This is a genomic window from Tumebacillus permanentifrigoris (genome assembly GCF_003148565.1).
Lineage (GTDB): Bacteria > Bacillota > Bacilli > Tumebacillales > Tumebacillaceae > Tumebacillus > Tumebacillus permanentifrigoris.
This window is the reverse complement of record NZ_QGGL01000008.1, coordinates 115344-173014: the sequence shown is the minus strand read 5'-3', so window position 1 is coordinate 173014 and position 57671 is coordinate 115344. Positions and strand designations below refer to the sequence as shown.

Annotated in this window: 51 protein-coding genes, 1 other RNA gene and 2 pseudogenes (2 of these 54 cut by a window edge); 12 read left to right on the top strand and 42 right to left on the bottom strand. The window is 54.2% G+C overall.

Features of this window, described 5'->3' with window-relative positions; all coding sequences use genetic code 11:
• From C7459_RS10910 to C7459_RS10880, 7 genes are all read right to left on the bottom strand, one after another.
• Positions 1-36, bottom strand: partial view of a hypothetical protein gene (locus C7459_RS10910; protein ID WP_109689152.1) — the 5' portion only. 597 nt of this gene lie to the left of the window's left edge; the window shows 36 of its 633 coding nt (coding positions 1-36); it begins with the start codon at positions 34-36; its stop codon lies off the left edge, out of view.
• Positions 37-60: 24 nt separating this feature from the next.
• The gene (gene cyoE / locus C7459_RS10905; protein ID WP_109689150.1) at positions 61-1002 is read right to left on the bottom strand and encodes a heme o synthase; all 942 of its coding nucleotides are present in this window, start codon (positions 1000-1002) and stop codon (positions 61-63) included.
• A gap of 17 nt (positions 1003-1019) precedes the next feature.
• Positions 1020-1970, bottom strand: a complete 951-nt coding sequence (locus C7459_RS10900) for a COX15/CtaA family protein (protein ID WP_170119417.1) — start codon at positions 1968-1970, stop codon at positions 1020-1022.
• Positions 1971-2049: 79 nt separating this feature from the next.
• Entirely contained in the window at positions 2050-3684 is a 1635-nt protein-coding gene (ctaD, locus tag C7459_RS10895) for a cytochrome c oxidase subunit I (RefSeq protein WP_245884495.1), read from the bottom strand.
• Between the two features lie 33 nt (positions 3685-3717).
• Positions 3718-4626: a cytochrome c oxidase subunit II gene (gene coxB / locus C7459_RS10890; protein ID WP_109689146.1), complete on the bottom strand. Its 909-nt coding sequence runs from the start codon at positions 4624-4626 to the stop codon at positions 3718-3720.
• Between the two features lie 383 nt (positions 4627-5009).
• Positions 5010-6182 (bottom strand): THUMP domain-containing class I SAM-dependent RNA methyltransferase, encoded by a 1173-nt coding sequence (locus tag C7459_RS10885; RefSeq protein WP_109689144.1) that lies wholly within the window; start codon positions 6180-6182, stop codon positions 5010-5012.
• Positions 6183-6416: 234 nt separating this feature from the next.
• Positions 6417-8174, bottom strand: coding sequence for an aromatic amino acid hydroxylase (locus tag C7459_RS10880; protein ID WP_109689142.1), 1758 nt, complete (start codon positions 8172-8174; stop codon positions 6417-6419).
• Between the two features lie 158 nt (positions 8175-8332).
• On the opposite strand from C7459_RS10880, the gene hemQ reads away from it, so the two are divergent.
• From hemQ to C7459_RS23850, 3 genes and pseudogenes are all read left to right on the top strand, one after another.
• Positions 8333-9112 carry a hydrogen peroxide-dependent heme synthase gene (gene hemQ / locus C7459_RS10875; RefSeq protein ID WP_109689140.1) on the top strand — a complete coding sequence of 260 codons (780 nt, stop codon included), beginning with the start codon at positions 8333-8335 and terminating at the stop codon, positions 9110-9112.
• 757 nt (positions 9113-9869) lie between these two features.
• Positions 9870-10445, top strand: a complete 576-nt coding sequence (locus C7459_RS10870; RefSeq protein ID WP_109689138.1) for a dihydrofolate reductase family protein — start codon at positions 9870-9872, stop codon at positions 10443-10445.
• Positions 10446-10704: 259 nt separating this feature from the next.
• Positions 10705-10818 (top strand): annotated as a pseudogene (locus C7459_RS23850) (hydrogen peroxide-dependent heme synthase); the annotation flags it as partial.
• Between the two features lie 75 nt (positions 10819-10893).
• On the opposite strand, the gene C7459_RS10865 reads toward C7459_RS23850, so the two are convergent.
• The gene (locus tag C7459_RS10865) at positions 10894-11277 is read right to left on the bottom strand and encodes a VOC family protein (RefSeq protein WP_109689136.1); all 384 of its coding nucleotides are present in this window, start codon (positions 11275-11277) and stop codon (positions 10894-10896) included.
• A 373-nt stretch (positions 11278-11650) separates the two neighbouring features.
• Here C7459_RS10865 and C7459_RS10860 point away from each other — a divergent pair, with 373 nt between their 5' ends.
• The 4 genes from C7459_RS10860 (at position 11651) to C7459_RS10845 (ending at position 15675) form a co-directional block, all read left to right on the top strand.
• On the top strand, positions 11651-12220 hold the full coding sequence (locus C7459_RS10860; protein ID WP_109689134.1) for a C39 family peptidase: 570 nt from the start codon (positions 11651-11653) through the stop codon (positions 12218-12220).
• Positions 12221-12239: 19 nt separating this feature from the next.
• The gene (locus tag C7459_RS10855; RefSeq protein ID WP_109689132.1) at positions 12240-13031 is read left to right on the top strand and encodes an LPXTG cell wall anchor domain-containing protein; all 792 of its coding nucleotides are present in this window, start codon (positions 12240-12242) and stop codon (positions 13029-13031) included.
• A 324-nt stretch (positions 13032-13355) separates the two neighbouring features.
• Positions 13356-14120, top strand: coding sequence for a MerR family transcriptional regulator (locus C7459_RS10850; protein ID WP_109689130.1), 765 nt, complete (start codon positions 13356-13358; stop codon positions 14118-14120).
• Between the two features lie 190 nt (positions 14121-14310).
• Complete coding sequence (locus tag C7459_RS10845; protein ID WP_146200991.1) at positions 14311-15675, top strand: hypothetical protein; 1365 nt, start codon at positions 14311-14313, stop codon at positions 15673-15675.
• Positions 15676-15780: 105 nt separating this feature from the next.
• On the opposite strand, the gene C7459_RS10840 is transcribed toward C7459_RS10845, so the two are convergent.
• From C7459_RS10840 to C7459_RS10820, 5 genes are all read right to left on the bottom strand, one after another.
• A complete protein-coding gene (locus C7459_RS10840) occupies positions 15781-16611 on the bottom strand; it encodes an anti-sigma factor family protein (protein ID WP_170119416.1) in 831 nt (276 codons plus the stop codon).
• Between the two features lies 1 nt (position 16612).
• Positions 16613-17137 (bottom strand): RNA polymerase sigma factor, encoded by a 525-nt coding sequence (locus C7459_RS10835; RefSeq protein WP_109689124.1) that lies wholly within the window; start codon positions 17135-17137, stop codon positions 16613-16615.
• A gap of 142 nt (positions 17138-17279) precedes the next feature.
• The gene (gene ppc, locus C7459_RS10830) at positions 17280-20045 is read right to left on the bottom strand and encodes a phosphoenolpyruvate carboxylase (RefSeq protein WP_109689238.1); all 2766 of its coding nucleotides are present in this window, start codon (positions 20043-20045) and stop codon (positions 17280-17282) included.
• A 220-nt stretch (positions 20046-20265) separates the two neighbouring features.
• Positions 20266-21399, bottom strand: a complete 1134-nt coding sequence (locus tag C7459_RS10825; protein ID WP_109689122.1) for an MGDG synthase family glycosyltransferase — start codon at positions 21397-21399, stop codon at positions 20266-20268.
• Between the two features lie 206 nt (positions 21400-21605).
• The gene (locus tag C7459_RS10820) at positions 21606-21812 is read right to left on the bottom strand and encodes a helix-turn-helix transcriptional regulator (protein WP_109689120.1); all 207 of its coding nucleotides are present in this window, start codon (positions 21810-21812) and stop codon (positions 21606-21608) included.
• A gap of 145 nt (positions 21813-21957) precedes the next feature.
• Between C7459_RS10820 and C7459_RS10815 the strand changes: the two genes are divergently transcribed.
• On the top strand, positions 21958-22329 hold the full coding sequence (locus C7459_RS10815) for a helix-turn-helix domain-containing protein (RefSeq protein ID WP_170119414.1): 372 nt from the start codon (positions 21958-21960) through the stop codon (positions 22327-22329).
• Positions 22330-22401: 72 nt separating this feature from the next.
• Positions 22402-23067, top strand: a complete 666-nt coding sequence (locus C7459_RS10810; RefSeq protein ID WP_109689116.1) for an SOS response-associated peptidase — start codon at positions 22402-22404, stop codon at positions 23065-23067.
• A gap of 16 nt (positions 23068-23083) precedes the next feature.
• Here C7459_RS10810 and C7459_RS10805 read toward each other — a convergent pair whose 3' ends face one another.
• From C7459_RS10805 to C7459_RS10790, 4 genes are all read right to left on the bottom strand, one after another.
• On the bottom strand, positions 23084-24013 hold the full coding sequence (locus tag C7459_RS10805; RefSeq protein WP_109689115.1) for a DMT family transporter: 930 nt from the start codon (positions 24011-24013) through the stop codon (positions 23084-23086).
• A 35-nt stretch (positions 24014-24048) separates the two neighbouring features.
• Positions 24049-25077 (bottom strand): alpha/beta fold hydrolase, encoded by a 1029-nt coding sequence (locus tag C7459_RS10800; protein WP_170119413.1) that lies wholly within the window; start codon positions 25075-25077, stop codon positions 24049-24051.
• Between the two features lie 188 nt (positions 25078-25265).
• On the bottom strand, positions 25266-25511 hold the full coding sequence (locus C7459_RS10795; RefSeq protein ID WP_109689111.1) for a hypothetical protein: 246 nt from the start codon (positions 25509-25511) through the stop codon (positions 25266-25268).
• A gap of 90 nt (positions 25512-25601) precedes the next feature.
• On the bottom strand, positions 25602-25814 hold the full coding sequence (locus C7459_RS10790; protein ID WP_109689109.1) for a helix-turn-helix domain-containing protein: 213 nt from the start codon (positions 25812-25814) through the stop codon (positions 25602-25604).
• Positions 25815-26012: 198 nt separating this feature from the next.
• Here C7459_RS10790 and C7459_RS10785 point away from each other — a divergent pair, with 198 nt between their 5' ends.
• From C7459_RS10785 to C7459_RS24085, 3 genes are all read left to right on the top strand, one after another.
• A complete protein-coding gene (locus C7459_RS10785) occupies positions 26013-26429 on the top strand; it encodes a helix-turn-helix domain-containing protein (RefSeq protein ID WP_211320376.1) in 417 nt (138 codons plus the stop codon).
• A 156-nt stretch (positions 26430-26585) separates the two neighbouring features.
• Positions 26586-27866 carry a hydroxylamine reductase gene (gene hcp, locus C7459_RS10780; RefSeq protein WP_109689105.1) on the top strand — a complete coding sequence of 427 codons (1281 nt, stop codon included), beginning with the start codon at positions 26586-26588 and terminating at the stop codon, positions 27864-27866.
• Positions 27867-27881: 15 nt separating this feature from the next.
• Positions 27882-29582, top strand: coding sequence for an acetate/propionate family kinase (locus tag C7459_RS24085; protein WP_109689103.1), 1701 nt, complete (start codon positions 27882-27884; stop codon positions 29580-29582).
• A gap of 41 nt (positions 29583-29623) precedes the next feature.
• On the opposite strand, the gene C7459_RS10770 is transcribed toward C7459_RS24085, so the two are convergent.
• The 25 genes and pseudogenes from C7459_RS10770 to eno form a co-directional block, all read right to left on the bottom strand.
• The gene (locus tag C7459_RS10770) at positions 29624-30865 is read right to left on the bottom strand and encodes an MFS transporter (protein ID WP_425450724.1); all 1242 of its coding nucleotides are present in this window, start codon (positions 30863-30865) and stop codon (positions 29624-29626) included.
• 124 nt (positions 30866-30989) lie between these two features.
• Positions 30990-32579, bottom strand: coding sequence for an asparagine synthase (glutamine-hydrolyzing) (gene asnB / locus C7459_RS10765; RefSeq protein ID WP_109689101.1), 1590 nt, complete (start codon positions 32577-32579; stop codon positions 30990-30992).
• Between the two features lie 314 nt (positions 32580-32893).
• Positions 32894-35203: a DEAD/DEAH box helicase family protein gene (locus tag C7459_RS10760; RefSeq protein WP_109689099.1), complete on the bottom strand. Its 2310-nt coding sequence runs from the start codon at positions 35201-35203 to the stop codon at positions 32894-32896.
• Entirely contained in the window at positions 35204-37177 is a 1974-nt protein-coding gene (locus tag C7459_RS10755) for a site-specific DNA-methyltransferase (protein WP_109689097.1), read from the bottom strand.
• Positions 37178-37331: 154 nt separating this feature from the next.
• The gene (locus C7459_RS10750) at positions 37332-38825 is read right to left on the bottom strand and encodes a TIR domain-containing protein (RefSeq protein ID WP_170119412.1); all 1494 of its coding nucleotides are present in this window, start codon (positions 38823-38825) and stop codon (positions 37332-37334) included.
• A 17-nt stretch (positions 38826-38842) separates the two neighbouring features.
• Positions 38843-40126: an MFS transporter gene (locus C7459_RS10745; protein ID WP_109689093.1), complete on the bottom strand. Its 1284-nt coding sequence runs from the start codon at positions 40124-40126 to the stop codon at positions 38843-38845.
• Between the two features lie 561 nt (positions 40127-40687).
• Positions 40688-41785, bottom strand: coding sequence for a toxic anion resistance protein (locus C7459_RS10740; RefSeq protein ID WP_109689091.1), 1098 nt, complete (start codon positions 41783-41785; stop codon positions 40688-40690).
• Positions 41786-41797: 12 nt separating this feature from the next.
• A complete protein-coding gene (locus tag C7459_RS10735) occupies positions 41798-42451 on the bottom strand; it encodes a hypothetical protein (protein ID WP_109689234.1) in 654 nt (217 codons plus the stop codon).
• On the bottom strand, positions 42451-43479 hold the full coding sequence (locus C7459_RS10730; protein WP_109689089.1) for an ATP-grasp domain-containing protein: 1029 nt from the start codon (positions 43477-43479) through the stop codon (positions 42451-42453). Before C7459_RS10730 ends, C7459_RS10735 begins: the two co-directional genes overlap by 1 nt.
• Entirely contained in the window at positions 43476-44300 is an 825-nt protein-coding gene (locus C7459_RS10725; RefSeq protein ID WP_109689087.1) for an HAD family hydrolase, read from the bottom strand. The genes C7459_RS10730 and C7459_RS10725 overlap by 4 nt, the downstream gene beginning before the upstream one ends.
• Positions 44297-45439: a cysteine protease StiP family protein gene (locus C7459_RS23660; RefSeq protein WP_211320380.1), complete on the bottom strand. Its 1143-nt coding sequence runs from the start codon at positions 45437-45439 to the stop codon at positions 44297-44299. Before C7459_RS23660 ends, C7459_RS10725 begins: the two co-directional genes overlap by 4 nt.
• Before the next feature lie 39 nt (positions 45440-45478).
• Positions 45479-46657, bottom strand: a pseudogene (locus C7459_RS23655) (phosphoribosyltransferase family protein); the annotation flags it as partial.
• A 76-nt stretch (positions 46658-46733) separates the two neighbouring features.
• Positions 46734-47924 (bottom strand): HpcH/HpaI aldolase/citrate lyase family protein, encoded by a 1191-nt coding sequence (locus tag C7459_RS10715; protein ID WP_109689083.1) that lies wholly within the window; start codon positions 47922-47924, stop codon positions 46734-46736.
• An 83-nt stretch (positions 47925-48007) separates the two neighbouring features.
• Entirely contained in the window at positions 48008-48754 is a 747-nt protein-coding gene (locus C7459_RS10710; RefSeq protein WP_109689082.1) for a TerC family protein, read from the bottom strand.
• Between the two features lie 24 nt (positions 48755-48778).
• Positions 48779-50026, bottom strand: a complete 1248-nt coding sequence (locus C7459_RS10705; RefSeq protein WP_109689080.1) for a TerD family protein — start codon at positions 50024-50026, stop codon at positions 48779-48781.
• Between the two features lie 3 nt (positions 50027-50029).
• Positions 50030-50611 carry a TerD family protein gene (locus C7459_RS10700; RefSeq protein WP_109689078.1) on the bottom strand — a complete coding sequence of 194 codons (582 nt, stop codon included), beginning with the start codon at positions 50609-50611 and terminating at the stop codon, positions 50030-50032.
• A gap of 62 nt (positions 50612-50673) precedes the next feature.
• Complete coding sequence (locus C7459_RS10695) at positions 50674-51255, bottom strand: TerD family protein (protein ID WP_109689076.1); 582 nt, start codon at positions 51253-51255, stop codon at positions 50674-50676.
• Positions 51256-51282: 27 nt separating this feature from the next.
• The gene (locus tag C7459_RS10690; RefSeq protein WP_109689074.1) at positions 51283-51882 is read right to left on the bottom strand and encodes a TerD family protein; all 600 of its coding nucleotides are present in this window, start codon (positions 51880-51882) and stop codon (positions 51283-51285) included.
• A 31-nt stretch (positions 51883-51913) separates the two neighbouring features.
• Positions 51914-52360 carry a tellurite resistance TerB family protein gene (locus C7459_RS10685; RefSeq protein WP_109689072.1) on the bottom strand — a complete coding sequence of 149 codons (447 nt, stop codon included), beginning with the start codon at positions 52358-52360 and terminating at the stop codon, positions 51914-51916.
• A 212-nt stretch (positions 52361-52572) separates the two neighbouring features.
• Positions 52573-52938: a transfer-messenger RNA gene (gene ssrA / locus C7459_RS10680) on the bottom strand.
• Between the two features lie 99 nt (positions 52939-53037).
• Positions 53038-53511: an SsrA-binding protein SmpB gene (smpB, locus tag C7459_RS10675; RefSeq protein WP_109689070.1), complete on the bottom strand. Its 474-nt coding sequence runs from the start codon at positions 53509-53511 to the stop codon at positions 53038-53040.
• 78 nt (positions 53512-53589) lie between these two features.
• Positions 53590-56028: a ribonuclease R gene (rnr, locus tag C7459_RS10670; RefSeq protein ID WP_109689068.1), complete on the bottom strand. Its 2439-nt coding sequence runs from the start codon at positions 56026-56028 to the stop codon at positions 53590-53592.
• Between the two features lie 135 nt (positions 56029-56163).
• Positions 56164-56877 carry an alpha/beta hydrolase gene (locus C7459_RS10665; RefSeq protein WP_109689066.1) on the bottom strand — a complete coding sequence of 238 codons (714 nt, stop codon included), beginning with the start codon at positions 56875-56877 and terminating at the stop codon, positions 56164-56166.
• 80 nt (positions 56878-56957) lie between these two features.
• A complete protein-coding gene (gene secG / locus C7459_RS10660; RefSeq protein ID WP_109689064.1) occupies positions 56958-57197 on the bottom strand; it encodes a preprotein translocase subunit SecG in 240 nt (79 codons plus the stop codon).
• Positions 57198-57327: 130 nt separating this feature from the next.
• Positions 57328-57671, bottom strand: partial view of a phosphopyruvate hydratase gene (gene eno, locus C7459_RS10655; RefSeq protein WP_109689062.1) — the 3' end only. It continues 943 nt past the right edge of the window; only the last 344 of its 1287 coding nucleotides appear in the window; the start codon falls outside the window, past its right edge; the stop codon is at positions 57328-57330.

Sequence of the window (57671 nt, the reverse complement as noted above, 5' to 3'; positions counted from 1 at the left end):
ATGTGGCACCCAATCTGGAGCATGATGTGCACTCATCTTATTCCCTCCAATCCTACGAAATTACAGCAGAGATGCGCCCACGATGAGGACGATGTTCATCGCGGTCAAGTAAATCAACGAGATCACGAACGATTGTCGAGCCCAACGAATCGTATCTTTTGCGAAGAAACCGGTCAGCGTGTGGGCGAACCATACGAAACCGAGTACCAACATCGTCACGACGAACGCGTTATTCGCATACGTGAATTCACGCACGAGCAGGGAAGCCGGAATCATGGCCGCTACCCAACGCATCATGTGACGCTTGGTTACTTCAAAGCCTTTGACAACCGGCAGGACCGGGATGCCAGCTTTGCCGTAGTCTTCCGAACGACGGATACTCAACGCCAGAGTGTGCGGAGATTGCCACAGGAACATGATCAGGAACAGCGTCCACGCCCCGATTTCGAGGTTGTTCGAGAACGCGGTCCAGCCCATCACGATCGGCACAGCACCAGAGATGGCGCCGCCGATGGTGGAGAGCGTCGACGTGCGCTTCAGCCACATGGTGTAGATCACCACGTAATCGAAGAGCCCGATCAGACCGATCACAGCCGTCAGCGGATTGACGAAGAACGTCAGAATCGCGCTGCCGACCACTGCGAAACCGATGCCCATGCCCAGAACCGTTTTCGGGTTCAGGGTGCCAGCGGCGAGGGCGCGTTTCGCCGTGCGATCCATGTAGCGATCTAGATCGCGGTCAATATAATTGTTGAGGCAGGTGCCGGACATGATGACCAGCGCCGTGCCGAGCAAAGTCCAGAGAATCATCAAACCGCTGGCTTCTCCTGCGGAGGACAGCCAGAGGCCGGCGAACACGGTCATCAAATTGGCAACCGTGATCCCGACTTTGGTGACGGAGACGAAGTCACGCCACGTTCCCGTCTCCGAGAGCGGGCCCGGTTCCATAACCGGGTTCGTTCGGTGTTGCGGAGTACTTGCAACTTGTGTCATCTGTTCCATCGAGTACCCTCCTCATTCTACATGTTTGCTTGTGTTCCAGTGCCGGTTTTCGAAATGCTTGTCACGGTCTTGACCGTTTTGGCAAAATGAGCCCGTGCTCCGATATAGACGCCGAATACCATCGTCAACGCAGCGCCTCCTAAGTGAGACGTCGCAGGGGACAGGGCCAATTCCGTACCCAAGGTCACGAATCCAAGCAACATCTGCATGAGGACGATCACAACCAGCGCAAGGGCTGGGGCGATCAAGACTTTGTTCCTGAACGCTTGGGCTACCACCCAAGCGGTGGCGGCGACCACCAAGACCGTAATCATGATGTGGAACATCAGGAAGCCATTTGCAAATGCTTCCGACGGCATGTGGTCTTGGAAGTGATTCCGAATGTAGTCATTGCGTCCAAACAGCGCTTCAGAAGCGCCGGTGTGGCGGAACAAACCGCCGACGATGACTTGCAGAATCGTGACGCCGACCATCAGGGCGGACGGGACGAACAGCGAGGCGAGACGCGCATCCTGCTCCTCCGTTACGCGGTTGCCCGCAAGCTCACGATTGCGGAAACCCAGCGCGGTCAGCGCTGCAAAGATACTGATCAGGAACATCCCGTTGGTGACGTCGATCGTCGTCATGTAGCCCGGAAGCTTGAACACGACGATCGCCGCACCTGCCAGCGCTTGCAAACCAAGGCAGAGCACCGTGGCAACTGCAAACTTCGTATAGAGGCTGCTTTGCTTACGGTGACGCCAAGCTTGGAATGCTGTCAACAGGATCAAAATTCCGCCCAATCCACTTGTGGTTCGATGGAACCATTCGATAATCACAAGCGGGTCATCAAGCGGAGGAATGATCTGACCGTGACAGAGCGGCCAGTCGGGGCAGGCAAATCCAGCCTGCGTCCCAACGACGACGGCACCAAGGATCATCATCAGAAATGTGACAATGGTCGTAACCAGTGGAAGACGATAACCCATGAGTGAACCTCCTCCTCTCATCTCAGTCAAACTCCCGCCGCTTGTGACCCGAATCACCGGGTCATACTAGAACAGAAAGTTACGCGGTGACGCCATCGTCGTCGAGCGAGCCCTTGCGGGTCTTCTCGCCGAAGTTGTACGGGTCCGAGGTGACAACCGGAAGCGCCTCGAAGTTGAATTCGGACGGCGGGGTCTGGGTGTGAGTCCACTCCAGAGTATCTGCACCCCACGGGTTGTCGGAGGTAACTTTCTTGCCTTTGAACAGCGAGTAGAAGATGTTCACGACGAGCAACAACGAAGCGAAACCGATCAGGTAGGAACCCAGGGTTGCGACTTGGTTGATCGTGGTCAACTCCGGCTGGTAGTAGAACACGCGGCGCGGCATCCCCTTCATACCGAGCATGAACATCGGGAAGAAGGTCAGGTTGGTACCGATGAAGTACAGCCAGAACGAGAACTGACCGAACTTCTCCATGTACATACGGCCGGTGACTTTCGGGAACCAGTAGAACAGACCTGCCAAGATGGCAACCATCGAGCCACCAAATACCACGTAGTGGAAGTGACCGATGACGAAGTAGGTGTCATGCAAGTTCAAGTCGATCGGAACCGCACCGAGGAAGATCCCAGACAGACCGCCGATCGTGAACAGACCGATGAAGCCAAGAGATGCGAAGAGCATCGGCGTGGTGTAACGAATCTGACCGCCCCAGAGGGTTGCCAGCCAGTTGAAGATCTTGATCGCCGTCGGAATCGCGATGATCATCGAAGTGATCATGAACGGAATCCCTGCGGACATTTGCATACCTGCAACGAACATGTGGTGAGCCCAAACCAAGAAGCCGAGCAGACCGATCATGACAGAGGAGTATGCGATCGCTTTGTAACCGAAGATCGGTTTGCGAGCGAAGACCGGCATGATCTCAGAAACGATCCCCATCGCTGGGATGACCATGACGTATACAGCCGGGTGAGAGTAGAACCAGAACAGATGTTGGTACATCATCGGGTCGCCGCCTTGCGCGACATCGTAGAACGCGGTGTGCGCGTGACGGTCGAGCAGAAGCGTAGTCACCGCACCAGCCAGTGCCGGAGTACCGAACAACTGGATGAAGGAAGTCACCAAGTTCGCCCATACGAACAGCGGCATGCGGTTGAACGTCATGCCCGGAGCGCGCATGTTGAAGGTGGTGACGATGAAGTTGATTGCTGCGAGAATCGAAGACAACCCGAGAATATGAACTGCGGTAACCCACAGGTCAAGACCCGCGCCTTGCGATTGGATGGAGTACGGCGGGTATGCCGTCCAACCTACATCCGGAACAGCGCCTACGACGAACGAGAAGAACAGCACGAGGCCACCAAGCAAGAACAGCCAGTACGAAAGTGCGTTCATTTTCGGGAATGCCATGTCGTATGCCCCGATCATGATCGGTACCAAGTAGTTACCAAAGGCACCAGTCAGCATCGGAATGATCCAGAGGAAAATCATGATCGTACCGTGCATCGTGAACGCTTGGTTGAACTGTTGCGGTTCGAGGACCACAGAGTTCGGAAGCGCCAGTTGGGTACGGATCAGGATTGCAGCCAGACCGCCTACGAAGAAGAACACCAGCGAGGTGAGGGCGTACATAATCCCAATCTTCTTATGGTCGACGGTGAGGATCCAATCACGGAAGAACGACTTGCGTTTAACCTCTCCCGTTGCTGCCAAGTTTTACACCCCCAACGTGTGTTTAGTTGTGATTTACTTCAGAGTTTCGATGTACTTGACGACGTTGTTCAACGACTCTTCATCAAGTTTATCGAATGCCGGCATCATGCCCGGTTGGAAGCCCTCAGCGATTTTCGCGTTCGGGTTGGTGATGGACTCCTTGATGTAAGCTTCATCGTGCTTACCAGCAAGGCCCTTCCAAGTCGGACCAGCGGACTTGCCGCCGTCGATGGTGTGGCAAGAGGTACAGCCGTTCGCTTGAATGACCGACGCTGCGTCGGTTTTCTTGCGGTTTTTCTCAGCTGCAACCCAAGAGTCGAAGGTCGCCTTATCGTCGATCACGATATTTGCGAGCATCTTCGAGTGGTTGTTTCCGCAATACTCGGCACAGACGATGCGCTCAGGCAATTTCGTACCTGCTTTGACTTCGTCAGCCAGTTTGACGGTAAACGAGGTCATGCGGCCCGGAACAGCATCTTGCTTCATGCGGAATTCCGGAATCCAGAAGGAGTGGATAACGTCCTTCGACGTGATCTTGAACATAACGTTGCGATCCTTCGGGAGGTGCAGTTCGCCGTACGACTTCGCGCCGTTCGGGTATTCGAACTCCCAAGCCCATTTCATACCGGTGACTTTGATTTCGTAGACGTCACTCGGCGGAGTTTGGATGGTGTACACCATCCCGGAGCTCCACACCCCAATAAAGACCAAAATCAAGGCTGGAATGAGGGTCCAGATAACTTCTGCTTTGGTGCTGCCGTGGATAGCATAGCCTTGCTTATCCGGATGCTTGCGCTTGTACCGAATCAGGAAGAATGCCAAGAGACCTTCGACCAAAACAAACACGACAAGGGTGATCCAGAAGACCATACCAAACAGACCGTCGATGTCTTTCGCAGTCTGAGTCAGCGCGTCTGGAAGCCCAAAATTAAATCCTCCCACTTGTCCTCCTCCTATCTACGAATAATTGCCTTTGGAACACGCACGCTTGCGAGAATCGACGTGTTCAGACAGCATTCTACCATCGTATTATACTAGTTCTTGCGTTCTTCATGTTTTCTTTTTTTTGTCCATTTTGGTCATTTTCTTGACAAAAGTGTGTCCTCCGACATGAAATCTTCGTTTTTTGACGACATATTGCATGGGATTCCCGCCTAGACACGAGTTGCAAACCCTTACCCTCGCACAGGGACTTCCCTTACGGCGCCAGCACCACTCCTCCATCTATCATTCGGCTTTTGAACCCACTGCAGTATAACAAGAAAAGCACCGCTACCGATAGGGGATTGTCGATATTGACAATAATAAGTAGAAAACCCTCTCCATTAGGAGAGGGTTTCTTGTTGCTCGGTCGTTTCACGCGGTTTGCGCGGTGGCAATTTGCCGAGATATTGGTAGAGATTGCATTCAATTCTACCATTAAAGAGCTTCCGTTTTTTGTCGGCCTTTTTGCCATACGTATGCTCGAAGCGTTCGTTGGAAGTCAGGACGAACACGGACAGCGTGTCGTTCAAGCGGGTGAGATTGCCAAGTTCCTTGTAGGCGCGTTCGACATCCTTCAACTCACCAAGCCGTTCGCCATACGGCGGATTGGAGACGATGACACCGTAGGGTTGGTCGAATTTCATCCTAGCAACAGGCAAGTTTTTCAGCTTGATCGCGTCACCGAGCTTTGCCTTTTGGATATGATAGTTTGCCAGCGACAGCACTTCCGCGTCGATGTCCGAGCCGATGATTTCCAGCGGCAGATCGAACTTGGCGAGGTCGCGCGCTTCCTGACGTGCGAGATCCCAAGCCCGCTGTGGGACCATCGGCCAATGTTGCGCCGTGAAGTCGCGGTTCAGACCTGGTGCGATGTTGCGGCCGATCATCGCAGCTTCAATCGGGATCGTGCCCGACCCACAGAACGGGTCGATGAACGGACGATGGGGACCCCAACGGCTGAGATCGACCAACGCCGCGGCCAGCGTTTCCTTGATCGGTGCTTGGGCGCTCAGCTGACGGTAGCCACGCTTGTGCAGACCTACCCCAGAGGTATCGAGGGTGATTGTGGCGATGTCCTTCAACAGCGACACTTGAATGCGGTACAGCGGGCCGCGCTCGTCGAACCAATCGACATGGTAGGCTTCCTTCAACTTCTCCACAACCGCCTTCTTGACGATACTCTGACAAGCTGGCACGCTGGAGAGTTGTGACTTTTGCGATTTCCCATCCACCGGGAATTCCGCGTCTTGTGAGATCCAATCCGGCCAGTTCAGCGCTTTGACACCTTCAAAAAGTTCTTCAAAAGTCGTCGCTTTGAACTCACCCATTTTAACTTGGACGCGGTCGGCTGTGCGCAACCAGAGATTGCAACGAGCAATCGCCGTCGGGTCCGCATCAAATTCGATCCGGCCATTGTCAACACGCACATCGGTGTACCCGAGGTTTTTGACTTCGCGCGAGACGATCGCTTCCAGACCCATCGGGGCGGTAGCGATCAAAGTGATTTTCGTCATAGGTTCCACTTCCGTTTTCTGTAGAGGGATTATGTATGTAGTGTTTCACGAACTGACATATGTCATCCATTATAGCAAAGCTTCGACATGATTTCCCAGGCAATTCAGCACCTCGACAAAAAAGACCAGCACCGCTGGTTGCGGACTGGTCTATCTATAGGAATGCGGGGTCGGGAGACCCTTGCTCAACTCAACCTACTCAGCTCGGCTCATCTCAATTGCTGGTCACTGCACTCAGACCAGCTTCAGGCCATTGTCGATCAGTTCCTTCCACTCGGGGCGCGCTTGGGCCAGATCGGAAAGTTCTGCTCGAACTTGGATTTGCACATCAGGGAGAGCACGGTGCGCGACGAGCAATTCGAGGATCTCGACACGCAGCAACCAATCCGGAATCGCATGCAAGGCGATCCGCATGAGGAGGCTGCGAACACCAGTCTCCACACGCCCCAGCGTTGGATGACTTTCTCGCAGTTCACGCACCTCTTGGTACAGACCGTGCACGAGTCGTTCCTGCTCGCTGTACGTAGGGCGAGCGGTTTGCGTCTCAGACGGTTTGTAGGCGAGGGTGGTGTGGAAGCGCTCCGAATCGGCAGCGCCTGCGAACACAGACGTGATCCGCTGGCCTACCGCCATATCGAACGTTCCCCACTCCGCTGCAAAAAGCACCTGTTCGCCAAGCTCCACTGTGCAATCCTCAAATCCGATCAGCACGATCTGACCGTCCTCGCGCTGCACATACTTCACCAAGCCTTGCACCTGCACGCCGGAAGCAAACTCCAACTCCGCCCACTGCCCCGTCACCAGCCCGCGCTCGCGCAGAGCAGCGTCGGTCATCTGTTCCAAAGGTGTTTCCGTGTCGCGCAACAACCCAATCGGCGACCCGAATCCTTCGCCGTGGTACTCGATGCCCTGCCCTGGCAACTCGCAATCGGCAACCGCCAGAGCGGTCGGGCCGGTCGTTTTGAGATAGACCGCCTCCCCCGCATCGTCGAGTACAAGCGTTGTAAACACTCCGCTGACCTGCAGACCGGAGCTGTACACCGCCGTAGCGGTCGAACCAGAGTTGACCGCTTTTTGCAGACTCGAGGTCCCGCCAACGCGGAAGGACATGGAATCTGCATAGCGCTCCACCGCCTCGATCAGTTGATCGAAGTCCTGGCAGACGAACAGCTGCGGTTGTGGCTTGGTGATGTCAAAATCGGTCGCCAGCACCGCTTCCAGTGAGAACGGAACGCGTTCCACAGGTGGCAACAGACAACTGCGGCTCTCCCCCATCGAGGAAAGCAGCCCGGCCCCGTACAGCTTCGGATCGTTCAGTGTACCGATCAAGCCGTACTCGACCGTCCACCAGTAGAGTCGGGAGATCAGGGTTTCCTCCGACTCCTCCGTTTTGGCAGCGAGTTGCAGATCGAGGTTGCGCTGAGCTTCATCCAGTTGTTCCGGCGTTGCGGCAGGGTCTTCCTTGAGGATCGAGACCAGACGCATCGCTTCGTAGACGGCGACGTCCTGCTTGGAGGACAGTGCCTTGGCACCGATTTTGCCAAAGCGTCGCAAAAACTCTCCGTAAGCGGAGTGAACCAGCATCGGCGCATGGCCTGCCGATTCGTGAATGATGTCTGGAGCTGGCGTGTAGGCGATGTGGTGGAGCAGACGAATGTCACCGGAGATCGGTAGCAATCCGTGCGCTTGGAAATCAAAGAAGGTTACCGACGGGATGAAGCCGTCAATCGCCACCGCGCCCCAACCGTGCTGGGCCAGCGTGGCATTCATCTCCTCTACATCAGGGATGCGCTCCACCGACATGCCGGCAAACGCCAGACCGTCGCGATACGAGCCATACCCCTTTTCGCTCAAATATGCGCTGTTTTGGCGCAGGACATAGCGCCACACCGCCTGGTTGACAGGCGTATAGCGCGAATAGTCCTGCTCCACCACAAACGGGCGCAGATGGGCTGGGATGCGGTTCATAACGGACACGGTACTGGTTGTCATCTATGTTCTCCTCCTTCACAAATCGCTTTAGTGCCTAAAAGCATAAAAGCCTAACAGCGTTAAAGCTATCCTAGCATGAGCTTCTCGATGTGGCAAGAATTTTTTATGGTATGGTATACTAAGCATTGGGATTTTACATAACGAGGGAGATGTTAGACATGACGACACATCCGACCCAACCAGAGCAACCGCAAAACGAAGCCCTGCTGACTTTGGAGGGCTGGTACGTCCTGCACGACTTCCGCAAGCTGGATTGGGAAGCGTGGAAGATGGTCAGCGAAGAGGAGCGCCAAGCGGCGTTGGACGAGCTGATGACGCTGCGTGCCACATGGACGCAGAACCAAGCGGACAAAAACGGCAGCACCGCACACTACAGCATCATCGGTCACAAAGCAGACATGGTGTTCATGTTCCTGCGCCCGACCTTCGAAGAATTGCAAGAAGTGGAACAAGCGTTCAACAAGACCAAGTTCGCCGACTTCACCGTTCCGACCTATTCGTATGTTTCAGTAGTCGAGCTCTCCAACTACGTGCACGCGCCGGGCGAAGACCCGTATCAGAACCCGTCCGTTCGCGAGCGCCTGTACCCGGAATTGGCTCCGTACAACCACATCTGCTTCTACCCGATGAACAAAAAGCGTTCGGGTGCAGACAACTGGTACTCCCTGACGATGGACGAGCGTCGCACCCTGATGCGCGCGCACGGCATGACGGGCCGCAAGTACGCGGGCAAGATCAAGCAGATCATCACCGGTTCCGCCGGCTTCGACGAGTGGGAATGGGGCGTCACGCTGTTCTCGAATGATCCGGTTAACTTCAAGCACATCGTGTACGAGATGAGATTCGACACCGTCTCCGCCAAGTACGGCGAGTTCGGTGACTTCCTCGTCGGCAACTTGCTGACGGATGAAGCGTTGGGCAAGATGCTGTCTGTGTAGGTTTTCGGGCTTTTTCTGAGTCGAAATACGACCGTTCTAAACAGAAAACGCAAGGAAAGTTAGGACGCACGAACGTATCGTACTGAATGCCAAAAATCGCAAGTACGATTCGATGGAATCGTCAGTACGATACGTTCAAAGCGTAGTTTGCCCCCCTCGATGGATGCCATTGGAGGGGTTTTTTCATGTCCAAAAAGCGAATTACCACCCGTAAGAACGTTGACGCTAAAACCGTCCTCGCCGCCACGCACACCTACTGTACCTTTCAGGAACTGACGAAGATTTTCCTTACAGCTAAGAAGGTGGCTGGGAAAGCACCTCGTTCACTGAAACCCCCTCCACCGTGAATACACGTCTCACCTCGTTGAAGTCACTGTTCAAGTTCCTTGTTGAAGAAGGTATGCTACCCCAAAATCCGCTTCAACGCATCCCGAAGGTCGTTCAACCTGAGACGGAAATACATGCTTTCATGGATGAGCAGATCGACGCGCTACTGAAACAGCCAAACAAGCGAACTTACTTCGGATTCCGCGACGACACTATAATTTGGATTTCGTGATTATGTGATGAAGACTCTCATGCTTGACACTGGTATTCGCATCAACGAAGTTCTCTCTATTGAAAAGAGAAACACTGTTTTTAATAATCATAAAACAATTATTATCGACAGAAAATCTGAAACACTTCAAGTTGAGTTATGATAAAATGTAGTGAATGTATAATGTCGATATCCCTCATCAACAAAGGAGAACTAAAAATGAGAAAACTCGTTCTATTTCTGCACGCATCACTTGACGGTTTTGTAGAAGGTCCGAACGGTGAAATGGACATTGGCTGGGTTTCCCACGATGCTGACTTGGAGAAACACGCGAAAGATATTCTGAGTACTGCCGACACTGTCATATGGGGACGTGGGACTTATCAGATGATGCACAGTTACTGGACATCTGTGCCTTCGGACCCCTCAGCTTCGCAGCATGAACTGAATCATGCCGAGTGGATCGAAAAGACAGCCAAAATCGTTTTATCCACGTCGCTGGAGAAAGTCGAATGGAACAATTCCAGACTGGTGAAAGAAGATGTCGAGGAAGAGATCAAGAACCTCAAACAGCAGCCAGGCAAGGATATGGTCATCCTCGGCAGTCCTAGGTTAGCACACTACCTTATGCAGCTTGATTTAATAGATGAGTATAAAATTACAGTTTCTCCCGTCCTGATCGGCAGCGGGTTGCCGTTATTCCAAGGTCTCAAGGAGAAGATCAATCTTAAACTAATCGAAAACAAGACATTTGATTCTGGAGCCATAGCCCTCGTTTACCAGACGTTTAGATGACCTTGTCTCCTAAAGCAGATTACGACGGATACGATAGCTCAATAAGCCGCCTCTTCAACGAGGCGGTTTTTCTTATCGTAAAGACCAACATCAGGATTTAACATAGCCATAAAGAAAAACATATCCACTCTTTGGCGGATGGATACAAGCGTATAGTTCAGATTGCGAATACGGTTTGATGTGAAAAATACGATTGCAACTCTGAGCCGCAAAAACCTAGATTCTATCGAGGGTTTCGCCCACTCTCCTCTTCAATACACAGCACATCGTGTACGAGATGAGATTCGACACCGTCTCCGCCAAGTACGGCGAGTTCGTTGACGTCGGGAACTTGCTGACGGATGAAGCGTTGAACAAGATGCTGTCTGTATAAAGAAAAGCCGCCCTACGCTACTGCGTAAGGCGGCTTTTTTATGCATGTGATCCGATTTCCTTGAACTGACACTGACTACAATGCCTTTTTCTCCATAACCGCAAAGTAATTGCCTTCATTGTCAGCAAAATTGAATACTCTTCCAGTAGGTAGATTTACAAGTTCGCCGACTGTGATCTGTTTGTCCACAAAGTCTTGATATAAGCGATCGAGGTCTTCCGAGAAAAACAATAGAGACGGAGTACTGAGGTTTAATTCAGGCTGCATTTTAGCGATCAATTCCTTGTTGTGAAGGACAAGTCTCGTTTCAGCGTCGTTCGTTGGAGCGATTACCATCCATCTCATATGGCCGTTGCCTTCCTCAGCAACTAAGCTAAAACCTGCTTTTTCTGTCCAAAATTTCAAGGACTCATCTTGGTTATTGACATACAACATAACTTGTCCAAGTTTATTGATCATTGACCTGCCTCGCTTCGTGTCAATTTAGTTCAACCATACTACCCAATAACGCATCTAAATTATAACAAATCAAATTACAGTGTCAAACTTTCAGACTCACTGCTGCCAAGTTTGTCCGAGTTAGCTACAAGAGTTTGATCGAACCGCTCTCGCTCCCCTATAACCTCCTGCAAATACGAAGTCTCCACCAAGTAGTGCGAGTTCGGTGACTTCCTCGTCGGCAGCTTGCTGACGGATGAAGTGCTGAGCTAGATGCTCAGAGCAATATATATTTATGTTCCTTATTGATTAATTATGAAATATGCGATAACATTTACAATGAATTTGTACACCTAAGCATCTACAAGATCAATAGAAAGAAGGGGAATTTCTTATGTATTCTGTTAAAAAGTTTGTTCGAAAGACATCCTACTTGATGTTCCCAGCTTTGTTGGCATCTGCGTTCCTATTCACTCAAACAGCCAATGCTTATGTAAGTTATCGGTCTCTGTCAGTCCCTGCAATTCAACAAGAAAAGGATCTCTGGTGCTGGGCAGCCGCTACTCAAATGGTGGCTACGTATTTCGGAGCGAATGCTACACAAACGGATATTGTAACATACGTCAAAGGATCGCCGATCAACACTACAGGTACAGTCGCTGATGTTCAAAAAGGGTTATCAAAATACAATATTAAGTCAAACTATCTTACTACCACAATTCCCTTTCAAACAGTTGCCAACCAATTAAGCAATGGACAACCGGAAATCGCTGCGATCAGATGGTCTTGGGGAGATGGTCATGCCTTGGTAATTCGTGGCTACTACGAAGATACGTCCATTTCAAAACAAGATATTTATTACATCGACCCATCGAACGCATCGTTCAATATCATGACCTATAGTAACTTCGTTAGTAACAGCAGTTTTACTTGGACCAACAGCGTATACGCAATTTACGTCTAGATAATTAGGAGGAATTCAATTGAGATACTCTGTTACTCGTTTTACTTTCTGGCTGTTCTTGGCCTGCATCATGCTGCTCTCAACGCAATCCGCGTTTGCCAGCTTGACCGATATCAAGACTCAATTTGCCCCCCCAGAAGTAAAGGCACTGGTTGAAAAAGATTTTTTGAACTATCAAAATTCAATGGATGCTACCAAGGACAAGTTCGGAGTCGGCGGGGATGACTCCTTTGCGAAGGCACGTCTCGGAACGGGAATCGCTTACTATGTGGTCGAAAAAACCGTTGAAAACACCGAGAACGCTTTCACGTTTGACGGTTATATTTTTCCGATCCAGCTCAATTCGAAACCTGTGGGTATCTTGATTGCACGAGAAATAAATGGGAAGTGGGGCGTATTCAACATCAATAACAATGCGACCTTTGAACAAGACATTCAAAGTGCGAAAAATCTTTTAAGAGATACCGACACTGTAAAATTCGTTTACGACCCTGCATTTAATCTCTATACCCTGATTGTTCAACATACATCAGGTGAACGAAGTATTCTGTCTATGAAAGACCATGAAACATTAAATTTGAAAAAAAATACACTCTCTTCTATTTCGGAGTTTCAAACGAAACTTCAAGACATGAAAAATAAAAAGCAATCAATCGGCAAATCGGAACTCCTACAAGTAGGTGGGGTAGGTGCAACCACTTCAACTATTTCGGATGAGACTAGTACCTATTCATTCCTAATCGTGGGAGCGGTACTTGTTCTTGGAGTTCTTGTTTTTCTCCTCGTCAAGAAACGGAAGAAATCCGAATAGATACCAGGTACATCACTCATCAGTTTGATGTGATTCAACGAAGTATCCCCCTTATACGGCGCATTTTCTCGTCGGGAACTTGCTGACGGTTGAAGCGCTGAACAAAATGCCTCCGTCTAGGCACTAGCACCTTTATAGAACTAGCACCCAGCCATTACAACCGGTTACAAAAAAACCCCCTCGATACCACCATCGAGGGGGTTTTCCACGACCAGAATATGATCAGAATAACCCAAACACTCCCACTGGAAAAGCCCCCCGAATTTCCGGTTGACTTTCACGCTACGTCAAGCTGTACAGTTAGGATGTCAGGAGGTGAATCCAGTGGAATACACCGTGCAGAAGCTCGGCCAGTTGGCAGGGGTCAGCACCCGAACGCTGCGGTATTATGATGAGATCGGCATTCTAAAACCGGCACGCATCAACTCGTCAGGGTATCGAATCTATGGCCCGGCAGAAGTTGACAGGTTGCAGCAGATCCTCTTTTACAGAGAACTAGGGGTCGCACTCGAACATATAAAAGAAATCATGACCGCCCCGTCCTACAACGGAGCCCAAGCCTTGAGAGAACACCGTGACCAGCTTCTCGACAAACGCAAGCAGCTCGATCTGCTGATTGCCAACGTCGAAAAAACAATCGCCTCCACCGAAGGGAGCATGACCATGACCGACCGTGAAAAGTTCGAAGGGTTTAAGCAAAACATGATCGATGAAAATGAGAAAAAGTACGGCACTGAAATTCGCGAAAAGTATGGCGACGATGCTATCGACAAATCCAATGCAAAGCTCAAAAACATGACACAAGCAGAGCATGACGAAGTCACGCGTCTCGCTACTGAAGTGACCTCCACGCTGGCCGAAGCGTTCAAAACTGGTGACCCAGCAAGCGACCTTGCTCAAAAAGCGGCGGACTTGCATAAGCAATGGCTTTCCTACTACTGGACCTCCTACAGCAAGGAAGCACACGCCGGCCTCGCCCAAATGTACGTGGACGACGAGCGATTCAAGGCATACTACGATGAAAAGCAACCAGGCACAGCAGAATTCCTGAGAGACGCGATCCACATCTATACCGGCTGTTCGCAATAACGTTGTTGCCAAAAGGGGCTGCACCCCAGTCATTCGACTACGGTGCAGCCCCTTCACTTTTTGCTGTATACTAGTGTGAGAAGATTCAAATTTCCAACCGATGCTAAACAACCCGCGAATGGAGACCCCGATGACGAAAAGTAGCCATGTACACGTTGCCAAGGCCAGCAGTTCGCAAAAGTCCACCCAGATGTATCGAGGCGGTGCGCAAAAACCAAACCTGACACACGCCCATCTGCTCCAACTCCAATCAACGATTGGCAACCGGGCGCTCACCCGTGCTTTGGCTCGCCAAATGGCTACACCGTCACCAGGGGTACTGCAAAAGCAAGTAGCTCCTATTCAAATGGACAAATACGATGACCAGAAGACTGCGTTAAACAAGAAAAAAGAACAGATCGACAAGCAACTCAATGATCGATCGAAACTGCTGTTACAAGGTCCTCTCAGTGAATTCACTGACGAACTGGACATGATGAACAGCGAGTATTGGAACAACTGGAATGTGGAGATCAAAAACCAATACTTGGTTGCAGCCCGTCAAAAGTTCGACGTCCTCCCTGCCCTTTTGATCCGGGCTACCCGCGCACAAAAAAGACAAGAGGAGTTCGTAAGCAAGACCCAACAGATCGACACCCTGCTCGGCAAATGCAACACCGCCGTCGGGCATGCCACTCTAAGTCCCATGCAAACCTCGTTCGCAACACCGGAACAGGTCGCACTTTTTACATCGTTACGCCCCATCGTTGTACAAGCACGCGAGAAAGTCCGCACCCAAAAGCAATCGCTTGCAGACGCGTACCAAACCTTTTCGGCAATCAACACGCTCCCGACAGAACAAGAACTTCAGGATGCGTGGCTCGTGATCCGCGAGATGCCCTCTGAGCATTATTTCGCAAGAGTCTTCAAACTTGCACGAGAAGAATCAAGCTCCCTAGACGCCGTGACAATCAAAGAAAAAATGCAAGACCTCATCCAAGCGGCTGTTGACGACCCTACCAAACAACTCGACCTTGATGATGCTGGTGTGAGAAGTCTTGCAGAAAGTTATTACAGCAAGAGTTATACAAAAATTCAGGTGGATGCACAGCTGGTTCATGCAGTCCACCAGCAACATACCCCGCAAAAATCAGTCTGGCTCAAATTGCTTGGACTTGAAAAGGGTTCGCACAATGTTTGGATCAAAGATTCGGTCGGAACCATCGACGGGATGAATGTCCACGCCAGCCGATTCAAAGACACGATGCCCAATCAGGCTTCCTTGCACACACCCGCTGCAACCTTAAAAAATCAAATACTTGGCCAAGGTGACGGTGGGTTCCATGTCACGTTGGAAAGATTCGGTGCCCACGGTGGTCCCAATGGCGAGCGGAACCCCCACTCCTATCGCAACGGGGCTACCCGCATGAATGACTTCACGCCAAATCCCAACGGCACGGGTCTGACCTGGATGAACGTCTCTGCTCAACTTGCTGCCATCCGTAACACGGAAGTCACGGATGCTGAGACCAAAATTGATGACTTCGTAGCTCGACTAGGTCGCGAACAACCCTAACAGAGTCGCAAACTAGTCAGGGAGGATCATTTTCACTAACGAGTCTGCAACGAGCAGAAACAAGCCTGCAACTACGAAAACCGCCCTCATCGGGGCGGTTTTTTGCTACCGTTTCTGAATGCTCTTCGCCATCTCCAACAGATCCTGCGTGCTCAAAAACGGCGAGAACAACTGGTAATACACCTCATTGATCTCCGCCGTGATCGCATGCTCCCCAACCTTAGCCCATCTGAACGCGCCAGCTTGGACTTCCCCTTTGAACTCATACGTGCCGAGGTTGCTTTTCGCACGGGACTTCAGCGAGTTGTCCGGTGTGGCGAGGAAGTGGACGAGGTCCGACTCACCCGCTTGTTTGCCAACCAACCGGTACTCCAACTCCACCATCTGGTACATCTGATCAGCATCCACACCGGTCAGCGAGGTCGACTCCACCTGCAAGCGCGGATCGGTCAGCTCCATCAGTGGAAATTGCACTTGCGCATAGATATTCTCCAGCGCCGCCTGTGCCTGCTGCGGATCGTGCTCGACATGGGTCGGTGGCACTTCCACCTTCATCAAGGGCTGTGTCTGGGTCTGTTGGGCAAAAAACGCCGAGACCCGGTGCTTCATCGCCTGCCCTGAATCGGTCCAGCTCACGAGAGCCGTGCTGACGACCACCAACACCGCCGCCGCCACTGCCACCCCGCGATACCATCGATCGCTCTGACGCTTGAGTTGGGCTTCCTCCAACCGCTCCAACGTTCGCGAGAGGATGTCGCGGTGCTCCACTTGCAACCGCAACGCACCGATATCGCCAAACAGCGTTCCAAACTCGCGAAACTCCTGATCGCAGGACTGGCAGGTGTGCAGATGCGCTTGCAACAGCGACTCTTCCTCCGTCACCAATTCCCCGTCATAGTAGCGTTGAATCATGAACTCCATCTCTGCACAAGACATCTCACTCACCTCCATAGAGCATGTGTTTCAACTTTTGACGTGTCCGATACAGCCGCGAGCGCACATGCGCCTCCGTCACTTCCATCGTCGCCGCAACTTCCGAATAGGACAACTGCTGCAGATGGCGCAGGACGAAAATCTCGCGGTCCTCTGTGTTCAGCTTCATAATCTCCCGTCGCAAGTCATCCAAGCGGCTGCGCGTCGCCACCGTCTCCTCCACAGAGGGCGCGTGGTCGACATATGTATCTTCCAGCGGCACGGTGACACGCCGCTTTTTCCGAGCTGCATCGCGGTAGGTGTTCAGCACCACCGAGTACACCCACGTTCGAAAAGAACTATCGCCCTTGAACTGATGCAGGGAGCGGCAGATCTTCCAGAGCGCGTCCTGTGCGACGTCCTCCCCGTCCATCTTGCTCCCAGTCAGATAATACGCGGTCTGAAACACATACGGTTCAATCATCCGCAACAGTTCGGCCATCGACGCTTGGTCGACCAACGCGCCGGCGACCAGATCCTGCTCCTTCATCCCCCAGCCTCCTCCGTCTCCCGCTCTCTATACCCATTAGACGCACACTTTAGGAAAAAGTTGAAGCCGTATGTAAAAACAGACCCACACGTCATGCGTGTGGGTCTGTTTTTGTAGCCTCATTAATGGTCTGACCTAAACATCAGCCAGTATTGCGCAAGCCGGATGAAATTCCGTTGATCGTCAGCAGTACACCATTGATGTCCCCTGCCGACTCATCGCCATCGCGACGGGCCTCGCGGAGTTCCTCCAGCAACAACACTTGCAAGTAGGACAGCGGGTCGACGTAAGGATTGCGCAGGCGGATCGATTCCTGGATCACAGGCGCGTTGGCGAGGATATCCGTCTCCCCGGTGATCTCCAGCACGACGCGCTTGGTGCGCTTGTACTCCTCCTGGATACGCCCGAACACCCGAGCGGCCAGTTCCTCGTCCTCAACCAGTTTGACGTATTCGGCGGCGATCAGCATATCCGCTTTGGCGAGCGCCATCTGGATGTTGTCGATCATCGCTTGGAAGAACGGCCAGAACTGGTACATCCGCTTGAATTCACGCACCGACTCTGGATTGCTTGCCAGTTCATCCTCCATCGCCGTTCCAAATCCGAACCACGCCGGGAGCAAGTGGCGGTTCTGCGTCCACGAGAACACCCACGGGATGGCGCGCAGATCTTGGATGCGCATCGAATTGCGTCGCTTCGCTGGTCGGGAGCCGAGGTTCAACTCCCCGATGACGTCAATCGGAGTCGCCTGCTGGAAGTACGGCAGGAAATCCTCGTTGCGATACACGAATTTCTGGTAGGCTTCGAACGAAGCCTGCGACAACTGCTCCATCATCTCCGACCAGCGGCGCTCCGTTTCCTGCATGTACGTCGTCTGCTCTTTCATCGAGGCCAGCAACACGGACGATACCGCTGATTCCAACGAACGCATCGCGATGCCCGGATTCGAGTAGCGCTGCGAGATGACTTCGCCCTGCTCCGTGATCTTGACTTTGCCCTGCATCGCTTCTGGCGGCTGTGCGAGGATACTGCGCTCGATCGGACCGCCCCCACGCCCCAGCGCTCCACCGCGCCCGTGGAAGAACTTCAGGCGCACACCATACTGCTCGGCGACACGGTGAATCGCTTTTTGTGACTTGTAGAGCTCCCAGTTTGAAGTCAGGTAGCCTCCGTCCTTGTTGCTGTCGGAGTAACCCAGCATGATCTCTTGCAAGTCTCCACGCGCCTTCAAATGCTCGCGGTACACCGGATTGTTGAACAGCACATCGACGATCGCCGGCGCTTCTCGCAAATCCTCGATCGTTTCAAACAGCGGCACGACATTCATCGTGCTGGTCACAGTACCATCTGCACCCCACTGGAACAGGCCGGCTTCCTTCGAGAGCAACAGGACTTCCAGCATGTCGCTAACCCCTTGGGCCATCGAGATCAGGTAGTTCTGGATGCAATCATTCCCGAACAGCTTCTGGCTTTTGCGCACCGTGTGGAACACGTCCAGCGTCTCCTGCGTCTGAGCCCCCAACACCACATGCGGGGAGCACAGCGGGCGACGGTCGTCGAGCAGCGAGGTCAACAGGCTGATTTTTGCCTCCTCTGCGAGGTCGACATAATTTCCGATATGGGCGCGTTGGAACAATTCCTCCAGCGCTTGTTCGTGCACTTCGCTGTGTTGACGGATGTCCAAGGTCGCCATATGGAAGCCGAAAAGTTCGACTTGGCGGATGAGCGGTCGAACCTTGACTTCAGCAATCTCCGCGCCTTTGTGGTGGAGCAACGAGCGCTCGACGATCCGAATGTCCTCGAGGAACTCTTCTGTCGACTTGTACGCACTGTCTTGCTCGGCACTGAACTCGCCGTGGTAGCGCGCCTTGGTCGCTTGGAGGCGCGAGAGGATCTGGTCGATTTTCTCCCGGTACGGTTCATCCGGGATGTAGGTGTTGTCCAGTCCGAGCGAGGTGATCAATTCTGCGCTTGCACCCGCTCGTTCATAGGACTGGCTGAGGTCTTGCCCCAGCGAGAGCATCTCCGCTTCGTACTTGCGCATCGCGAGGTCGAAGTGCAACACCAACGTCTGGAACGTCAAGTCTGCTGTCACGTAGGGGTTGCCGTCACGGTCTCCGCCCATCCAAGAGCCGAAGCGCAGGAACGTCGGCACTTCCCAGTCATGGTCCGGGTACAGTGTCTGCAACTGCTCCTCCATCTCCAAGTGAATCGCCGGCAACACGTCAAACAACACTTCGTCGAGGAAGTACAGCCCATTGCGCACTTCGTCGAGCACGGTGAGGCGCTCCTTGCGCACGTTGCGCGTCTGCCACAGCGAGACGATCTCGGCCTTTAACAGCCGCTTCATGTTCTTCATCTCGCGAGTGGTGACCGACGGATCATCGAATTTCTCCAGAATCAACGACATCTGGTGGTGCTTGTCGAGGATCGTGCGCCGCTGAGCTTCCGTCGGATGCGCAGTCAGCACCAATTCAACCCCGATCTGGTGGATCAGCGATTGGATTTCCTCGGCTTGTATGCCGTTGTTGTACATCTTGTGGAACGCACTGCGCAATGAACCGCGTTGCGGACGCGAGCCGGTCGTGCGCTCATACTCCCGCTTGCGGCGGATGCGGTGTGATTGTTCCGCGAGGTTGACCAATTGAAAATACAACGCGAACGCCCGGATCACTTCCTGGCGCATCTCGGCTGGAATTTCACGGATCGTCGATCGGAAGTTCTCGCGGCTCTCCTCCGTCCCTTGCTTGCGCAAGTCCTTCGCCGCGGCACGCACGTTCTCGACCAAGTCGAGCACTTCTTGGCCACACTGCGACACAACCACCTCGCCCAGCAGGTTGCCGAGGATGCGGATATCACGGCGCAGGGCCGATTCACTTTCAGGAGCACGGCGCTCCTCCACCGTCATCTCCGAGGCAAACGTTTGCAGCTTTTGGTCTTGGGGATCTTGCTGGTCTCCACTCCGTTGCATGTATAGCTCCTCCTTCACTTTCCGGCGAAGTACTCGAGTCTGATTTAGTATTCTGTATTTTCTATGTTACTTTTACTATAGTTCGTTAGGCGATCCATTTCAACCCGTCCTGCTATTTTACGTCTATATAGTAACGATCATCACAAAAAAGCGACGCTTACACCCTAGTGGGCGTGCGTCGCTGTTTCCCTGACCGTGACCGCCTGATCTCCAACACGGCCGCTGCCACATCGAGCGCTGCCAACGGGCGGCGAATCTGGGCCATGCTCCGTACCATCTGCTGCCGCGTCAAGTCGCACCCGACCAATCGTTGTACGTGTTGCGTCAAATCACGTGCTGAGTGCGCTGCCAAAGCGACCGAGAGTCGCGCCATCAAGTGCCCGTTGCGCGACTCTTGGCCGCCGACGGGTGAGTACAGCACCATCGGCAACTCCATCGCCAGCGCTTCTGACATCGTCAACCCGCCAGGCTTGGTGACCAGCACATCGCTCTGGGCCATCAAGGACTCCATCTGTTCCGAAAAGCCGTGGACCGCCACATGTGACAAGCCCTCACACCGCGCCTTCATCTCATGGAACAACGACCGGTTCGTGCCGCAGACGATCGTGACGTCCGCTTCCAATCCTGATCCAGCGATCTGCTCGACCATCGGCACGACGCCCAATCCCCAACCGCCGCCGCTGATCAGGATTTTTTTCCGCTCATGGGTCGTCCGGTGCTGTGTCAGCGTGAAAGCCTCGGCAAACCGCGAGGAGATCGGGATGCCTGTCACGCGCACCTCCGCGTGATCACCGATTCTTGGCTCGATCTCCTCCGCCATTTCTGTCAGCGGCAGACAATACAAATCGACCGCCGGATGCATCCAATACCCATGCATATCATAATCGGTCACCACCGTACAGAGCGGCACTCGCAACCCCTGTCGCTTCATCTCCGCGATCAACAGCGCCGGAATTGGATGTGTGCAGACGATGACATCTGGTTGCAACTCCTGCAGCCACTTGCCGACATCGCGGTGCAGTGACTGCCGGATCAAGTTGCGAACCATCGCGTGCCACTCCTTTTCCCGCTGCCATTCGTACCACGCTCCCCAGAGCTTTGGACTGTGCTGCAGCGCACGGTAATACACCGCACGCGAGATCCGAGCGGCGAGCGGGCGAAACGTATCGAGCAGATTCAGCCTCGTGATCTGCACGAGCGGCTCATGCGCTCGAAGCGCTTCTTCGACCGCCGTTGCGGCGCGTTCATGACCGCTGCCGATCGATTCGGACAGCAGTACGATGTGCGACATACCAAGACCCTCCTCTAGACGACCCCTTCCTTTCTAGGATGTACCAAAAAACCCCCCGCCAAAACGAAAAAAGGACCCCGTAAAACGGGGCCCTTTTTGCACGCCTGTATTAAAACCACAAAAATAAAATATCAAGATAGCTCAAAAATAACCAAACACCCTCTCATTCTAAGCAAATGTTTGCTAGAATGTAGAGAGTTTTAGTTTTATTCCTCTGCGAACAGGTCGGGGAACAACTCGGTCACGGATTTTTGATAATAACGTGCAAACTTGATGATCGTCTCTCGGCCAGGTTTTTTGTCCCCTGCTTCGATCTTCCGGACATAGACTTCGGAGAGTTGCAAGTCCTGTGCGACCTGTGCTTGTGTCTTCTCGATCGCGACACGGCAGGCAATCAGTGGGTATCGTTTCATCCGGCTCCCTCGCGATACAATTTGTATCCGTTGACAAGATACATTCATCCTAAGTGATACGTTTTGTAGCGTCAAGGATGGAATCTGTAAAATACCTATGAACCGATACTTATCGTATCTATAATGTTGTTAGGAGGTGTTGACCTTGCTCGGAGCGAGATTGAAACAACTGCGCAAAGCCCAAGGCCTGACGCAACACCAAGTCGCAGAAACGCTTGGAGTCAACCGCGAGGCCTACAGCCATTATGAAAATGAGCGACGGAAGTTGACCCCGCACACGCTGACCGTACTTGCCAAGTTGTTCGGTGTCTCGACCGACTACATGCTCGGACGTACCGACAAGCCCCACTCCAACGAACGCGAATTCATCGAGACACACCGCGCCATGCTGGAACAATTACAGGACAGCATCTCTGCGGGTCGCTTGGAACTCGATGGTCGGCCCTTGCCGCCAGAGGAGAAGGAATGCCTGCTGATCGCCTTGACGATTGCTCGGGAATTGCATACCTCCAGCTAAAAAAAAAGACCCCCGCACACATGCTGGGTCTTTTTTTGCTACACTAGAGAAAACTGGCGGAGGTGTATGACGATGTGTGGACGTTTTACGCTGACCGTTCCACTCGAAGAATTGATGCTGCGCTATGGTGTGGAGGAGATTCCGTTCGACTATGTGCCGCGCTACAACATCGCGCCGGGACAGCCGTTGACGGCCGTGCTGGCTCATGATGGTCAGAAGCGAATCGGGCAGTTGAAATGGGGCTTGGTGCCCGCTTGGGCGAAGGACGTAAGCATCGCCTACAAGACGATCAACGCCAAGTCTGAGACGGTCGCGGACAAGCCTGCTTTCAGACAATCGTTCCAACGCAAGCGCTGCCTGATTCCCGCCGATGGGTTCTACGAGTGGCAAAAGTCTGGCAAAAGCAAGCAGCCGATGCGCATCCTGCGCCAAGACCGCGAGATCTTCAGCATGGCAGGCCTCTATGACTCCTGGAACGCTCCAGATGGCACGAAGTTACATACCTGCACGATCCTCACGACCAAGCCGAACACGCTGGTCAGCCCGATTCATGACCGGATGCCGGTGATCCTGCGCCGCGAGGATGAGGAGCTCTGGCTTGACCGGGAGCACTTCGACTCTGAACGCCTCCAGTCGTTGCTCACCCCGTACCCAGAGGACGAGATGTTCGCCTACCCGGTGGCCGCGATGGTTGGCAATGTGCGAAACGAACTGCCCGACTGCATTGTGGAGATCTAGAAAAAAAGCCCCTCGCCTACAAGGCAGGGGCTTTTTCCGCGATTGATCTCTTGGGGATGGAGACGTAACTGTGCAACACCATGCCCGCCATGACGATGACCATCCCGATCCATGACAGCAGGGAGGGCATCACGGCGGAGAGCAGCAACACTTCCCCGACGACGGCGAACACCACTTCCCCCGCCTGCGTCGCTTCCACAGCGGCGAGTTTCGCCGGATCGGAGCGAACGAGGTCGGTCGCGGTGAAGAAAATCACCGTCGCCAGCACGCCAGATGTGAACGCGACGATGGCGGACTGCCCCGTCTGCGCGAGGCTCGGCAATCCGTCCGTCCAGATGCCATACACAGAGAGCAACAACCAAAACGGCAAACTGGCAACCGTCATCCCGAGCACACGCTGGTACGCGTCCAACTGTCCGGCGACGGCTCCCATCATCTTGCGGTTGCCTAGCGGGTAGGCGAAGGCAGCGATCACAACAGGGACGATGCCAAGCACCACATCGCGCCCGGAGATCTCGCCCGCGTGCTCAACTTGCATCAACGCCACACCGAGCAGGATGATCAAGGACATCAAAAGCCCCTTCATCGGGATGCGTTGCCCGAACAGCGGCACCAACAACGATCCGCAGACGATCGTGATCTGCCACGTCCCGGCGACCAACCAGCCTGGGCCAAACGCAGCGGCGAAGGAGATCGGCGCATAGAACAGCACGAAGCCGACAAAACTCCAGCCCAGCCAGAGCAAGGGACGAGCACGAAGCGCTTGCCAGACTGGGGCGAGCTGGCTGCGCATGGCAACGAGCAGGATCATCATCGGGGCCATGAACAGATAGCGCAACGATGCGCTCCACACCCAACTCCCGCCCCCGATGTCCATCGCCCGGTTCAACACAAACGTAAACGCAAAAAAGAAAGAGGCCAACAATCCTAGTACAAGTGCGCGCATCGGCAGCCTCCCTTCTTTTTGTCCTACCATGAAAGTTACGGTTCGCGCGTAACCGCCACCGAGGGGTGCGCACCTTCGCGCTCCTCACGAAAGCGCTCCTCTAGCCAATGCATCGCATCGCGCGCCAGATGGCGGCGATAGAGCACGATCCCGGCGTGTCCGCACGGGTAGAGGATGCGCCGCGGCCTGCCCCATGCCTCCCAGAGCGCTTCCGCATCGCGCGGGTGTACATACTCGTCGTACATCCCGTGCAGGAACAGCATGTTTTCCCGTCTGACCTTCAAGCTCCAACGGGTCGGTTCGAGGATCGACCAGTGCTGTTGCAATTCCTCCCGCGTCATGCCGCCTTGCAAGAGATCTTGCTTGATAAACCTGCCGATTTTTGAGTCCCACACCGAATACGTCAACGAGTTGCCGTACATCACCGAGATCACGTAATCGGTGTTCTCCTCGGTCACGGCCATCATGTTTGAAAAATACCCGCCCATGCTGACCCCGACCACGATGACCTTGCCGCCGCGCTCGCGCTTGACCCAGCGGATCAAGGCTCGCAATTCGGCAATCGTCTGGCGCATCGAGCGGATCGAGTGGTCGGCATCGGCGGTGACCAGATGCTCTCCGCTGTACGACCCCTCCAACGCGCGGTCGAAGTGATAAGGAATCGTCGGGAAGTACAGATCATAGCCCGCCGCGAGAAACGTGCTCGTGAACATCTTGTGTACGCGCTCCAGATGGATCATTCGCCACCCGTGGACCACGATCACGTTGACCGGTTCGGGGTTGTGGTCACGGCGGATGTAGTACTCTCCGCGCGCGCCGTCATTCTCCGGGTGGCTGGAGGTCATCGGGCTGTCATACGTGTAGCGACCGACCTCGTACCCATCCTCGCGCATCTCTTGCGGATGCATCGTCAACTCCGGCACATCTGGCGCGGGGTAGACGTCTGCAAATTCAGCCGATGGGAATCCGCTGGCCGGTTTGAAATGCGATTGCTTGCTGCGTTCCCGGTAGAGGAACGTAATGCCTATTTGGTCTAGTGTTTTGGCAAGTAGTTTTTTATACATGTGTCCGATACCTTCTCGTTGGGAATTACACTTCAAAAAAGAAACGACAAGGAAGATTATATCGAAATTCCGACAAAATGAACACCTCATCCGGGTGAAGGAGGAGAATTTTCCCAGACGGGTTGTCCGATTTCCGCAACACCAAACCCCCACCTGCCCGTGCAGGTGGGGGTTTTTTCAAACGTTGCTTAGCAGGTTTCCTCGCGAACGGCACACAGGCGCAGGCATTTGATCTTGCCGCGCTTGAGCTTGATGTCCTCGATCTTCAAGCCGTCGCCGCATTTGACTTCCTCAATTTTGAGGTGTTTGAAATAGATGTCGTCGAGGTAGACTTCGTTGCACTGGCCGCTCAGCATGGCGATCAGCTCTCGACGAGATTCTTCATTGAGTACGAGAGCGAGCTTCATGGACTTGATTTTGGTTTTGTCAGACATGGGTCATGACCTCCTCCTGCGTAGAAACGCGTTGAAACGTTTCCTTCCACACCCCACCATACGCAGGAGCCCGCTAAGCGGTGACAACGACTAGGAATTCTCCAATAAAAAAATTTTCTCGAACGGAACCTCCAACGCTGTACAGATCTTTTTCGCCGCCTCTGGACCGGCGTTGCGCAGACCGCTCTCCAATTGGCTGATAAAGGGTGAGCTCAACCCAGACTCGCGCGCGAGTTTGCGCTGGGAAAATCCAGCATGAATACGCGCATGCGTAAACTCAGGTTGTTTGGCTTTGATAATCATATGGAATGCACCTTCTCGTCCTTGTTGTATCCACCGTTGTAAGCAGTATAACAAGGTTCCAATCACTCTTGCAATCACTTTAAAGTACAAAATTTAGTTGCTGGATTCCCCTTATCAGAGCTATAATCTCCATGTATTCTAGCAAGCATTTACAAGCACTCGCAAACACTAGCAATCGATGCTGACGAGGTGACCCTTTTGACACTTGGAGAATTTCTAAAAACCCGTCGGGAAGTGCTCGGCCTGTCCACGCGCAAAGTCGAAGAGATGTGTGGCGTATCCGACACGTTCATCTCGCTTCTGGAGAACGGCAAGCGCGCCCCCTCGCCCGAAACGTTGAAAAAACTTTCCGGTCCGTACCAAGTTTCCTACTATGAACTGCTCCAGTACGGCGACTTCCTGCCAGAGCATGCGTGGTTGACGCTGCTGCTCGACCGCTTGCGTCAAGCACGCAAGCTGACCCCGGAAGCGTTCGCCGCGACTCTGGGTCTCTCGCTGGAGGACTGGCAGCAGTTCGTTGCCGGTGGCGTGATCCCGGAAGCGACGATCCTGCACTTGACCGAACAGCTGCAGGCAACCACCTTACAAGACTTGCTACAACAAGGCCGCTCCTAACGAAGTACAGGACGCGGTCTTTTTTCCATCTGCGAAGTACGGGACTTTCTCCGCAGAACATCAGGAGTCTCCCTGATATCGCTCCCCTCCTCGAGGCTCTATACTGAAGCCATCAAGTCATCACCAACTACAAGCCCATCGAGGAGGCGTTTTTATATGTTCTGTCATCAATGTGAGCAAACCCCGTCTGGCGGTTGCAAAGTAATCGGTGTGTGTGGCAAAAACGAAGAGATTGCCAGCCTGCAAGACACGATCGTTTTTGCCCTCAAAGGCATTGCAGCCTATGCCGTACACGCTCGTCAGCTCGGCTACAGCGATCCGTTCGTCGATGCGACTACGCATGAAGCCCTGTACATGACCTTGACCAACTCGAACTTCAACCTGCAAGAACATCTGGACATGGCGATGAAGGTCGGTCAATCGGCGATTCGGATCATGGAATGGCTCGATCATGCGCACACCACACACTTCGGTGTCCCGGAACCGATCCGCGTCTCGCAAAATAAAGTCGAAGGCAAATGCATCGTCGTCACCGGCCACAACTTGCACGCGCTCGAAGAACTGCTCCGCCAGACGGACGGCAAAGGCATCAACATCTACACCCATTCCGAGATGCTCCCGGCCCACGGGTATCCGCTGCTCAAGCAATACAGCCACTTGAAAGGCAACGTCGGCAAGGCATGGTACGACCAACGCCAACTGTTCGAAAAATTCCCAGGCGCCATCCTCGCGACCACGAACTGCGTGATGCCGATTCGCGGCACCTACGCGGACCGCATGTTCTCGCTGGATGTCGCGGGTCTGGAAGGCGTGCAGAAGATCGAAAACCTCGACTTCACCGCCCTGATCGAGCGCGCGCTGGAACTGCCGGAAGCGCACATGGACTCGGAGGAAACGCTGGTCACGGGCTTCCACCACAACACCGTGATCAACATCGCACCGGAAATTCTCGATGCGGTCAAAGCGGGCAAGATCAAGCGGTTCTTCGTCATCGCAGGCTGTGACGCACCGGGCAAGGGCGGCGACTACTACCGTGAACTGGCAACCTCGATCCCAGAGGATTGCATCATCATGACGACTTCCTGTGGCAAATTCCGCTTCAACGATGTCGAGTACGGGACGATTGATGGCATCCCGCGCTTCATCGATCTCGGACAATGCAACAACTCGGTCTCGACGGTGAAGATCGCGATGGCGCTCGCCGATGCACTCGGCTGCACAGTCGCCGATCTCCCAGTCTCGATCGTGCTCTCGTGGTTTGAACAAAAAGCTGTCGCGATCCTGCTCGGCCTGTTCTCGCTGGGTATCCAAGACATCCGCATCGGCCCGAAAGCACCAGACTTCATCTCCCCTGGCGTCCTCGAAGTTCTGCAGGACAAATTCGGTCTGAAGCTGATCGGCCAAGCGCAGGACGACCTGCTCGCAATGCTCAACTAAAAGGAGTTTTTGACCATGCGCGTCCCTGTAGGCGTCTCCAATCGTCACATCCACTTGACCCAAGCGCACGCCGACATCCTGTTCGGTCGTGACTATCGTTTCAAAAAACTAAAGGACCTCCGCCAGCCCGGACAGTACGCTTGCGAGGAAACCTTGACGCTTCAAGGACCCAAGGGCGCGATCCAAAACGTCCGCGTGCTCGGTCCTGTGCGCTCGTACAGCCAAGTGGAAGTTTCCAAAACCGACTGTTTCGTCCTCGGGGTCAACGCTCCGGTTCGTGACTCCGGCGACCTCGAGGGGACGCCGGGGTTACGCCTCGTTGGGCCCAAGGGTTCTGTCGAGCTTGACGCAGGTGTGATCCTGCCCTTCCGCCACATCCATCTGCACCCAGAGGATGCCGCAGAACTCGGCGTGCAGGACAAAGACCTCGTCGCCGTCAAAACGTCTGGCGAACGCTCGGTCATCTTGGAAAATGTGCTCTGTCGTGTACACCCGCAGTACTCGCTCGAATTTCACATCGACACCGATGAAGCCAATGCGGCCGGTTTGCGCAATGGCGATCTGGTGCAGGTGATCCACGTCGATGCCTTCCATGAACTGCGCACGTTTACCGCACAGCGCGTGCTCGTCTTGAACTGCGGCAGTTCGTCTGTCAAGTACAAGCTCTACCAGATGCCGGGCGAAGTGATTCTCCAACAAGGCAATCTGGAGCGTTCGGAGTCGGTCTCGCTCGCGGAGGTCTTCTCCGCGATTTTTGCCGCGGTGGAAGGCCCGATCGATGGGGTCGCACACCGGATCGTCCACGGGGCCGATTTATTTCAAGCGTCGGTGCTGATCACGCCCGAGGTTCTGGAGCAGATCAGCAGCGTCTCGCACCTCGCGCCGCTGCACAACCCTGTGAATCTGGAAGGGGTTCGCGAGGCGATGTCTCGTCTGCCGGAGATCCCGCACGTCGCGGTGTTCGACACCGCGTTCCACCAGACGATGCCGCCGAGTTCATACCTGTACGCCATTCCATATGAGTTGTATGAAAAGCACCGCATCCGCAAGTATGGCTTCCACGGCAGTTCGCACCGCTATGTGGTGGAGCGCGCCGAGCAACTGCTGGACATCCCAAATGACAAGTTGCGCGTGATCTCCTGTCACATCGGCAACGGCGTCTCGGTCACAGCCGTGCGCAACGGCCAATCCTATGACACCTCGATGGGTCTCACCCCGCTCGCTGGCGTCACGATGGGCACTCGCTCAGGCAACATCGACCCTGGCATCATCCCGCATGTGGAGCAGTTGGAAGGCATGTCGACCGGCGAAGTCCTCGACATGTTGAACAACAAAAGCGGACTGCTCGGCATCTCCGGCGTCACCAACGACGTCCGTGAATTGCTCGAACTGGCACATCAGGGACATGAACGCGCCCAACTCGCCCTCGATCTGTTCGTGACGAAACTGCACAAGTACATCGGGCTGTCGCTGGCCCGCTTGAACGGTGCCGATGCGATCATCTTCACCGCAGGAATTGGGGAGAACAGCGCCGAACTGCGGGAGCGGATCTGCCAAGGCTTGGAGTATGCCGGGATCTTCCTCGACCCGCAACAGAACTGGGAAGGTCACGGTGAGCGCTTGATCTCCAGCCGCTACTCCCCGGTGAAAGTGCTGGTCATCCCGACCAACGAAGAATTGGTGATGGCACGAGATGCCTACCAACTGACGGTATAAAAAAGAACCAGCCTCGCAGGAGGCTGGTTCTTTTTTCATGCTTACGAAGTGGCCTTCATCGACTTGCGATCCTTGGGAAGCAGGAAGGTCAGCACGCCGAGCAGCGGCAGGAACGAGCACCACTGCATGAGGGTAACCAGTCCGTAGACATCGGAGACATTGCCGAGCACGACCGCTCCGATCGCCCCCATGCCAAACGCGAGGCCGACGATCAGGCCGGAAACCATGCCGACGTTGCCCGGAATCAATTCCTGCGCATACACGACGGTGACGGAGAAGCTCGACGACAGGATCACACCCATGATGAACAGGAGCGGGTAAGACCAGAACAGGCTGACATGCGGCAGCAACATCGCAAACGGAGCCGCTCCCATCATCGAGAACAGGATCAGACGCCACTTGCCGAACCGGTCGGCGAGCGGACCGCCCAAAAACGTCCCGATCGCCCCTGCTGCCATGAACAGGAACACGAACACCTGCGCACGCTCAATGCTCAACCCGTCTTGTTCCATGAGGAAGAATTGATAAAAGTTCGAAATCGAGGACGAGTACCACGAGCGAGCGAAGACGAGCAGGATCAGCAGGCAGATCGCGAACTTGACGTTCGAGGTGACGATCTCGCCTTTGCCAGCGCCTTTTTTCCCTTTGGTCGCGACAGTACCACTGGAAAGTTGCTGACGGTACCACTTCGAGACGTTGAACAGCACCGCAATCGCCAGCATCGCGAGGATCGCAGCCCAAGCGGCACCCGGTTGCCCGAGCGGAACGAATACAAATGCGGTCATCAGCGGTGCGAGCGATTGCCCGGTGTTGCCGCCGACTTGGTAGATCGACTGCGCCAAGCCCTTGCGTCCACCGGCCGCCATGTGCGCGACGCGGGAGCCTTCCGGATGGAACACTGCGGAACCAAGACCTACGAACATCGCGGCAAAAAGCACCCAGCCAAACGTCGGGGCCATCGCCAAGCCGAACATCCCAGCCATGCTGGAAAGCATCCCGAGCGGCAACAGGAACGGGCTTGGGCGTTTGTCGGTGAAGTACCCGACGACCGGCTGCATGATCGAAGACGTCATGTTGAAGAAAAAGGAGATCAACCCCACCTGCGTGTAGGTCAACGACATCGATTTTTTCAAGACCGGGTAGAGCGCAGGCACCACCGCTTGCATCGAGTCGTTGAGGAAATGCACGAACGAGATCGCCAGCAGGATGCGAAACACAGTCGGAGCCACCGACGGCGTCTGTCCGTCGCCAAGCATCGGCGACGTTTTTGTCACAGTTTGCAAGAATGTCCCCTCCTCTCAGATCTCCTCCTACTATACAATAAAATTCCGAATATCGAAACGTATCAGACAGTGGCGCACACCGTCCTTTGCGGGCATGAAAAAAGTGGCTTGCACAGCCACTTTTTCACACAATCCGTATCGCGTTCGTTCGCAACCAAGAGTTGACCTCGACGAGATAATCCAAACGGAAGCGCCAAAACAGGTCCTGATGCACGGTGCGCAACAACTCCCGTACTTTTGCCTGATCGAGAACGTAGTGCAACGGAGCATGCGGGTCGTCGAGGATCGCTTCCACCTGTGCGCAGAGATAGGTCGTGTAGGCCGAGCTGAACACGACGGGCGCGTTGCTTTTTTGCCGATTCACCACCTCGTCTGGCAGGCAGGAACGGAAGACCTCACGCAGAACCCCCTTTTTTTGCCCTCCGTAAGTTTTCAGCTCCCAAGGCAGGTTCCACGCGTAATGGATCAACTGCGGATCGCAAAATGGCAACCGTGCTTCGATCCCCGCCGCCTCCGTCAATCGCTCCACACGCCGTGTCAGGAATGGCAGGTAGTGTTGCAACGTCAAGTAGGTGACTTCGCGTATCCGTGCCTGCTCCGGGCTCTCTCCTGCCAGCGGCGGCACTTGGCGCAACGCGTCTTGGTAGCGTTCCTGCACGTACTCTTCTGCCTGTTCCACTTCTCCAGTACAGATCTTATGTAAAAGCGGATGCACCCACGGAAAGGAGGCGCGATCCCGGAACTTGGCGTTGTAAAACCAAGACTGCGACCCAAACATCTCGTCCGATCCCTCTCCGAGCAAGGCGATGCCATGCGTCTCCCCGACCTGTTTATAGACGAGGTAGTGCATGATGTCGAACTCGGCCTGACCTGGGAGATCCAGACGCAGCTGGGCTTGCAACACCTCCGGTGTCCCGACCACCACTTCCCGGTTCGTCAGGCCCAGATGTTTGGCGACCTTCCACACCCACGGGGCATCCAATCCGTCGACGTCCTGCTGATCCAGACTTTCTGGCGTGTTGATCGAAAAGGTCTGCAGATCGGGGTGCTTCTGTGCCGCGAGCGCCGTCAACCCGCTGGAGTCCAACCCACCCGACAGAATCACCGTCGCAGGGACAGCGGCGTTCATCTGCTCCGTCACGTTGCGTGTCAGCATGTCCCGAAGTTTCTCAACGGTCGTCTCCAAGCGATCGGTATGCGGCTCGCTGGTCAACTGCCAGTAACGATGCCGTCTGACCCGCTCTGGCGTGTGGACGACGAGATGTGCAACTCGCACTTCCTGCACGCCGTGCAACACCGCTTGTCCCGGTGAGAAGTACGGGCCCATCGCCAGCAACTCCGACAGACCCGCCGTGTGAAGTTCCCGTGGCACCGCATGATGGGCCAGCACATCCTGTAGCCGTGACCCATACGCAACAACTCCTGCACACTCCGCGTAATACAAGGTTTTCAACCCCAACGGGTCGCGCCCCATGACGAGTTGGTGCTGGTCGGGGTCCCACAGCACGAACGCAAACGCACCTACAAAACGCTCGACAAAACCAAGCCCCCACTCCCGATAAGCGGCCAGCATCACGGCCCCCATGTCGGGCTCCAGCACGCGCTGACCCCGAAGTTGCAACGCCCGCTGGACCTCGTCCGCGTTCTGTAGATAGCCCGCACAGGATACGTGTAGCACCGGATTCTGTTGTTTCCAGTTAAACAACCCTCGCATCTCAATTCCCCCTCGGAAAAAGCAAGCAGCCAGCCCAGTGGCCAGCTGCCCTTTTTTGAATCTACTCGTTTTCCGTTTCTACTTCCGGGAGCGGTTGGTAGTAACCGAGCGTTTTCATCGACACTCACCTCCTGATGGTAGTGCCGCTACTATATTCAGAATTAGATGTGATTATAACAATTGAAAAAGAGACCCTTGCAGAACCCCCAGACCTTGCAGTCCGGTGCTCAGTGGTACGAAGCGCAGATAGTAGAAAAAAAGCGCTCGTGTAGCCGAGCGCTTTTTTTGGTTGGAGGTGATCTCCACGTATGATGTTAGGCAGTGCTGGTTTGCAGGCAGGTGTTGAGCGCGACCTCCAAGCTTTCGCAGGTGACCGTGTGTACACGCCCTTCCTTTTGCGTCCAGACGGTGAAGCCATGTGGACTCTGGCTCTTGCGCGATGCCGCACTCCACTCGCCGCGCGTGATCAGTCGCACCTTCAACTCCGGGCCCGGCTGCAGCGAGGGGATGTCGAACAACTTGATCAAGGCATCCTCCTGAATCAGATGATCCCCCTTGGGGTCGATGGCGACGACACCGTCGTCCGTCCAGACCAAAAAGTCGGGGCAAAAATTCTGATGAGCACCGAACTCGACCAGCGGAATCATATACCCGCCCTTGGAAGGATTGCGCATCCAGTCATACCCGAGATCGTCGAGTGCGTCTGCCACCGCTTTTTCAAAGGAGTTGAGATCGTCGTATCCCTCATGCAGGGCATTTTTGAACGTGTATAGCTGGCTTGCATCGACGGTGACCTCGCCCACGCGCAGCGGAGCCGCTACGTTTTGCAGGATCGTGACACGCTGGTAATAGGCAGTTACGATCTTGTTTGCGATCTCCAGCAGATAATGCTCGGCCACACTCTCGGAACCTACTTTGGCATCCAATCGAGCGTCGACAGGACACAGCGCTTCAAGCGCTTTGGAATACTTGCGAAGTTCTCGCTTTAACAACCACCCGGCGCGCACCTTGCGACTGGGACCTCCGTCCACCCAAACCCATGTCTCCCCTGCGCCGGAACCGATCCGCTGTTGCTTTTTGATCCGCTTGCTCTTGCCTTCTGTGTTCACCACGTCATTTCGGTAATCGTTCAGGGTTCCCATGATGCGCTGAATTTCTTGTTGGGCCTGCTCTTGATTGCGACCCAGTACGGGGAGGAACCGTAGTTTTTTCGGTGCCAATGATCTGCGGTTCGCTCGCTGTGTACGGTCTTGGAGGATCTTCAACTCCACATCCGGCAGTTCGACAGCCAGTTCCGCGCTCACCTCCTCGATCACCGTCCGCATCACTTGCTTGTCATCTGCGCGCAGGAAAAGTTGGGCGGTCGTGAGCGCCGCTTCTGGTGGATGTGTCGCGCCCGGTTGACGCAGCACACGCCCGAGCACTTGGGTGATCTGGTCCTTGGAACCCATGCATTTGTCAAAATAGGCAAAGTAGCAGTCCGGGTCGTCCCAACCCTCTTGCAGGGAGAGATTGAAGATGATGTGGCGATACGCACCGCTCGTGAAAGCTTCATAGTCTGCATCCCCACCCGAAAACAGGTGGAAGTCCGGGGGCGGCGGGGCGCTTTTCGAGAACTTGAGGTTGCAATACACCGCGATATCATGCGGATGAATTCCACAGTTCTCGACCAGATGCCGCCAGATCAAGATCGGGCGGGCAAGTCGATCTGCGAAGGGCTTGCTGATGTCATCCTGTTTGCCATCGTCTGTGAGATTGGTGTTGCAGACGTAGATGGCCTTCGGTCGAAGTCGCACACGCTTGCCGATCTCCTCGACCTTGCGCAGTTCGGCAACCATTTCTGTCACCGCCACCTCCATCGGCTCCAAGTACCCGCCGAGCAGGACAGACCGTTTCACCAATCCCGCCTCCACCACATCAGAACTGCGCACGGAGGTGACCAAGTGTTCCTGTGTCCAACCCAGATCCAATTTCAACCGATCCATCGTATATTTCAACGCCTCTGGGACTCGAAAAGTAGCGCTGGCGACGAGCAAGGCATGCGGTTGGAGTTCGAACAGCAGCTCGGTCTGTTGGTTGGAGAGGTTGTGCCCTTCATCGTACACGACGATCAGCGGACGGCGAGTTCCTGCCGCGTTGGTTCGTCGCTTCAGCAGCTCCCATAGGGAATGGTCCGCTTGGTCGAGGTTCGCTTGGAAGACTTTGCGCTCGCCCGCTTCCTTGTCTTTGTGATTGAATTTCCCCACAGTCGCCATCAGTAACAAACCGCGCTCTTGCTCCTCGATGTCCTCCTGCTTGCAATCGAGGAGCGGCTTGCAGGTAAAGCCCCGCACCAGATCCGCGTACTTGCCCGATTCAAAGTTGCAGTAGGTCTGCCAGACCACCGCTTTCGACTTGGAAATCCAGAGCATGATCGGGGATTCGTCCGCAGGGAAGCCGAGCCGGATACGCTCGATCACATCGGCCAAGATCGGGGTCTTGCCAGCCCCGGTGATCGCGGAGAGACCTTGGTAAAAAGGGACCAAGGTGGTCTGGTCCCTTTTGTACAAAGGAGCTTTAAAATAATGCAGGCAGCGTGTGGCCATCTGTTCGGCTGCCTGCATCTGAAAGGGTTTCAGTTCCATCTAGACCTCCCCATCCTCGTTGAAATACGAATCCTGCGCTTCTTCGAACCCCATCTGTTGCAGGATGGCGTCCGGCACTTTGTAAAACTCCACGTTGTCCGCTCGCACCGACTCAAACCGTGCGAATACATGCAACGGCTGTGCTGGATCGCCCAGTTCGGCGCGCAGAGCCTTGTGGACACTGACATCCAGATTGGCGATGTGCCCGTCCTCCCCTGTGATCAGGAAGTACCCCTTGCCCTGCGGATCTCGAGCGAAGAGATAGCGATGCGTCCCGTCCTCAACGGGGATCAAATCGGTGGAGGACGCCAGAATCACGCCGATCAACTCGTCACGGGACATCGCAAGCACAGCCTCCGCATCCACGACAGGTCCTAATTCTAGATAGCGAAAACCACCGCGCAACGGAGGGGCACCCTGCACCAGTTTGCCGTCTGCATCGGGACGTTCGCCCGTGATCGCGCGTCTGATCCGCTCCCGTGTCAAACTGCGCGCATAAAAATCCCCGCTGTCAGGGTTGCCTTGCTCGATCAGCACAAAGCGGCGGTCGGCGCCTGCTTCAGCGTTCAATTCCAGCACCGCGTGGGCGGTCGTGCCTGAACCTGCGTAGGGGTCAAGCACGATTCCGCCCTTCGGTGGACACCACAGATGGATCAGTTTCTTGATCAATTTAAGCGGTTTGACTGTCTGGAAGTGATGGCCTTTGCCAAGGATCGCGTCCAATTCGTTGATCCCCGTCTGGCTATGTCCCGACTCCTCATGACCCCACGATTGCGTGCCAAGCACGAGCGGCTCCTCGTAGTCCTCATCCGCCCAATAAGTCGTGGTGATTTTGCCTTGTTTCACTTGATTTAGGTAGCGTTTGAGTGCGGGTCGTCCTTGACCATTGGCAGAAAAGTACAGCATCGGCCAGACCTGTTCCTCACGCACTTGCTCGGCACGAGATCGCGCCTCAACGATCGCAGGATGAACGCAGACCGCATCGCTCTGCACAACCGGCTGGTTGTCCAAGTTGATGTCCGCAGGGATCGCAGGGGTCACCGCTGCGCACAACACCAAGGCCTTAGCCCGCCCGTCACCGAGGTCGCGTTCCTCATACGAGCTGCCCCATGCTTGCAACCAAGCCTTCATTTTCTTTTTGGGATGTGACCAAGCTCGTGCTCCCGGGTAGTGCAATGCGCCGGTAAAAGGCGACTGGATCGCATAGCGATCTCGGGGTGTCGGCGTCGCCACCGTCGGGTCGCCGTTGGACTTCCACGCGCCCGCTGGATCGTGATCTGGATTTTTGTACTTGGCGTTCATCGCACGGCTGCGCGACAAGACATCGGTGCGGGCACGTTCCTTGTCCCGCGCGTAGACCAGCACATATTCGGTCGCCGTGGAGACATGCTTGCTGTCGTTTTTCGGGGAGTAGGACTTTTGCCAGTTGATGATGGCGATCCGGTTTTGACTGCCGAACACCTCGTTGAGGAGCATGCCGAGGTGGAACAGTTCATTTTCATCGATGCAGATCGCGAGCACCCCGTTGGGCTTGAGCATGTTCCGCATCAGATGCAGCCGCACCGTGATCGCACTCAGCCATTTCGTGTGCCGCGATCCGTCGTCCTTGGCGACCAACCGCCCTGGACTCAGATCGTTCGGGTCCACGGCCCACTTGTCGTTGTAGCGAAAAAACTGCCCCGTGTTGTACGGCGGGTCGGTGACGATCAGGTCGATTTTGCCGCGATAATTGTACAAGGACGTCATCGCTTGCAAGTTCTCCCCTTCGACGAGGAGATGGTTCGCCTGTTCCTCCACCGCACCGAAACACAAGTCGCGCACCAACATCGGCACGCGCGGGCGCACCCTGCGCTGGTTGTGTTGCAAGCTCCACTTCCCATGATATTGCAGCACGATGCCGCCTGATTTCTTCAACTGTGTATAAAAATCGCGTAGCTCCGCTTCCGTGATCTGCTCCGGGGACCTAAATGTCATCGCTGCCTCACCTTCCGTTCTGGTACTGGATTGTCTAGTATGAATTTTACCTAAGTTACACGATTGCGTAAAGTAGTTTCTCCCTTTGCACAACAACAGAAATCAGCAAAAAAAAGCACCAGAGCGCCACACGGCGGTCTGATGCTTTTTTCGACTAGACTCGTTGTTCCTCTAATTTGCGGAGCAGAACCTTGGAGACCTCCTGGGCGAGATCGTCCCACGTGCGAAAGAACTCGGCGCGGAAGTGGCCGAACTTTTTCAAAGGCTCAAACAGCTCATCCTCGATATCCTCCAGCCAGACGGTGATGACGTTGCTATCGCGGTGCTTGAATTGTTCATATTCGAACATCGTCCATTCGCGTCTGCGGTATTCATGTGACAGCAGGGCCACGACGAATTGCGATTCCTGACGATAGACCGGCCCGATGTAGGCGGCGACGTCCTCGCCAAGCAGATAGTGCTGTTCGTTTCGGTCATAGAAAACGGATACTTCCGCTTGATCCAAGCGCTCAAAAATCAAACTCGCGACTTCCCGATCACTGCCTGAGAAGGACAGTGCGAAGTCGTACTTGTTGTTGAATTGCACCTTTTGGAATCCAGCTTGCTTCCAGACGCTGTCCCAGTCGAGATGCTGCAAGTACCAATGGTACTTGGGGTCTTCGATCCGCATCGTTCGCGACATCGCATCATATTGGATCAACCCTTGAAACTGCGCACTGCTTCCGCTCTGCAAAAACTCCTGCAACAAGGGCTTGTCCACGATCCGGCGCAGCGAGGTCGCTTCCGCGTGCGCGTTGATAACCTCATCCAACGACAGCGAACCCGTCGGCGATTCGGCGACCAGCTTCAAGAGATGAAAGTAAGGGGCACGACTGATGCGGCGGAAGGACGGTCCCTTGACGAACTCACGCGTGATGTCCCCGTACAGCGTAGACAGTCCCGTACACACCCGCTGAATGGCTTGCGGGATGCGAACTTCGACGTCGGTGCGCACTTGGCAGCGCGCCGCCACTTGATTCTTGATACACGCATCTTGAACCAGCAGGCTGGCCAATTGTGGGTGTCCGGCCGCCGCCTGTGCCAGTTCGCTTTTTTGTGCGATGTTGATCTGGAGGGCTTCCTCGCCTTTTTCAATCTGTTGGAGGATCAGCGCCTCAGAGCGCGTTCCAAAGGACAGTCGGTCAATGCGACCGCGCACAGCCGTCGGGATGCGCAACAAGGATCGACCCGCCGTCGGAATTCCGCACAGTACCCATTTGTCAGCATCTGGCCCATAGGTGACGGAGCGCAACACCGCCTCGTTCACACGTTGTTGTAACGCGCTGGGCAGACGGTTAAAATCATCGATACAATACACGCGACCACACTGTATCGGCTCAAGCTCCACCTCGTGGAGCAAGGATTCAAGGCGGACATGATCCTGACGGTTGATCCCGCTAAACCACTCCACACGTTCTCCCCAACCTAACTCCTCAAACGCCCAGACCAAGCTGGATGTCTTGCCAAGCCCAGACGACCCCTCCACGAGCAAACTACGCCCAGCTGTGCGCAGAGAGAGGCAGAGTCTCCGATGGATCGTGGAGACGACAAACGTATGGGCTGGATATCCATGACTGGGAAATACCTCTTCCAAAAAAAGCATGTCCATTGTTTCACCCCTCATCCTCAACTGCTCATGGCAGTCGATTGTTGAACCACGGCCCCGCTCTCGTCTTGTCTAGCAAAAATCATGCGGAACACGAGGAAACTGATCACTCCGAACAAAATCAACATCGCTCCGATGCTCCACGTCGGGCTTACAGACGCCACCGACACGGAGAGCGAGCCGATCATCATCGAACCTCGGAACGTCACACTGTTGACCGCCAAGTAGGAACTGCGGCGGTCAGCAGGGACGAGGTTGGCCATCAAGGATTGACGAACCGGCACGTAGACCAGTTCTCCCAGCGTCCCCAGCACCATAAAGCCGATGAGCACCCACGCCGACTGCACCATCGCAAGCACTCCGAAGCCAACCGCATAGACCAACAGCCCGACTTGGAGCAGCACCCGCTCACGAATTTGCTTGGTCAGACGCCCGACCAACGCCATCAGCAGGAGCACTGTAAGCGTGTTCACCATCATGAGAATCCCAAACATCGCCACCCCATCGACTGTGAACGACCACGTGGCCCATCCGAACAGCGCTTGCGTGCCGAACACTTCCTTGAGATGCACAGCCAGCACGTTGCGCATCGAAAACTCAATCGACATATCCAGTACCGTGGCGATCAAAAACAAGAGAAACACTCGATCCAGCAACACGATGCGGTAATTCGCCCACAAGTCCTGCCAGACGCTCGGACGCCGTGCAACCGCTTGTCTAACAGCCGGCACCATCGTCTCACGGATGAAGACGAGCAAGATCAGCAACGACAGCACCGAGGAGACGGCGAGACCGGATAGCAGCGCGAAGCGATGCGTCTGGAACCAGAACCCGCCCACCAAGCTCCCCACCAAGATCGCGATGTTCATCGACCAATAATCCAATCCGTAGATCAGTCGACGATCCTCTGGTGTGCTGGCATCGATCAACATCGCTTGCCCTGCTGGACGCAACAGACCGGACATCAAGGTACTGATCGTCATCATGCCAAACGTCAACACCGACGAATCCAGCCACGGTGAGTTCGCGAACACCATGACGAGAAACGCGAGCAGACGACCACTCTCCGCGTAGGTCATCATTCGTTTGCGTCCAAAGCGGTCCGCGATAAACCCACCGTAAAAGCCAACGAGTAGGCTCAAGAAGATATTCAAGGACAACAGCAGACCCGCGAGGCCGGCCCCGAATTGATCGGCAAGGTAGATCACCATGAATGGCCAGATCATATTGCCGACGATGTTGCCAAGCAACTGATCGACCATCCGCCACTTGACGGTGGGGTGCAACTGCCAAAACTGTTTCATCGTGTTCCTGCCTGCCTTCCGCTTGCTTCATGAAGCAATCTATTCTCGAATTGTGTTGCCACCAAGTGGACCCCTGCTTGCGATTCCACGAGCTGTCTATATGATGTAGGCGAGAGGAACGAGAGACCGACCTGCTGCGGCATCCCGTTCTTCGGTATCGACTGGGCGACGGTCATGATCCAGATCTCACATTCACATGTTGAGTAAATAAATCACCAGCACTGTATCTCATTTATTCACCTCGGTTTCTGATTTTTTTTAATATTGTACCACATATTTTAAGAAATACCTCATCAAAAATCAGAACATACAAAAAAAGGTGAGCCGCGTTACGCGCGACTCCCCTTTTTTCGCTTGCCTATCGCTCTCGATCGTTCAATTTCGCAATCGACTCAGCCCGATCATAGCTGCACACCAAAATCGACAAGAAGAGAAAAACCCCCAACAAGAGACTTGAGATCACTGTTGTCAGCCTCATTTCTGACCGTGATGGTGTTTCCCTTGAGGGTATGATGCACTGCCATTTCACTAGAACAAAAAAGACAGCCCTCGTCGGCTGTCTTATTCCAAAAAGCTCGTCATCGCGCTAGATTGCGGCTCGGGAATCTGCGGTTGGGCCGGGTTTTGTTGCAGCCCCAGACGGTTGTTCAACTGCTGGTTGATCGAGGTCATCTTGGTGGTGTAGTCCTTGCAGCTTTCGATGATCTGGCGGTTGGAACGCTCCGACATGTCCAGCGCACTCATCAGATCCCCGATCGCTTGGTTGACTGCGTCGAGCGACATCGCCGGTTTGCTCATCAATTCGGTCGTGCGCTCCGTGGTGGTTTTCAACAGGCGCGCGTTTTCCTTGAATTGGTCTTCCAACGTCTTGTTGGTGGCGTTGACGGCGTTGATCACTTTCTCTTGATCCCCGATCGCCATCGCGATCATCGCGGATACGGTGATCAAGTTCGCGGTCTTGTCGATCGCATTGTTCACCGAGTCGATCAGTTTGTCGTTGTTGTCATTGATGATATCGGTCGCGGCAATCGCTTGGTTGTAGAGCATGATCATCTCCGTCATCGATTGAATCCGCGAGACGACCTTGCGATGCCCGCGCTCCAAGTGCGAACGACGATTTTCATTCTCCGGCTTGTTGATCTCGACATCGAATAACTCGCTGAGCTTCATCCCAAACGCGATCTTGGTCTGCAGGTTGTAGATCTCCTCCATCGAGGTGCGTTTGAGTTGTCGCATGTAGGCGATGTTCTCCTGCAACGTGTCTTTGCCGTCGCGCAGGCCGTTCAGGATGGCGTTGATGTTCGTTTTGACAGTCTGGTACTTGTACACGTAGTTTTTGAACGGGCTTTTGCGCAGGAGCTTCCCGAAGATCCCGACGTTTTTGCTGTTTTGCAAGTCTTCGCACTCATCGCGAAGTTTGAGGATCATGTTCGACACATCGGCTCGCTTGCCAGACATTAAGTCGTTGACCGGCCTGTCCAACATCTGGAGCGTCTGCCCGGCTTTTTCCTGGGTCTTGATCCCGAGGTTGCCGATCTCATCCATCAACGTGTCCAACGCCAGCGTGTCGGTGGTCGACACTTTTTGGATCAATTGCGAGGCTTCGTGTACGACTTTTTGCTCATCTTCTTTGCGTAGTTGGAGTGGTTGTGCAGTCATCGGAACTCCTCCTTAGTAACCTTCTGTGTCGTTGTAACGACGATGGATCAGATCAGCCTTGGTCTGCAATTCGAGCAGGTCTTTGTGCTCGACCCGCTCGAGGATCGTGGTCAGCTTCGAGTTGATGTCCTTCAACCCATTCAACAACGTCCGGCGGTTCTTGCTCTTGTTCTCCCCGCTGAGTCGCAAAAAGGGAGTGATGAATCCATTGAGGTCTTTGAGCACCAAGCGACGAACCGTATGATTGAGATCCCCATTGTTCAGCTCTTGCAGGAGCGGAACCACATGTTGTATCCGAGAGAACAAGGCCAGCGAACGATCGACGATCTCATCATCCAAATTGCTTTTCTGTCCTTCGGAGATCACCATGTCTTCGAGGACGCTTAAGTATTCCATGACAGGTGCGAACTCCGGGTCGATGACCGTATCCATCGGTTGCGGGGCTAGAGGCGGTACAGGAGCCGCCGACGGGGTCGGTGCCGCAGGTTGAGGGTCTGGCACGCTCTCTTGAATGTTGGGCGCTGCGAGCGCACGCTTTTGTAAAACTGTGCCCACTGCCATCCCGATAAACGGAATCAGCAGAGAATAGACTTCCGGAAGAAACGGACTCGTCACCAATGCGATGAGATACCCGGAAGCAGTACCGAGTAGTACTTTTTTCTTGATCAAGGGTTCGTCATCTCCTTCATCAGCATCGGCTGCTCGATATGACTGGCGAGTATGTTGTAGTGAGGCGTTTGTACAGGCACGTCCATCCCCAGCGCGCTTTTCACGGCGAGATACGGGAAGTTGACGCCTGACAAGCAGGAGACATGCAGTCCACCCGACATCCGCGGGTTGATCTCCAACAGCTTGGGCACCCCATGGTTGTACTTGACCTGAATATTAAAATTATACGGGATGCGATAGGTTTCAGCTACCCTTTGGGCGATTGCAAGTAACTCCGGCACAGGGTCGAGCAACCGCAAACGCCCGCCTGCTTTGCGACGCGGTACAGCCGCCAGCAGTTCTCCGTTCGAATTTGCTAAACTATCGATGCTGTACTCATATCCCTCGAGTAGCTCCATCACCATCATATCATCAAATCGCTCGACGCTGGAGAGCAGCCGTACAACTTCCTCGTAGGACACATACCGATTGATCGCGCCAAACAAGTCTTGGAGGCGATCCCGGTTGTTGTCAATCACGCGAAAGCCCATACCCCCTTCGGAATTGGTCGGTTTGAGGCAGACTTTATGGCCTTTTTCCACAAGTTTCGCGTAGGCGGATTGGAACTGTTCGACCGTGTTGACCACGTAGTAGTCTGGCATTTCCATGATGCCCGTTTCGAGCACCGATTCGTAGAATTCATGCTTGTCCATCAGCTTTTTGAGCAAGGGAACGTCCTGACAGACGATGACTTGAGTACCGATCGATTCGAAGCGTTGCACCTGTGCAGCGATCGGGAGCATTTTTAACCGTGGGATGAAGACGTCGATGGAGTTGCGCTGACAGAACTCCAAGCAAAACTCCACATAGTCTGCGTCAGGCAACGCCGGTTCGACTTCAGCGTGGTCACACGCCTGCAACGACATATGCCGGGGGTCTGGATGCGTTCCGTACATCGTGAATTTCATGCCGTCCTCGTTGTTGCGAATCAAGTTCGTGTAATGATACGCCACCGAAAACCAGCGATTGAGCCAAACGTTCGTCATCGTTGTCCCGCCTCTCTCTGCGCCAATAGCTTCACGGCCTGTTGCACGATCTCCACCGCTGCCAAAATCCCGGAACCCTCTGTAAATGCATACGGGGAGTCATTCTGACGCGACTGATGTTCCCGATACAACTCGCCATGGCGTGGGGCGAGAGCAGTATGCGCGAGGTCGAGCATACAGCGATCCAGCAGGGAGTCGCCAGAGGCGAGCAGGACGGTGCGCCCCTCACGCTCTTGGATGTGTACGAGGGCGGCCTGCTTGTTGATCACATTCGGCACGAGATAGACCTTGCGCCCTTGGACCGAAGTCTCCCAGCCCATGCCAGACAGTCGGTCCGCCAAGTCGAGCACCGCCGCGAGCGGCATCGCTTCGCGCTTGATGACGATGGCGAAAAAAAGTTCGTCACAAAAGCGCTCCCCGATCACCCAGTCTGGGCTGGCGATCTCGTGGAAAAGTCGCAGGACCTCCGCGCTCGGCGCACAGGTCTGCTCCTTTTTGCGGTGCATCTCCTGTGCCCACTGCTGATCGGGTACTCCGTCGATCAGCAGATTGCCACCGTTGCTGGTGATCGCATACTTGGGCCGAATCTCATCTTGAAAGAGATGGATGCGCTGGTACTGCGCAATCGTTCGCGTCGTCACCGGGATGAACATCAATTGGTCGGCAACTTCGCGCAGCAAGGCGAGTGCCGCGATCGCCATGTAGGACAGCACCTTGCCATCCTTGAGTTCGGCGGGCACGATGTCCGAATCCGCGTGCCCGGTCCCCATCGAACGTGCCGAGTAGATCAAGGTCTGGTCCAAATCGCTGGCAAAAATCATGGAGTATCCCCTTTCAACGGCTTGATCAACCCACAGCAGGAATACGTAAGCCCAGGGAAGACTTCCACCGGAACTTGACGGTCAGCAGCCAGCAGCAGGATGTGGTGTAAGTTCGGGTTGTCCATCCGATCCACGAGGATCTTCCAAGGTACTCTACGTAGCAAAACGCGTGTGGTTTCACCTACACCCGGTTTTACGAGATTGATGTCGGCAATTCCGAAGTGTTGCTGGATCTGTTGGATGTCCTGCAAGCCTTGCCAATTCGGGGGGACTAGCGCTTGTGCTTGGCGTTCGGCGCGCTTTTTCGCCTCGTCAGCAACGTGCGGGAAGTGCTGAGCAATCGTCTCGATGAACAGGTTGGAGACGTCCTCCGACAGCCATTCCTCGTAATACTTAGCACCATGAAAATCATCCGGCCCGATCAGATCCGAGCGCAAAATCGTCCGGCTCATCAGCCCGGAAACGGTCGAATTCAAGCACGCGCTTGGAATGAGGAAATCCTCGCGAGTTCCGTAAGTATCCGAACAACAGCCCGGATCGGCGAGCACGGCGAGATCATCGCTCAACGACACCCCATAGGCGCTGGCAAACTCCGCACAGGCTTCGATCAATACCTTGCGGATCGCGCCCTTGCCTGTCCAGCCATCGACGAACTGGAGTTGTCCGTTGGGATGGTTTTGTAACATGTAGCGCAAGGCATTCACATCGATGCCCTTGCCGCGAATGATCGAGATGCTATAGTGCGGCACTGTGATTCCGTACACGTGCGCAAGATACCGCTTGATCAAGATCCCGATCGGAGTGCCGGCACGCGCCAGTGAGACCAAGACGACCTCTGGCCCGCGCTTTTGCAGAATCAACTCCGCGACGATCCCGGTCGCCAGCGCGACTTTTTCAGCGGAGAATTTCAACGTCTCATGGAACAGTTGCAAGTACGCAGGCGTCGGCTGGTATTCCACCGGCAACATCTCTGAGTAATGCACCCCGCTCTGAATCGCTTCCTCGCGCTCCTCCAGCGCTTTCTCCAACTGCACGTGCTGCAGATTTTTCAGCAAAAACACCACATCCTCCGGCGCGTAACTCCCCATGCGTTCCGGCGGCAGGATCGGTTTCCCATACACCGTTGCAAAAAACACCATGTACACACGCGGGACCCCGATGTTTTGGAGCACTTCGACCAAGGAAGCCAGCCGTTCTGGTGGCATAGAACGTTCGAAAAATACGAAAACATCCGCATACGGTTGCAAGGTTGTGTTGTAGAGGAAATTCAGGATGGCAGGATCATCAGGACTTTGGAAGGAATGGGCATCGCGAATGGCATAGGGAGGCTGTTCATGCGGGTGAATCGGGCTCCGGGTCGTCGATTGGTAGTAGACATCCTCGCCCATCTCCGCCGCGATGCGCATCGGGAGGTACATGAACTCACCTGTCCCCAGACACAGCGTGTTTCCGCCGCTGCGCTTGGCGCGAAGCAGTTCCGCTACGTGCGTAATCTGGGCACTCAGTGCTGGATTCTCTGCCGACTGGATGCCAAATCTCCCGGTGCTCTGGAGGTAGGGTGCTGGATTGAGCACTCCAGCACTATCCTGAGAGGTGCGTTGCACCGTTGCAAAATGATTCGTGAGATCGAGAACTTCAAGTTGAGTCGCCAGCGATGTGTTCGGGAGGCCCGCTTGTACGTCGAGCACAGGACCCCCCTCCACTTCCAATTCACCCTTGATCAAGGAGAGGGTTTTGATCTTGATGCCCAACTCTTGCTCCACATCGGCAAATCGCTGTTGATCTTCTTGAGTTCTCCAATCCAATAAAGAGGCGACATAGTATATCGGTCGTGGATGCTGGATATGCATGTCGCGGATGATGTTGAGCGCTGTTTTTCCCGTCGTGATCTCGTCATCGACCAACACGATCGTCTCGTCACCAGACACCGGATAGTCCGCATAGCAACGGTGTGCCATCGCGTGCGAATGCTCCTCCTCAAAATTCACGTAGGACTCGAAGTCCACGAGCAGCTCGCGGGTGGTGTGAACGTACTGAGCCCCTGCTTCGAAAACTTCATACATGCTGTGCCCTAACGCAGTGGCCGTCTCTGCAAAGCCGATGAACGTAACAGGACGCGGCAAGGTCAACTTGGCCGCCATCAACTGCTCATACGCAGACTTGGCCTGACGAGCATCGACCAGCCCTGCGATCACCTGTGCAAACAGCGGAGATTGCACCCCGTTCACTTCCTGATCGAACAGCAGAGCCAACGCCGCCCCGCTGAGCAAGGAAACATGAGCGGGCACCGGAATGTGTTTGCCTAATACCTTGCTGACAAAAAGAAACGCACGTTTTTTGTTCATCCGTGCTGCCATCGAGAACAGCGTGTCCAGCGGGAGTTGGAACGGGTTGTTCGTCACTGTCACGTGGATCTGGAGATCCCCGAGGATCTTATACGTATGCCTGACTTGGTTCTGGTTGATATGAGTGAATGTGTTGGTTTTCATGTAACACCCCGAATACGTTTGCTTTGGTGAGAATTCGTCTCGCCCAGTTCATGTGCGGCTTGAATTCGTTCATTTTGTTGGCATATTCACTTTTCACCACGCCGCCTGAGAGTCCGTTTCTCGGTTCCAAGATCCCGCGGGCATCTACAAATTCCTCGTAGGTCACAGCCGAGAGCGACTGCACGATCTTGATCTGGCTAGGATGGATGACGGTCTTGCCGACGATCCCATTTTCCTTGTCGAGCAGGACTTCGCGGATCAGTCCATAGTCTGCCAAGCTGTGCGGATGTACCCCATATTGTCGAGCGATCCTGATAATCCGGTCATCGAGACGATCTGTGCAGGGCGTGTGATGGGAGAAATATTCCCACACTGGGCCAGAAATCACAAAATGATCCTCAACCCGCCCCATGACATTGAGGATGTCTGCGATGCAACTTCGAATGGTGAGGATGTCGTAGATCGTATGATCGACGCTGCGACGAACCCCGAATAGGCTGGAAAAATCGGTAGCACCGATTCGCACAGTTAACACATACGCTCGGAAGTGCTGCAGGATTGCGCGAATGGCCATCAGCGTCTCGATGCGCTGTTCCGCATAGATGACTTCGGCGCTTTCCAGAATCGGTGAACCGTAGAGCACCGGCGCACGCTCTGCTTTGTGCAGATTGTAGTCATCGAGGCGGCGAAAATAGTCCCACCCGTTGTGCGGGGTGAACTTGGGGAAGAAAAAGCCCGTGATCCACATCACGTGTTCGCCCAAGCTCTCGATCATCCGTGTCACCTGCTCCGGGTTGCGCACACGGATAAAAAGCAAGGGTACATCGCTCGACGGCATGACGCCCTGCCGCACATAGCGGGCGATGCGATCGACTTGGTCGAAGAGCGTCGCTTCCGCCAGTTCGACTTCGTGATCGCCGATCGCATCCTCGAGGTCTAGCACCATCGAGACCAAGCCTTGGTGTTTTCGCTTCCAGATATCATCTGCGATCGTAGTACGTGTCGCAGGAGAATAGAGCGCGGCTCCCACGGCATAGGAGAGGATCTCCCGGGTGGAGGAATTGGTAAACGAAACAGGAGGCTTATAGAACCGCTCCAACTCTTCCGTTCGGGACAAGTAATCGAAGTATCGCACAGGCTGTCCTCCCTTGTTGACGGGCACATGATGATGAAAAAAATAATCCCTCGAAGAACAAGAGGGATTCACAATTGAGTCAATTAATGTTGAGAAGAACTGTCGGTCTCACTTTTTTTACGGTTCGCACTGTAGAGGATCGTTCCCAGGAACACAGCCACCAAGACGCTAAAGAACGCAACGTTCGGGACATGAATGCCGAAAACGGCGACCAACATCTTGGCTGCGATGATCGCAATCAAGAGAAAGGCTGCTTTTTCAAGTTCCGGGAACTTGTCCAGCAACTTCAGGAATACTTGTGCCACGCCGCGCATCATGAGGACGCCCAAGATACCGCCGAGGAACAAGACCCAAACTTCATTGCTGATCCCAAACGCGGCGACCACGCTGTCGATACTGAAGGCGATGTCCATCAGTTCGACCATCAGGACCGTTCTCCAGAACGAGAACCCTTTGTTTTCCGTCTCTTCTTCCTCGCCACCGCCGAACAATCCTTTGTAGGCGATGTAGAAGAGATACAGAGCCCCCACGACTTTTACAGCGGTGAAGGAAACCAGATACGTCCCGAGACCAATCGCGAGGAATCGGAAGACATACGCGCCGAGAATCCCGTAGAACAGCGCTCGCTTTTGCTGATTTTTCGGCAAATGCTTGACCATGACGGCCAGCACCAGCGCATTGTCAGCAGACAGCAAGCCTTCGAGCAAGATCAAACTCGCGATGACACCCCAACTGACAGGATCGGAGAGCGTCGCGGTCACATCTGCCCACGAGAAGAAATGCCCGTAGTTTTCACCGGCACTTTGTATAAAGTTTGTGATCCAATCCATGCTCTGATATCCTCCAAAAGTTACTTATTTCGAACCTGCAACCCAGCGCAATCCCCAACCAAACGCTTTGTCGAGGTCACGGTGACCGGAATAGAACTGCACCAGCCGTTCGATGCTGAACGTTTCGTCGTTGACGTTGGTGAGCATGGCGATTGCACACATCGCTTTTTTGTTGTCATGCTCGTTCATCTGTACGACGATATCCGGGCCGCCCTCTTGTTTGAGTGTGACGACGCCGTCCGCTTCGGCCCAATTGGTTACGCCTTCGTAGATGAAGGTGAACACGAGGATTCGTTTGAACTCTCGCAGTCTGTTCCCATCGATGCGAATATTTTCACCCGTTTTGACAGTCCCCGTGCGATCATCGCCATCCAGCAAGATGTACGGTTCTTGTTTCAACGAGCCGAAATTCTTCCCAAGGGACTGAATCAGTCCTTTTTGACCGTTTTTCAATTCGTACAGGCACGCGAGGTCCAAATCCACGCCCGTTTTGCGACGGAACAGGCCGCCTCCGCCTTGCTTGTGGTTCCAGTTCAAGTTGACCAGAATTTCGCCAAGCTTGTCCGATTTTTTTTCGAGGTTGATCTTGTCGCCGCGCTTTTTCAGCTCGATCTTGGTGAGGTTGACGGCAGGTGTTGGTGCTGGCTTTGCAGGTGCAGGAGCAGGCGGTGCAGATACGGGTGCTGCTGGAGCTGGTGTAGGTTTCGGTTGTTCTGTTGCTTCTTCTTGGACATCAATACCGAAGTTTTCACAGAGGGAATTGAGCCCGTTGGAGAAGCCCGAACCGACAGCGTTCACTTTCCACTCGCCGTTGTGACGGTACAATTCTGCAACGACGACCGCGGTCTCCACGGTGAAGCGTTCGAGATCATAGCGGACGAGTTCTTGTCCTGTGGACTCGTTGTCGATCCGCAGATAGGTTTGTTGTACGGAACTGAAGCTTTGGCCGCGTTGCTCCCCTTCGTAGATCGTGAGGGTGAACGCGATTTTCGCCACATTTGCCGGGATCAAACTCAGGTTGATCTTGAATTGCTTGTGATCCCCACGGCTCTGACCTTCCAGATATGTGATGAAGGGGGTCGACGGATTGTTGTAGAAAATCAGGTCTTCATCCCGCGATACTTTACCGTCTGCCCCCAGCAGGAACGCCGAGGTGTCCAGTTCGATCTGCGGAGCTGCTTGCCATCCGAGCCCGACAAGCAAGTGGGTCAGCCCAGGATGCGGCTTGGTTACATCAGCACGCTGGCCTTTGATGATCGTAGTCGATGTCATATGTTATTCGGCATCCAATCCGTAGTTTTTGCAGAGTGCTTGCAACCCGCCTGTAAATCCGCTGGCGATCGCTTGGAACTTCCACTCTCCACTATGGCGATACAATTCGCAGACGACGACTGCCGTTTCGACGGAGAACTCTTCGCCCAGATCGAAGTGCAGCACTTCACGGCCTGTCAACTCATCCACGACGCGTACAAATGCATTCGAGACTTGTCCAAAGTTTTGCCCACGCGCGTTGGCATCATGGATCGTGACTGTGATTCCGATGCGATGGATGTACGCCGGAACCAGGCTGAGATCGACTTTGATCTGCTCGTCATCACCGTCGCCATCGCCCGTGCGGTTGTCTCCGGTGTGTTGGACAGAATCGTTGCCGCCCGACAAATTGTTATAAAACACAAAGTCCTGAATACCTCTAGCCTTACCATCTTCGTGCAACAAAAATGCAGAGGCATCCAAATCAAAGTCGTGCCCGCCGTTGTACCGGTTCGTATCCCAGCCCAATCCGATGATCGCTTTGGTCAGGCCCGGATTGGTTTTGGTCAGGTCAATTCGTTGTCCCTTGGAAAGACTGATGGTCATGGTTACCCCTCCCATTTCAAAAAAGGGTCGCTGTTAGCGCGACCCCTGTTGGTTTACCCAAGTTATGCGACGTCCAGACCGTAGTCGCGGCAAAGGCCAGCCAAGCCGTCACGGTAGCCGCTGCCGATCGCGTTGAATTTCCACTCGCCGTTGTGACGGTACAATTCACCGACGACAACTGCAGTTTCTACGGAGAAGTCTTCACCGAGATCGAAACGGATCAATTCTTCGTTGCTGGTTGCGTTCACGATGCGCACGTAGGCGTTGGAAACTTGTCCGAAGTTTTGTGCGCGAGTTTCTGCCTCATGAATCGTGATGCAGAATGCGATTTTTTCGGTGGAAGCCGGTACAGTCGACAGGTCGATGTTGATTTGCTCGTCGTCGCCTTCACCTTCGCCGGTTTTGTTATCGCCGGTATGTTCAACCGAACCGTTTTCATTCTTCGGGTTGTTGTAGAAGATGAAATCTTTGTCGGAGCCGACTTTACCAGATGCGTTTGCGCAGAAAATCGAAGCGTCGAGGTCAAAGTCCTTGCCGCCATCGTATTTGTTGGTGTCCCAGCCCAAGCCGACTACGACTTTGGTCAGACCCGGATTGGTTTTGGTCAGGTCAACTTTTTGACCTTTCGAAAGAGAGATCGCCATGTGAGAAAGTACCCCATTTCTATTGGTTTATCGGTAGTTTGCTGCCAAGTGATCGACGTGCACCGCGTGCGCGCTTTCTCCGATCGCGTTGAATTTCCACTCGCCGTTGTGACGATAGATTTCCGCGACAATCAGTGCTGTCTTGCCAGCGTAGTTGTCCGAGAGATTGAATCGCACCAATTCTACGTTGGTCGCTTTGTTCAGCACGCGAATGTAGGCCGATTGGACCATACCGAAATCCTGTTTTCTGGCTTCGGCTTGGTAGATATTCACGACCGTCAAAATGCTATGTACATCAGCTGGCACTTTGGTCAGATCGACAAAGATCTGCTCATCGTCGCCATCGCCATCACCTGTCAGGTTGTCCCCAGAGTGAACGACAGACTTGCAAGCGCTAGACTTGTTGTAGAAACAGACGAGGTTTTGATCCTTGACCAGTTTCCCATCTGCATTCAAGAGCAGGGCCGAAGCATCGCAGTCGATGTCGACTTTGTGCTTTTTGGAACCGAACAGACCTTTTTTGGTGACTTCAGCGGGGTCCCATCCCAAACCGATGGTCAGGTTCGTCAGACCCGCATTTGTCTTGGTCAAATCGATTTTTTGGCCTTTTACGAGATTGATCGCCATGTTGTCACCTCCTTTTGATGTGGATTCTCGGCTACAGGCTAAATTCGCCCGGATTCAGGCCCAAGACACCGCAAATCTCGCGGACGACCTTTTTTTCCTGTTCATCAAAATCACCGTCAGCAGCACCAATCGCCGAACAGACACCGATGATCACGCGACCGACATCTGGTTTGCCATTGAACTTGCCGATGATTTTCAGGGCTTCTTGCTTGCCGATCATCGCATCGAATTCGAAGTTGCTGACGAAGTGGTTGAAGCGGTTGATGACGGTGTTCATATCAAACACCTTCAGTTCCTCACTGCGCCCGATGTAACCCGCCATTTTTTGTTTCTCGGTGGCGTCGATCGTACCGTCTGCTGCTGCGACGAGCGCGCAACCAGCAACGACCGCGTCCATAAAGTCTTTATTTTTAAACTTTTTCACTTGCTCTGCGATGCCAGCCTTGGTGCTGTTCAGCCAGTTTGTGAAAGTGCTCATTTGAAAAACCTCCGTTCCAGTCTCTACCTTCTATGGTACTACATGATGTTCGACAAATATATACTTTTTTTCCCTCGTTCTTGTCAAATATATGTATTAATTTAGTCGTTGTCATAAGTATCGTCAAAAATGATAGGATTCATTCGTAGATGTGACAAAACAAAAGGAAGCATCAGCGGGCCGATTGGCCATCCGATGCTTCCTGTGTCATGTGGTGGAGGTGAGGGGAATCGAACCCCTGTCCGAAGACCTCGCTACATGAGCTTCTACGAGTGTAGTCGTCTCATTTGGTTGTCGTATCGGGGACGCGGAGCGACACGCTGCCCTTCAACCAGCTCGTTTTAATTTAATCGGAGGACCACGGGCGATTCCTCTGACGATCCCGACTCAGTGACGTTCAACCCGCTACGCGGGAGATAGAGAGCTGAACGGATTCACAGACTAAGCTGCGAACGCGAAAGAGTTGTTGCTGTTTTTGTTAGCGTTTAAATTAGGTCCGCGTTTTTTACGTGGCCTCGCAGCCCCACGACTCGCTACTACATGCTCGAACAATCCCCGTCGAATCCAAGAACACCCCCGCGATAGAAAGCGGTACACGTTTAGTATACCATAACTCACGGTGCGAAACGGTGGAACTTCCTAGTATCCATGGAAGCTTTGCCAAACAGTCATTCCGTTTAGTACTTTTGGCGATCTCGCAGTGCGCGATCGATGTCTCGCTGTGCGTCTTTTTTCGCGACATCCTGACGCTTGTCGTAGTTTTTCTTGCCCTTCGCCAAGCCGAGCAGAACTTTTGCAAAGCCGTTTTTCAGGTAGATTTTCAGCGGGACCAAGGCATAGCTCTTCTCCTTCATCTGACCAAACAGCTTGTCGATCTGCGTCCGATGCAACAAGAGTTTGCGTGTGCGCGTCGGGTCGACATTGAATCGATTCCCGTGTTCAAAGTGCGAGATATGACAGTTGATCAGCCACGCCTCTCCACTCTGAATGCGTACAAAGCTGTCTCTGAGGTTCGCCTTCCCCTGACGAATCGACTTGATCTCCGTTCCGGTGAGGACGATCCCCGCCTCGACTGTGTCTTCGATAAAATAGTCGTGGTTCGCTTTGCGATTCTGCGCCAGAACTTTCGGATCATCTGTTTTCGTCGCCATCAGGTGCCACCTCCTCTTGTTCCAAACATTGTAGCTTACAAGTCACCAACAGTCAAGAGCGGAAAAAAAGCCCGCTGGTTAGCGGGCATTTCTGCGCTTCTTGTTGCGTTTCGCCTTGGCGATCACTTGCTTCAAATCGCCAAGTTCCTTCGGCGTGCGGCCGCTGCTGTTGCCAGCCGTTGCACCCGTTGGCGCACCTGTAGTACCCTTTGGCGTGGTCGTCATGCCGCCTGTACCACCCGCTGCGTTCGGCTTGCGCTTGGTGGCCGCCGTTTCCGTCTCGCTGCGCTTTTTGCCAAAGGTTTGGCGCTTTTCTTTTTTCTGCTTGACCTTGACTTCGTTTTCCTTGTTGCGTCGACGCTCGTTGTCCTTAGTATTGCGCAGGAGTTGGAAGTCGATCGTGCGATCGAGCTTGTTCGCCCCCATGCACTTCACGCGGATCGGGTCACCGATGCGGTAGATCTTGCCGGTGCGCTCCCCGACGAGGCAGTATTGCTTCTCGTTGAAGTTGTAGTAGTCATCGTCCATATAGGAGACATGAATCATACCTTCAATCGAGTTTTCCAACTCAACGAACATCCCAAATGACGTCACGCCGCTGACGATCCCGTCGAACACTTCGCCGACTTTGTCCAGCATGAACTCGACTTTTTTGATATCGTCCGTTTCGCGTTCCGCGTCAACTGCTACGCGCTCACGCTCGGAGGTGTGACGACCGACTTCCGGCATGATCGCTTGCAGACGTTCCTGGCGCTCATCGCTGAGTTTGCCGTTCGCGTTGACCACATCGCGGATGATGCGATGGATCTGCAAGTCCGGGTACCGACGGATCGGCGAGGTGAAGTGCGAGTAGTAGGTCGCTGCCAGACCGAAGTGACCGAGCGGATCGAACGAATACTTCGCTTGCTTCAGGGAACGCAACAGCACGGTGTTGACAATCCGTTCCTCCGGTTGGCCCTTGACCCGCTCCAGCAGTTCCTGCAGGGCCTTCGGTTTCACGCTCTTGCCGTTGCCGATTTTGAGGTGGTAACCGAAGTTGTGCACGAACTCATTGAAGCCTTGGAGACGTTCAGAATCCGGCTCTTCGTGGATGCGGTACAGGAATGGAACTTGCAGGTTGTAGAAGTGTTCGGAGACCGTTTCATTGGCTGCGAGCATGAATTCCTCGATGATCATCTCGGCAATCGTGCGATCGCGCTTTTTGATGTCCTCGACTTTGCCGGTTTCGCGGTTCACGATGACCTTGGTTTCTTGGAAGTCGAAGTCGATCGCGCCACGGTCGAAGCGACGCTGCTTGAGCTTCATCGCCAGCACTTCCATGTCCTTGAACATCGGGATCAGCTTCTCGTAGCGGTTGACCAATTCTTCGTCCGCTTGGTCGGTTACCAGCTTGTAGACGTTGTCGTAGGTCATGCGCTCCGTGGTATTGATCACCGAGGTGAAGATGTCATGGCGCACGAGTTCCATCGACGGCCCGAACTCCATCTCGCAACTCATCGTCAGGCGATCGACTTGCGGGTTCAGCGAGCAGATCCCGTTGGAAAGTCGATGTGGAAGCATCGGGATAACGCGGTCGACCAAATAGACCGAGGTGCCGCGTTTGTACGCTTCCTGGTCGAGCGGAGAGCCTTCGGTCACATAGTAGGTGACATCGGCGATGTGGACGCCAAGCAACCAGTTGCCGTTGTCGAGCTTTTTGACATGCACCGCATCGTCCAAGTCTTTTGCGTCGGCGCCGTCAATCGTGACGATCACTTCGTCACGCAGATCGCGACGACCTACGAGATCGCGCTCGGTGATGGTGTCTGGAATGTCGTTAGCCGCTTCCAGCACTTCGTTATCGAACTCCTCTGGCAAGCCGTACTTGCGGATTACCGAGAGGATATCGACGCCCGGATCGTCCGGGTTGCCGAGGATCTCCAACACGCGACCTTGCGGATTGCGCCAACCTTCTGGATAGGCGATGATCTCGACGACGACCTTCTGCCCTTCCTTGATCCCGCCGAAGTCCTCCTCCGCGAGGAAGATGTCTTGGCCGAGACGCTTGTCATCCGGTGAGATGAACGCATACCGCTTGGTCATCGAGGTGACCGTCCCGACCACCGTCTTGGTGGCACGTTCGAGGATGCGGATGATCTCACCCTCTTGGCGCGGGCCGTTGCCTTTTTTGTTCACGCGAGCGACGACGCGGTCGCCATGCATGGCTCCGTTCATCTCTCCTGCGGAAACGAATACGTCTTTGTCCCATTTGACCGGGTCTTCTGGAATGACAAAGCCGAACCCCTTGGATTTGCCTTGCAGACGACCGACGACCAAGTTCATTTTTTCCGGAACTCCGTATGTTGCGCTGCGAGTCTGAACGACCTTGCCGTCCTCTTCCATGACGTTGAGCAGTTGGACAAGTGCATCGGTCTCGTCCTCAGACTGGAGATCGAAGTACCCGACCAGTTCCTCAGCATTCATCGGTTTATATTCAAGACCGCGCATCAATTCGAGGATTTGTTGTTCTGTCAGCACGCTGGTCCCCCCTTTTGCGTATTGCGACTAGTTTGCTCATGCATTGCGATTGCTAAACAAAAGGAGGCTAGTTACCATAATTTGCCCCTTGTCCCAAGTATACCACGCTCTACAATTTATGTATGCACCGGGGGGCTAGTTGGCTTCTTGGGCACGAATGAACTGCACCACTTCCTGCATGACTTGCTCCGCTTCACAGTCCACACAGATCATGTGGCGCGACTGCGGGTAGAGCTGGAGGTTTTTCACCCCGCTGCGGGCCGATTCGTAGATGTAGGTTGCACTGCGCGCTTCCACGAGGTCATCGAGTTCACCTTGCAGCACCAGCAGCGGCATCTCGATCTCCTCCATCAGCGGTTTGGCTGTTTGCACGAGCCGACGGAAGTGGACGAGCGAACGCATGGGCGTGCTTTTGACTTTGGCGAGGTAGCGCTGGACATCCTCATCGGAGCGCGGGCTGCTCGGGTGGTTGCGCATCGATTTCTGGATCGCTTCCGTGATTGTTCTGAACAGTTGCTTGGGATTGATCGTGTAGATCGGCGTGGAGAGCAACGACAGCGAACAGATGCGGTCGCGGTACTTGTTGGAGAGGTAGGTGGCGATCAGACCGCCCATCGAGAATCCGACGACGTGTACCTGCTGGTGTTGTTGCAAGAGCTTGACCAATTCCTTCTCCGCGCTGTGAATCCAATCCAGCCAGGAGACGCGTTCCAGTTCGAGTCGTGTTGCGCCGTGCCCAGCAAGCGTCGGGGTATGTACTTCATGTCCTGCAGCGCGCAACCGCTCGGCCAACTGCCCGAGATCGGTCGGTGCGCCGGTAAAGCCGTGGATTAACAGACAAACTCCCATCCTCGCGTCCCCCCTGTATCGGGAATATGAAAAAAGTACCGCTCCATACTAAGGTATGAGAACGGTACTCTAGTGTTTGCTTACACAGTGTGCGAGATCAACCAAGCGACCCACAAGGTGAGGCCGATGAACGATAAGGCAAGACCAGCTGTGATACGTGCCAGCACCGCGTCAAAACCGCGCGCTTTGCGTCCAATCATCTGTTCAGCGCCCCCGGAGATTGCACCGGACAGACCTGCGCTTTTACTCGACTGCAACAGGACGACCAAAATCAAGGCAATCGCCACGACGACCAGCAAAATTTTTGCAAACGTCAACATCTAACTAACTCACCTCCAAAGGTGCGGAAGAGCCACACATTTACCCCATCTATTGTAGCACAAGCCAATTTTTAAGACAAGAAAAACGACCAGATCCGCAGGTGCGGACCTGGTCGCTTTTTTGTAAAACTTACTTCTTGAAGTTGTAGAACGCCTCACGACCGCCGAACTTCGCGGTGTAGTCGAGTTGGTCTTCGATGCGCAGGAGTTGGTTGTACTTCGCGACGCGGTCGGTGCGCGACGGTGCGCCGGTTTTGATCTGGCCCGCGTTGGTTGCGACCGCGATGTCAGCGATCGTCACGTCCTCGGTCTCACCGGAACGGTGCGAGATGACGGCGGTGTAGCCGGCACGCTTCGCCATTTCAATCGCGTCGAAGGTTTCGGTCAGGGTGCCGATCTGGTTGACTTTGACGAGGATCGAGTTGCCGACGCCCTTCTCGATGCCGTCTGCCAGGCGGGTGGTGTTGGTGACGA

Bases quoted from the DNA above. Each gene is read 5' to 3' on its own strand.
- cyoE (WP_109689150.1), bottom strand. From the start codon at position 1,002: ATGGAACAGATGACACAAGTTGCAAGTACTCCGCAACACCGAACGAAC.
- C7459_RS10900 (WP_170119417.1), bottom strand. From the start codon at position 1,970: ATGGGTTATCGTCTTCCACTGGTTACGACCATTGTCACATTTCTGATG.
- C7459_RS10885 (WP_109689144.1), bottom strand. From the start codon at position 6,182: ATGACGAAAATCACTTTGATCGCTACCGCCCCGATGGGTCTGGAAGCG.
- C7459_RS10880 (WP_109689142.1), bottom strand. From the start codon at position 8,174: ATGACAACCAGTACCGTGTCCGTTATGAACCGCATCCCAGCCCATCTG.
- hemQ (WP_109689140.1), top strand. From the start codon at position 8,333: ATGACGACACATCCGACCCAACCAGAGCAACCGCAAAACGAAGCCCTG.
- C7459_RS10870 (WP_109689138.1), top strand. From the start codon at position 9,870: ATGAGAAAACTCGTTCTATTTCTGCACGCATCACTTGACGGTTTTGTA.
- C7459_RS10865 (WP_109689136.1), bottom strand. From the start codon at position 11,277: ATGATCAATAAACTTGGACAAGTTATGTTGTATGTCAATAACCAAGAT.
- C7459_RS10860 (WP_109689134.1), top strand. From the start codon at position 11,651: ATGTATTCTGTTAAAAAGTTTGTTCGAAAGACATCCTACTTGATGTTC.
- C7459_RS10845 (WP_146200991.1), top strand. From the start codon at position 14,311: ATGTATCGAGGCGGTGCGCAAAAACCAAACCTGACACACGCCCATCTG.
- C7459_RS10840 (WP_170119416.1), bottom strand. From the start codon at position 16,611: ATGTCTTGTGCAGAGATGGAGTTCATGATTCAACGCTACTATGACGGG.
- C7459_RS10835 (WP_109689124.1), bottom strand. From the start codon at position 17,137: ATGAAGGAGCAGGATCTGGTCGCCGGCGCGTTGGTCGACCAAGCGTCG.
- ppc (WP_109689238.1), bottom strand. From the start codon at position 20,045: ATGACGGTGGAGGAGCGCCGTGCTCCTGAAAGTGAATCGGCCCTGCGC.
- C7459_RS10825 (WP_109689122.1), bottom strand. From the start codon at position 21,399: ATGTCGCACATCGTACTGCTGTCCGAATCGATCGGCAGCGGTCATGAA.
- C7459_RS10820 (WP_109689120.1), bottom strand. From the start codon at position 21,812: ATGAAACGATACCCACTGATTGCCTGCCGTGTCGCGATCGAGAAGACA.
- C7459_RS10810 (WP_109689116.1), top strand. From the start codon at position 22,402: ATGTGTGGACGTTTTACGCTGACCGTTCCACTCGAAGAATTGATGCTG.
- C7459_RS10805 (WP_109689115.1), bottom strand. From the start codon at position 24,013: ATGCGCGCACTTGTACTAGGATTGTTGGCCTCTTTCTTTTTTGCGTTT.
- C7459_RS10800 (WP_170119413.1), bottom strand. From the start codon at position 25,077: ATGTATAAAAAACTACTTGCCAAAACACTAGACCAAATAGGCATTACG.
- C7459_RS10795 (WP_109689111.1), bottom strand. From the start codon at position 25,511: ATGTCTGACAAAACCAAAATCAAGTCCATGAAGCTCGCTCTCGTACTC.
- C7459_RS10790 (WP_109689109.1), bottom strand. From the start codon at position 25,814: ATGATTATCAAAGCCAAACAACCTGAGTTTACGCATGCGCGTATTCAT.
- hcp (WP_109689105.1), top strand. From the start codon at position 26,586: ATGTTCTGTCATCAATGTGAGCAAACCCCGTCTGGCGGTTGCAAAGTA.
- C7459_RS24085 (WP_109689103.1), top strand. From the start codon at position 27,882: ATGCGCGTCCCTGTAGGCGTCTCCAATCGTCACATCCACTTGACCCAA.
- asnB (WP_109689101.1), bottom strand. From the start codon at position 32,579: ATGCGAGGGTTGTTTAACTGGAAACAACAGAATCCGGTGCTACACGTA.
- C7459_RS10760 (WP_109689099.1), bottom strand. From the start codon at position 35,203: ATGGAACTGAAACCCTTTCAGATGCAGGCAGCCGAACAGATGGCCACA.
- C7459_RS10755 (WP_109689097.1), bottom strand. From the start codon at position 37,177: ATGACATTTAGGTCCCCGGAGCAGATCACGGAAGCGGAGCTACGCGAT.
- C7459_RS10750 (WP_170119412.1), bottom strand. From the start codon at position 38,825: ATGGACATGCTTTTTTTGGAAGAGGTATTTCCCAGTCATGGATATCCA.
- C7459_RS10745 (WP_109689093.1), bottom strand. From the start codon at position 40,126: ATGAAACAGTTTTGGCAGTTGCACCCCACCGTCAAGTGGCGGATGGTC.
- C7459_RS10740 (WP_109689091.1), bottom strand. From the start codon at position 41,785: ATGACTGCACAACCACTCCAACTACGCAAAGAAGATGAGCAAAAAGTC.
- C7459_RS10730 (WP_109689089.1), bottom strand. From the start codon at position 43,479: ATGACGAACGTTTGGCTCAATCGCTGGTTTTCGGTGGCGTATCATTAC.
- C7459_RS10725 (WP_109689087.1), bottom strand. From the start codon at position 44,300: ATGATTTTTGCCAGCGATTTGGACCAGACCTTGATCTACTCGGCACGT.
- C7459_RS23660 (WP_211320380.1), bottom strand. From the start codon at position 45,439: ATGGTGTTTTTTGCAACGGTGTATGGGAAACCGATCCTGCCGCCGGAA.
- C7459_RS10710 (WP_109689082.1), bottom strand. From the start codon at position 48,754: ATGGATTGGATCACAAACTTTATACAAAGTGCCGGTGAAAACTACGGG.
- C7459_RS10705 (WP_109689080.1), bottom strand. From the start codon at position 50,026: ATGACATCGACTACGATCATCAAAGGCCAGCGTGCTGATGTAACCAAG.
- C7459_RS10700 (WP_109689078.1), bottom strand. From the start codon at position 50,611: ATGACCATCAGTCTTTCCAAGGGACAACGAATTGACCTGACCAAAACC.
- C7459_RS10695 (WP_109689076.1), bottom strand. From the start codon at position 51,255: ATGGCGATCTCTCTTTCGAAAGGTCAAAAAGTTGACCTGACCAAAACC.
- C7459_RS10690 (WP_109689074.1), bottom strand. From the start codon at position 51,882: ATGGCGATCAATCTCGTAAAAGGCCAAAAAATCGATTTGACCAAGACA.
- C7459_RS10685 (WP_109689072.1), bottom strand. From the start codon at position 52,360: ATGAGCACTTTCACAAACTGGCTGAACAGCACCAAGGCTGGCATCGCA.
- smpB (WP_109689070.1), bottom strand. From the start codon at position 53,511: ATGGCGACGAAAACAGATGATCCGAAAGTTCTGGCGCAGAATCGCAAA.
- C7459_RS10665 (WP_109689066.1), bottom strand. From the start codon at position 56,877: ATGGGAGTTTGTCTGTTAATCCACGGCTTTACCGGCGCACCGACCGAT.
- secG (WP_109689064.1), bottom strand. From the start codon at position 57,197: ATGTTGACGTTTGCAAAAATTTTGCTGGTCGTCGTGGCGATTGCCTTG.